Consider the following 53,766-nt stretch of genomic DNA (forward strand, 5'->3'; position numbering starts at 1 on the left):
TATATCGTTTTTTCCGGCATCATGGCCACGTGTATATTTTTTATTTTCAGGATTTTTGCAACCGCTACTGATAATCACAGCATGGAAAACCTCCTATCGAAAAAACCTGTTATCCTGGATGTGCGTACCCCGGGGGAATACAGTACCGGCCACATCAAAGGCTCCATCAATATCCCTTTAACGGAACTGGAAAACGGCACTCCATTAACCCTGGATCACCACAGGCCAATTCTGACCTGTTGTTCCCACGGCGTTCGAAGTGTCAGGGCAGCAAAGTTACTGAAGGCAAGAGGGTATAAAAATGTGGAAGACGGCGGGGCCTGGACCAACCTCCAGATGATACTCGACCGAATAGCCCCGACGCCTGTAAGCAAATTTAAGCGATAAAAACCACTACCTGTTTCCCAGTCCGCTAAATCCTACCCGGATGGCCTAGTGATGGGATAATTCCTTCCGGATACGGCTTAATGACTGGGGAGTGATCTTAAGATAAGATGCAATGTACCGCTGGGGAACCTGCTGTAGCAATATGGGGTAGCGTTTTAAAAGTTCCAGATACTTCGTTTTGGCATCGCCAAAATTCAGAAAATCATTGTCTTTGATCTTGTTCAGCAATGTTGCCTCACTGATGCTTTTAAAGAAGATGAATAAGTTGGGCATTTGCTGCAGAAATTTTTCAAATGTGAAAAAGTTAATCGTATAAAGTTCGCTGTTGACTGCAGCCTGTATCGCTTCGCTGGCAGGAAGTTTATTGTAATAACTTTCCAGGTTGGCAAAAAACTGGTTTTCACGTACAAAATATTTTGTGATATCATTACGGTCTTCATCCAGGGCGAAAATACGTAAGATACCACGATCCACAAATACGATTTCCGTGGCCACTTCGTGAAGTTCCTGCACGAATGCCCCCGCTTTTACCTTGCGATACCTGAAATGTGAAGCAAGGGTTTCAATATCATTCCCAGAGAGTATGCCACCGAAAGCCAAAGCTGATTTTAACCTATCCATTATTTCACGATTTTATGTGCCAGTATGCTTTCCGCGCACGCAATTACGGCCTCTTTAACATCAAGCGGTTTCCAATTAAGCGTCCTCACTGCTTTGTTTACATCTATTTTTCTCCTCACCATTTCAAGCAGTACAGGTTTCAATTCCGGCCGGAACAGGGCAAGGATCCTGGTAACAAAATCCGGAAGTTCAGCAGAAGGGATTTTCCGCTCAGGAAAATGCGCTTTCAATATCCCCGCAACTTCTTTTAAGCTCAAATATCCGGATGCTGCAATATACCGATTTCCTGCAGCTTCCGGAATTTCCATCGCTTTGATCAGTAGATCAGCAACAGAACGCACATCCACAAGGTCAAAACCAATTTTGGGGAGCGCCGGAAAACTACCATTTAATAGTGAAACGACAATATTTGCCGAGTTCCCGAAATCCTGTTCAATCACCGGACCGAGTATAGCTCCGGGGCACACCGTTACCAATTCTAAATCAGTTTCACTATTGCGGATAAAATCCCAGGCTGCCTTTTCGGCAATCGTTTTACTTTTATAATAAGGGGTAATATCCTTTTTGCTGTTCACATCCGTCCAGTCATTTTCATTGAAAACTTTGCCATCTTCCCTGTTAGCCCTCCCGTAAGCAATGGCCGACAATGACGAGGTCATCACTATCCTTTTGACCTGGTTTGCCGCTGCCGCTTCCAATATATTCAGTGTGCCGTTTTTTGCTGGAAGGATCAGGTCATTCTCATCTCTGGGCAACTCCCTGGGGAATGGTGAGGCCGTATGTTGTATGAAGTCGATGCCCTGGGTCAACTCCTTCCAGGCTCCCCCGTCGCTGAGTTCCGCTACCGCGAATTCCAGTTTATTTATCTGTCCGGTATGGGCCGCAATGACCTCCCGGATAGCATCAATCCTCCCCTTGTCACGCAGCGTTCCCCTCACTTCATAACCCTTATTTAAAAGCTGGATCGCCGCATGAGATCCCAAAAAACCTGTTACACCGGTAAGTAATACTTTTTTATTGTTCATGATATTCTGTTTTTCCAAAGTTGAGATGCACAATGGAACTTACCATTACCAATTGGTAACAAATTCAGGAAAAGTAAAATAATCCACATGAAAAATACGTGCCGCCTCAATCCATTGCGAGTGGGTGGAAAGAAATTTCAGTGTTCATTCCACCTCGGAGAATATCCTTCGGCTTGCACTCCGGGCCGGACAGATGCTTTCCGGACTTAAAGTCGCTTAAAATCAGCCAATTGACCGATTTTAGGCGAGACCGGTGGCCATTTTAAACCGAACAAAGTGGCCGCTTTTGGAATCATCCCCACCCCGAGACGGTAATATTCTTGTTTAGTGACCGAACCCTTCTTCAATTCCGCCCACAGTTGCAACCTGTAATCATCGCTTTCCCTGCTCTTGTTGTAATAATAGTAATAAAATCCACCTATTGGGATGTACAGGGCAATAAGGACTAATTGTATTGTACGATGGGCTATTTTTGTCATTATCCAAAGATAATCATACTGTTTATCTACCCCAGCCTCAATCATCCCTGCCCCATTGCAGGGCAAGCTCTTCTATATAATCTACAAAACCTGATATGCCTTTAAAAGTCTGAAAACTGTATTCTGGTTGCCCATTCAAAACTTCAACATGATCAAAACTATGGTCATGGGAAAACAGATACACCTTTCCATCCCTCCTGTCATACATCGTCCGTGCACCGTTAGCCTCCTCCGCAAAAACCAGATAATCCGAGCTATCAATCTGATCGAAACCTGCATCTTCGCACATCATTTCATAATAATCCTCGTAATCCCCCAATCCCAACGAACACTCCGATCCAAGGAACATCCATTCCTGATTATCGCTAAGGCTTTCGCTAAAGAGATTAAAGTTTTCTTTTATCCCTCCGACATTGCGCAGCAACAGCTCATGTTCAGCCAGCAGTTCATATGGATGACTTTCCGGATCTTCTAGCCTGTTCAACCAGCCGCGCACACTCCCATTATTGTTATCCCAGCCCAAAAGCAGGTAATCAACACCATCGATCTCCAGGTAAGTTGCCCGTGCCTTTTGCACCAATGCAGCCAGTACCGGAAATACCAACATAAACTCCTCACTCAAACGCAAAGCCTCCTCTTTAAAAGAGACCCTTGAACCCGGCCTTAAAAGCCATGTTACTTCCTCTTTAAGTGCCTCAAAATCCCTGTTTTCTATTTCCATTCCCATGTTCCTTTTTAAGCTGCCATCTAGGCCAATAAATTTAAACTCATATTCCTCCAGTACCCTTTCCACCCTTTGCAACAAAAGTCCCCCAAATCCCTCTCCAGTCTTCGGTGTCCTGCTCCTTTTCTGTATCCCACCTCACCCGTCCACAAAGCCCATCAGGGCTATCTTTTAAGACCACCCATATTCTCCGCCCAGTGAGACAATACTGCCCGGAACAAACTCCTGACTACGTTTCCAACGGTCGGCCCTTTTAAAAACAGACCTGCCCAGCTCAAAACCCTGCTTCCCCATAAGCCTATCCCAATCCGAACCTGGTGCAAACCATAACCAGACTCTGGAAAAGTCAGGAACATTTGCCCCTTCCAATTCGCTCAGTTCATCTCTAAACCAGTCCTTAAAAGCGATAAAATCGATTCGGGTATCATCCCTATGCTCCACCACAGCCATTACCCTGTCCAGATCATTGAAAAGCGCATATAATTCAAATGCTTTCCAATAATCCACTTGGATAAAACAGGTTTAGTTTTTTTCTTACCAAAGAGCCAGTTAAACATCGAACGTTAATATAAAAGGAGCATAAAAGATCAATAAATATACAGCAATTTGTTTTCCGCCCCTAAAAGATCCACCAAAATTAACCGATCGGATTCTTGCACACTTTCAGGGGTAAAAACTGTACAGTGCAAAACTCTCTTTTGTTGTATCCAGTCGCTCCGCCGGATTTCAGCGGGGTGAGTACCAAAGTTGTAAAAGGCTTTTGGCATTCAGGCGGACCAGTATTCCGTACCCCAAAGCCGATGGTTATTTGCTAATGCTGAGTTTTAGTATGACCAGCCCCTATGATCATGAACCAATAGTTCAAGTTCCCGACTATTTTTATATTACTTCTGAAAATGGTGAATAGTTTTCTGCCTCCACTAGCCGGAATAGTCTTTCCTGGCTGGAACTGTTAATAAATCCAATCGATGGAATTGAACAATTAGTGTATTTTTAGGCCATACTAAATTGCCTACAGCTCAACAATTATAAAATGGACCAGAATTTTTCCTCCGACAATCCCATCTCCCGTCCTGAAGATGACCGCTTCCAGCGTTACGGGTTTTCCAAACAGATTGCCCAGACCATCATTGGAAGGCAAAGCAGGGAATGCATTACCATTGGCATTTATGGTGCCTGGGGAGAAGGTAAAACTTCTGTACTGAACTTTATCGCCCGTGAACTTCACCAGCATACTGGAGTGGTTGTTGTAAAATTTAATCCCTGGCGCTATCAGGATGAAAATACGCTGCTCCTACAGTTTTTTAACCTCCTGGCCCAAACACTGGATGCCGCGCTGAAAACCAAAAAGGAAAACCTTGGAGAGCTAATAGGCCGGTATAGCGGCCTGGTCAACATTCCCGCAGTTGGTGACGGATCAGGCGCAGCAATAGCGGTTTCGAAAATGCTCGACCAGACCAGCGTAGAATCCTTAAAAGATAGGATTGACCAGATTATTACGGACAAGGAAAAAAAGCTTGTCATTTTTATAGATGATATTGACCGTCTGGAAAAAACGGAAATCCATTCTATATTCCGTCTGGTTAAGCTTACTGCGGACTTTTCCAACACGGTGTACCTGCTATCATTTGATGAAGACATGGTTTCAGCTGCAATTGGTGAGCGTTTTGGGGAAGGAAATGCCGCTGCCGGTAAACAATTTTTGGAAAAAATTATCCAGGTACCCTTAAGGATTCCAGCAGCGCAGGCTAACGCCCTGCAGGAATACAGTATTTCGCTCATCAACAAAATCTTGGATCAGCACGAGATCAAAATTGAGGGAGAAGAAGCCAACCGCTTTATCAAAGGTTTTCAGGAGGCCATTATGCCGAAGCTCAAAAACCCACGGCTGATCCTGCGCTACAGTAATACACTCTCTTTCTCCATCCCACTTTTACTCGGGGAAGTGAACGTGGTGGACCTGATGCTTATTGAGGCTATAAAAATCTTATACCCGCAACACTACGAATATATCCGTTCGGATGCCAGCCTTTTTACCGAAGGCTTTGAGGACATCTATTCAGGCTCAGCGGATAAGGACAAAATCAACCGTTTTAAAAACCAATTGGAAAAACTGGCCGTAAACGAAGACAAAAGAATAGCTGAAGCCTTAAAAGACCTATTGCAAAGCATATTCCCCAGATTGGAAGAAGCATTCCGCAATATCAGCCACAATCCCTGCCAGGATAACGAGTGGTACAAACGGAAACGTATTGCCTCCCCGAACTATTTCAACCGCTACTTTAGTTATTGCGTAATTAAGGGGGATTTAGCAGATGGAATATTCGAAACATTTATCAAAACACTGGCAACAAGGAATGAGGCCGAACAGGATAGCATCCTGAAAAAGCTGATGGAGGAAGGAACAGCTGAAAACCTCATGCGAAAACTCCGCAGCCTGGAAAAGGAATACGCATGGCCATTTTCTTCAGCTATAGCTAGAACCCTTACCAGAAACTCAAATTTACTGGATAATGATCAGTCAGACGGCTTTTTCGCCTACATGCGTCCCTATAGTCAATCAGCAATATTTATCAGCCAGCTGCTCCAGGCACACCCGGACAAAGACGAAGCTTTTACTTTAAGCCTCGAACTGTTCTCCAAAGCGGAGATTGATTATGCCTTCGCATTGCTCCGCTGGATACAGGCTGCTAAAGAAGAAGATCAGCATAAGTTACTTAAAGAATCCCAAATCGACCAATTATCCACAATTATCCTCCGCCGGGCACGGGAACTGGCGGGAGAAAACCCACTATATGAAACTTTTCCGGAATACACCTATAGATTATTTGGTATCTGGCACAAAAATGATCCGGATGGCTTTACCCAATACGTGAGCGGATTGATCCAAAGCCATCCGGATGGGTACCTTAAAATCCTTTATGCCCTGACTGGCCAGGTCCGCAGCAGCAGCAATCCTAATTCTTATTATACCAACATCGACGAAGAGCGGTATAACTATATTACCCGAATCATTGATCCTGAACTGATCAAAAACGAAATCCTGAAAAATTTCGACATTGATAGTCCAGACCTGGGAAAAATAATCTGGGATTCATACGGTGGCCCCTACCAGACCGACCTGAATATAGCCCGCCAGTTTATGCATTGTTACACACAACAACCCCAATCCAACGAAATTTCTGCAGGGGAACAAACTACATAGTCATCAAAAAATAATTAAATAATCATATCAATCAATGGCAACCAATAAAACCGCAAGAGCTGACTATCTGTGCGTAGACAGGGAGGAATTCAAACATAAAGGTTTTCGAAAGATTGGCGCTCGGACGTGAAATCATCACCAGGAAAATGAATTCGTTAGCAGTCATGAAGATCTGCTGGGCAGACTTCATTAAATGGGACTTTTATAACCTCGAGATGCTCAAAAATGCGTTTGAGTTTCCGGATAATGCTTACGCGGATAAATATGACAGAAACCGCCGGATGGCTGGCGGCATTTTTTTTTCTGGAGAGAGAAGAAAGGAACCAACAGAACATGAACAGATAGAGAGCACAAGGTCAGAGATGACCAGTCAGGTCACTAAGTTGGAGCGCTTTTACGAGCAGATCGAACTTCTTAAGGTAAAAATTGATCCTGCGCAGCGAAAGGCCGCAGGCGAGAAAAAACTGGACCAGTTATTAAATTTACTCAAAAGGTTCCACAAAGTGGCCCAGGAATTCAGGTCCCGCAGAGCAGACCGCGAACCACTGGTAATAAGGGACGAATACGATGTGCAATACGTTCTGGGTGCACTATTAAAGATCTACTTCGACGATATCCGTCCAGAAGACTATTCCCCAAGCCACTCAGGCGCGAATACAAAGGTTGATTTTGTCCTCAAAAAAGAGCAGATAATTATTGAAACCAAAATGACCAGAGAAGGCCAAACTATCAAATCTCTTGGGGAAGAACTGCTCACCGATACCGGTCGTTACAAAGGCCATCCAGACTGCAAAACCCTGGTCATCTTTATCTATGATAAAGGAGATTTTATCACCAACAAACATGGCTTCTCCAGCGACATTGAATCCCAGGCCAGCGAAAAGATGGCCGTCCATGTAGTGATTAACCCGGAATAAATAAGTTTTTTGGACAACAGGCGTAGCGGATAAACGCGCTATGCCTAACGCTGGTGAAGGAAATTAGGTCCTATCTTCTTTATCACAGCTTCCTTATCACCTTCAGCTGACAATTCCTAATTACCGGTTTGCCCCTGCCCCAGGCTCACTCCTGCGTTCCTTGTAAGGTAACAGATGGTATATCCCGGATAAGGTTAACAGCCTCTTCCAGATTCCCATCCTGCCCGTAGATTTCTCTATGGCTGATGATCTCCTTTAAAAAGGTTTTTGTTTTCATTTTGTCACTCTTTTAAGTGTTTTAACATCGCTTCCAGTATAGCCGCAATCTTTTCCACATCCTTGCCACTCTCATTGACCATGTTCCGGATTAAGGTGCTTTTTTCCATCAACCCGATATTTCCAGAAACAATACGTGCCAAACGCAGGTTCAGATCTTTGTTTTCCCTGATCATCTTTTTGATTTCCCTGGCAATTACCATCGCAGAAATTTCTTCCAGGGTAATGTCTTCATTTTCCCCTCCAAAAAGATCCGCATGGTTTTCATAAATAAATTCGCTTTCGAGATTAAAATAATGGTCTATGATGTTGATAATATCCCTGGCATCCTTAAAGCGTAATTCAGGGCGGTCATCATAGGCAATAAACTTCAGCAGGACAATCGCAGGCAGGGTAGCAATCTTGAACTGGTGTCCGGTTTCCAGTATCACATCGGCTGTACCCATGTTATATACTTCCTGAAAACCATTAACTTTTATACTTGTTAAGCCCTTTCCTTCAAATTTCACCTCCTCATCGATTTCCAATGCGCCAAAGGGCAGTAGATCAATCTGTAATCCCTCAGGCGAAATCACCACAAACGCATTGGTACCACTTTCAGTGTACCCTCTTTTAAAAAGTTCCTCCCTGACATTCTTATAATCTTCCCGGCTACCGATCATCACGGCGAAATCTACATCTTTGGTGGTCAGAAACTTTACATCCCCTTTAGCATACCATATATTCCTTGCTATTGCGCCGATCATATAAAAATCGATTCCATTAGCTTTAAATGTATCTTCCAACGTGTCAAATACCGCTTTGAGCCCTCCCTGTTTAATACTCTCCAAATTCATCCTTTAAATGTTTATCGTAAATCATCATCGCTGTTTCCACGCATCTGGGATCCCCTGTCAGCATGAGGTCTGCATACACCAATAACGCGGGGGCATAAGGACGCTCCTCAGCCGGCTCATCTTTCCAGAATTTATCATAAAGCCTGATATCTCCATCCACGGCAGGTATAAGCTTCAACTTTACCATGGCCTGGTTTCTTTTTTCGGCCGTATACACGGTCAATATCCTGGGCTTAAGGTAATCAGTCAGCCACTCACCGGCAGGCTCACCACCCCAAACCGTCTTTCCCGGTTCTATCAGGTCATTATCTAGCGTTTCTAAAGGGTGTCCTGGCTTCAGTTTGAAATTGCCCATATGCAGTATTGGTTTTAAAGTCTCTCCGTATCCGGCAATCCATCTGTCCAAAAGCAACCTCTTGTTTTGCAAGAGTCGCCGTTTTGGCCCGACCTGCAGTACATAACCTGCTTCCTCCAAACCATTGATCACATTTTTTACATTCCCCAATGCAACATCGGTTGCTCCCGCCAGCGTACGTTGCGGCATATTTATGCCCTCTTTGTGTACCATCAGATAAAAGACCATTTTTAAACCTGTCTTGGTGAACGCCCGGTTCGTCACAGGCTTTTCCGTCTCTTCATATTTGAAGCCCTCTAACCAGATCGTGTTATTCTTTGTCCTGATGTAAACATTTCCCGCACTGTCAAGGTAATTGATGCCCTCATTCCGCAGTTTCTCTTTTATAGTAGGAAAAATCCTGTCTGCAACAACCATGAGTCCCCCATGCAGCTGATTGTAGTGTATCAATTTTGGTAGCTGATAATCACGGAGTTCTTTTTTGAACTCAACGATAAAATTCGCTTCATGGCCATCCATAAAAAGATCTGTGGTTCCGTCAAGGTCTCCCGCGGTATGGTTGTATGCCCATTTAAAACCAGTATTGGTTTCCAATTTTTTTAAAGCACCAATAATGTTCTCGTTGTTGTTCATAAATATTCATGTTCACGTTACGTGAACAATCAAAAATAATGAACATTATACAGAATTACAAATAAGTAGTTAATCAATTTTGATCATTCAAAAAGGGCACATCGGAACTAGTGATGAATAACCTCTAATGCAGACAAGCATCCCTCCTCGCCTGATAACGGTAAGCCCTGGCACTCATTCCGGTCATACTGGAGATTTCAGTAATACTAGACACCACATCCGTTCCAAACTGTGCCCCCCTGGATTTACCCAATCTTGAGAATGGCAAGCTAAGAAAATGCCCAGATATTTATTCCTCCTAAAAACAGAGCTATCCGGATTCCGGCTGTTTTGTCCAATCTCCCAAGCTTTGCCGAGTTTGAACATCAGATAGTGATTTCGGGCTGGAATAGCCACTCACGGACAGTATTCAACGACAAAAACCAGATTCTAGAAATCCTATTGACAAGACTGGAAAAAATCAATTTTAAGGTCTTTAAAGACGCTTCCCCACCGAAATGAAAATTGAATCCGGTCACCGCTAAAAGCAGCCTAAAACACTTAAAATCAGCCGATAGACCGTTCTTAAGCGAAAAAAGCACTCAGTTTAAGCTGAAAAAAGTGGCCACTTTGATGAAAAACTAGTGGCCACTTTTTGGATAATCTCCACTCATCTAAGCAGGCAAGGCCATGTTTTTTGAAGCTCTTGGTTAGCTTTCATCTTCAAGCATCAAATTAGCCAGGGTGACTAACCAACTTCACTTCGGTTTTGCAGTAGCAGTTTCTAATTTGCCTTCTAAGGATATGATTTTTGTTTGCAACTGGTTTATGATTTCGGTCTGTACATTGATGGTGGCAATCTGGCTTTCCATCTCCCGTTTGTATGTTGAGGCAATATCGGTGGTTTCCTGCCCAAAAAGTAATGCAAGTTCATCCTTGTATGACATAATGGGCTCATACAACCAGTGGTATGCCTTTCCAATTGCCCCGTTAAACAAACGCACGGTAGGCTGATTCTCTAAGCTGCCAGCTTTAAGGATCTGTTTTCCTGAAATCCCCGGATACGGATCTATATAATAAATCACCTTGATCCCAAGCTGGGTATTCCGGCGAAAATGGCCGCGCGTTTCGCTTTTAAAGTGTCCCCCTGTTTCGGTCCATCGTGGCCGCCTGTTTCGGAGCAAACTGGCCGCGCTGATCTCTTGATCAGATTTTCCTCTCACAGTGTTTCCTAACCAAGTATTTATTTAAAGCTAGTTCAAAGTCATAGTTTCGAAAAGACAAGCCTCAGCAAAGCTTTGGGTCAAAAGGCCATTTTGAACGCCTTTGAGCACTTTTTTAAGGTGTTTCGGGTAGATTCTTTGGTAGGCTGAAATTTAAAGGGATGAGCATCCCTGAAAACAGATAGTCTGGAAAGCTAGGCGTGGAGGAAAAATTTGAAAACCGTCAGCCTATATTTGTTCAGAGGGAAAGGAACTTTTATGCTACAGCCCGGTAATCAAATTGGCGGCCAGTTTGGTCCGAAACGCAGGGGTCACTTTCGCCGAAATACGCAGCCAATGATCAATATTTGGTTTTGAATGGTTTTAACTGAAATTTAAATTTAGTTTAATTGCGCCAATAATTAAACTATTAGTTATTCACAAAATACAACTTTTACACATGAACCATTTTTAACTACGGGAAAACTCCACAGCCGGTCTCATTTTCAAAACTAATTAGAATTGCCCCCGGAGGAAATACTTATAAATATGTATTTTAAACCCCACAGACATAGCAAATAAGTATCACCTACAAATGAAATTTGTTCGGCATCATCGCTTGTTTACAGAACAATAACCCCCACCCAACAAAAATCCTCCCGCCTATGCAATCCCGCCCTGCTTTGCATCCTATAGCAAACCTCAGCCCATTAATAGGAACTTGCATCATTGATCCGTTTTTAGTTTGCCCTTCTAAGTCTAACCTTTTTCAGGCAGCTGACAAAGATTACCTTGGTCATCAATCAGTTCGATATCTCTGGCAATGTCCTGTATAAACTTTGTCAGGGGACGCCTAAAAATATCGTCCTCTTTTTCATAAGTACCAATTACCAGTCTTGTAAACATTCCCTGGTCTGGAAACAGGCTTTCAAAATCATCGAGCAGCGCTTTATTATAATGTTTTGTGTATACCTGCTGCTTATGAATAAGCTCTTCAACAATATCAACTTGAGCACCATATATCCCGGATATACTGAACATCTTGTCATAATCGCTGGCCAGCTTTTCATTTTCCGGTAGTCCAGGATCTACATGGCTAAAAGTAATTTTAATTTTTTCAGGATCTTTGTCATTAAGATACTGCACCACCGCATTGTCAGCTAGCCCAAAGCGAAAAACATTCAATAATGGCCCAGTATGGTATAGTGTAAACCCTGAAGGGTTATCGCTTTTCGCCTTGTTGCAAGAACCGCAGATCGGATAAAGATTAAAAAATGATGTACAAAGAAACGGGAATTCCGATTTCGGATAGCGGTGATCAAGTTCCAAAAGGCCCTTCCATTGAAGTACATCTCCCACATTGACCTGCCTGGCCTCATTCCTTATTTTTGCAATTTTCTTTTTTACCACCAAAGTAAGCTGAGAATGGCAGTATACGCATGTTTTTATTCCCAAGGGACGCAGGATCTTTAAGAACTCCTGATCGCGCAGCGCATTGTAACGCATTGCGCGCACAACGTCTTTCCAAAACTTCTCGTTGATCCGGTCGACTGGTATGATCCTGTTAAACTCGGAAATCAGTTTGGTAATTTCGTCATCATCAGCATTAAGAATCCTTAAATAATGCCTTCTGATCTTTTTGATGTATCTAAAAAGCCTACCTGTCTGTATTTCGCCGTAGTCTGCCGCATTAAAACGAACATGTTTGTTGAGTATTCGCAAGCGCTGGTAAGGCATTTCGAATTCATCCTCCCTTCCGGTTCGGAAAAGGTTTTCATTGAAATCTTTGACCCTATCCTTTAGCTGCTGATTATTGAGTATTTGTCTCACGTCTTAACCTGAATAGTTCTTCTTCTAATTTTGCTATCTGTTCTTGCCTGTTTATATTTTGTTTGAATCTTGCAAAATGCATTTCTTTAAGCCTCCTTTGAATCAGGGGTTCGCCAATCTGCTCAATAGTAATCAGAGATTTTGCTTCTGACCATCCATCAGGATCTTTAACCTTCGGATTCAAATAATCGGCAAGTTCACCAATGATTTTTTTAACATAATTACCCATAAATGCCTCCATAAAGAAGCTATTCGCCAACAGGTCATGGATGTTTGATCCAAAAGTGCGAATATGCTGATCTGTTTTGCCAAGGAAAAGAATATTGGTACTGGGAATGTCTGAAAGGATAAATGGGGAGTGTGTCACTATAAGAATGTTAATGGCAGCAATCCTATCCAAATTTATCCTTTCCAGATATAATAGCAAATAATTTATAAAATCCTGCTGCATTTCCGGATGGAAATAAAGTTCAATTTCATCAAAGATTATATTAACATATCGATAGGTTATTAAATCCTCCACTACACTGACCGAATTTAAATTATAAAGGTGGTAGATTAATGAGTTTATTGCATAAATACGCTGCTTTTCACCTGAACTTAGGTCGTCCAGGTCACTGCCATTATCGAGTATGATTTTTGGAACCAAAAAAGCTGGAGGAACTATTTGTATAGTATCGAGCTGTGAGTCCTGAGCACTTCCAATTGTTTTCTCAATTTCGCTGGAAAGTTCCTTTATCGAGACAGGCACGTTATCAGAAAGCCTATTTTCCGGTAAAAATGACCTTATATGATCATATTTAATAAAATTTATGGCCTGTCGTAGCTTATTGGTTATGTGGCTATAGTTACCAGACAGCTGATCAATAAACGTTGTATAATCCGAAAACTCGCCGGACTCAATGTCAAAACAGCCATAGCCGTAGCTTCTGGATATGTTGATCAGTTTTTGAAGGATATATCCAAACGCGTAATCTACCAGTGTATTCAAACGAGTAATATCTCGCGGTATGAGCCGATTATCCAAGTCAAACTTCTCACATACATAATCCAAGATCTCTAGGTAATATTCAGAAGCCCGGTCGAATCCTACTGTTATGGTTTCTGACAGGTTTGTTTTTTTTTTATAGCTATAAAGGTTCTTGAATTTCGCTTGGTTGAGTTTGTAGCTCACTGAGACTGCAGACGCCTTATCAGTAAGCTTTCTTAAGTCAAATTGCCCTTCTCCTTCTGTAAAGGGCAAAAGTAGATTGACCATCAGCCTTTGCCGGGTCAAAATCTGCTCTACATTCACGTCTATATTCCCTCTGTCCCGATATGGGTTCATTACAATGGGAACTTGATAGCCATCATTTTTTACAAAAAGAGACTTAATCCAACGACCGATGTTGGCACTGTTAAGCCCATAAAGGGAATAGTTTATTGCAATGGTATAAAAGAGTTGGCCAAGGTCAAATTGCTCAATCGGCACAATTGAGGGATTGAGAAAAGTATTATCTACCTGCTCGTACTTAAATATCCAGACATCACTGTTTATAAACCGGATACAGTAAAGAAAATCCCCTAAATAGTAGAGTTCAAGATTAAGTTCGGGAATCTTTTCAAGTTCCGTATATATATTTCCATGTGCTTCGGCAAGGACATTTATAGCCCTATAGATCAATTCGGTTAGGGTACTCTTGCCCCTCCCGTTCTTACCGACAATTGATGAAATATTTATCTTCATCTCCCTGGTCGAATAAAGTTGAACATCCAACTCAGGGCTATAGATGATGTTATTGAAATCAGTTAGATCAAATGCATTGTAAAATGTGTATGGTTTATCCACTTCGAGTACCTTGATAACCTCTTCCCTCAATCCAGTCATCGGTCTTACCCCGAGTAAACGGAAATTTCCGACTGGTCGGCTCATGTCCTTTTCAGAGTCCTTAATAGGCGTATGGAATTCAGGGTCAGTTTGCCCACTAGAAATTTCGTAAGCAACCTCGGCGACTTCCAGGAATGACATCTCCAGATTGTTCAGAATTGCCCAATAGTCTTTATAGCCTGCAGGTATCTTATCCATTTTACCTAGCTGGATCAGGTATCCAACCGTGTGTTTATCCAGTGGCAAAAAGTGTTCAGCGTCAATCCAAAATAAAAATATTGTAAACGAAACAGTATCCATCCCCCTGACATACTTCAGTTTGTCAAAGGTATCTTGGTCTAAAAACGACTGTCCAAATTTCATGACGTTTTCAAAAATTGACCATAGTGTCTCTTGAGTAGATTTATTTCTAACCGACATCAGATCTATGGTAATCGGTGTGGGACATCCAATGAAATCCACTTCGCTGTAAGCTTTTTTCATGAAAATACGGCAAAGATGGTTAATTCTTATCAATCTGTTTTCCAATTTGGCTTTAGATGAATTTAGGCTGGAAAATAGAATGACAGGATCAATATACTGATCGTCATAATTACTGTATTTATAAAACCATTGATTGCTCATCCGGAAACGCTCATCACCATCTAAGATTCTATATATTTCTGCGCCTGCTTCTCGTCCGTGCCTATTTCTAAATGCCGCAAATGCTTCGGCCAATTCGCGATAAACAATATTCCATTTTACTGCCATAGAGAGTCGTTTTTTTTATGTTTATTGGACCTGGCCCAATGGCGCTAAGATAGTAAACTTGTCAAACATGAGAGGAGATTTCATTCTAACACAATTAATAATCCTGGGAAAAATTAGCATGCTACATCCCACTATCTGCCAGAAATATGAAGAATAAGGATAAAAACACTAGCATATAATCAATAGCAGCTGTTGGGTTGCAACAGCATCCTTTTCAAATAAAAAATCCAGCGAAAAACACGACCCGCTTGTGCCTTCTGACAGCTAAAAGACAAACTTTTTGGCCGAAATCAATTTATTCTCTAAAAAATTTACACGGGTGCTCAGATTTTTATTTCTTTGTTAGTAACCGATATATTAGGGCATGCAGATTACCATCAATTTCGAACAGACTTATTCTGCAACTTTCATTTCTGAAGATTTGACCGAAATGACATTTGACTCTCCACAGCGCGATGGAAGTTCAACTAAAATACTGGTTAAAATTTCTAAACACCCTGATCCTTTGCTACCTGATGTATACAACCTAGGTTTTGGGCCACCGGATCTGAACGGCAGTTTTCTTGACGATGTCAGTTTACAGCATTTCGATATTAACAGGGTATTTTCCTCCGTGCTATTTTTAGCGCTTGTCTTTCTTGATACCAATAGTCACCTCACCATCGGTATCGATGGTTCAAATGACTTCAGGGCGAGGCTCTATCACCGGATGTTTAAGCATAATAGCATATACCTAGCTGAATACTTTACTGCCATTGGAGTGGATTGGTATGTGAGGATCTTCCGCAATGGCAACTACGAACAGTATGAAGATGGAACTCCTTTTGCTAAGCCACGGCCCGAACTGTTTGATTATGAAAGGGAAAACCGTGATCTTTATCGATATTATATGATCAAGCTAAAATAGGCATTGTATTTGTCCAACAAATTTATATTATATTTGTATTATGAATCAGCACATTCAAAACAAAATCCAGGATTTGAAAAAGGCGGCAGCAGTATCGAACAGCCCATCGACTTCAGCTTCACGGAGTACTAGAAATCAGGACAGCCTTGGCCAAGTCATCCGTACAAAAAATGACGCTGAGCAATTCATGTCTGAAATCAATGCAATCTCGAAGCGTTCAAAGTAATCCATCCAAGATATTAATTTAAACAAAATTGTTCTGTTGATGAATACGTGGTTCAAAAGATCGCACATTCTCAATTTGCTAGGAGCATTTACAGTTCCTGCAGATCGAGTAAAATGCACGGGTACTAATAATAATATACTATTAGTTCAACACAATTCCATCCACCTGTAGCAAGTTCAACCATTTCATCACAAAATTCCCCTCACCGACAATAGCAAAACACACCTTTCGGGTAGAACCAATGAGGTATAAATGTGTGGTGAGACAAACCCTGACGATTTGAGCCACGAATACTAATGTGGGGCAATAATTTATCAGGCCAATGTTTAGAACCAACGGTCAAACCTTACAGATTAAATGTTCCTAGTCGAGGAAGCTTGAGCGGTTCCGTCGGCATCGTACCAGAACAAAAACTACAGCAGGCGACGCTGGTGCCTTTAGTAGCACGACTAGAACGAAAGGTTTATGCAGGTGTTCTATTACACCAGCTTCCTATTGAAAAGTGCCCAGTAGTAGGTTTCTAGATCTTTTGCCGTAAGTTCAAATTTTTCCCATATTCCTCTGCAGTATGAACTGGTCGTTTTAACCAGCATTTCCAACCGTTTGATATCTTCTATGGCGGTATGCAGTTTGAGCTGGTAATACCAAAATTGCTTAGCGTTAAAGATCGTGGCGATCGGCTTCCCATTAGCCATATCGAAGTCCAGTATAGAAATCAGGAATTTTTTAACCTCCATCAGATCGTTGGGATTTCCCTTTGAAAATGTCTGAAAAAGTCCGTCCCGTTCCTTTAACCAGGATTGATGATCTCTATCTCCGTGCTTTTCATTCACCGTAACTGACACGTCGGTAGCGGCTTCAAATGCTTCCTTCATGCTCAAATTTACAGCGGAACTCATCGTGGCATCTTCCTTATGGAAACCTAGCAGGATTGGGAACATCCTTTCTTGTTCGCCCTTAACGACGGAAAGACTGTTGTACAGGTTATCAAAAGCCTGTATCCGCTTGACCCTGCCCTTCAGCCTGAAATTTTCAAAACCAACAAAAAATGCCTTGAAAGCGCTACTATAGGAAATCTCCCTGAAATTGTCCAGTGCTGAGCATAGCTTGACATAGAGGTTGAAGTTGGGAGGACTCCCTTTTAAGGTAATAAAACTCCCAAAGGTGCTTAGCGAGGATGACTGATCGTGAAGATACTTTTTAAAAATCAGGTAGTTCCTGCGCACCAGTTCCCTTATTGCCCGTCTTTCTCTAAACCTACTGATCGCCTTAACCAGTTCGTTTACGATAACACCCAAGCAAAATACTGCTAGCGAAACGATAATGGTCGCAGTGGGATTTTTGTCTATACCCAGATAGCTGGATAGCCATTCAATAAATTCATTCATTTTACTAAACAGAAGCTTTAAATGTATTAAACTCTAAACTACACACAATTTTAGAAAAAGTTACGCTCATAGGGTTGTTTGCTTTCATTGGAAAACTACTATTCCCGTTGTCACCTAATTAGGCTGTTTGGGTAGGACAAATTTTTCAATCATCACTCATATAAACTCTCTGTTACTCATCAATTGTCCTACGAAATTCTACCCATCTTCTTTATCCATTAGCCTTTCAAAAATCCTGGAGTTCTCATTATCCTGCTGAGATTTTTTCTTTTTCTGTTCTATCTTCAGATTATCCAGTTTGACCTTTTCCTCTTCAGGCATCTCTACCGCCAAGTCCTCTGATCTTTTTGCAAACACCTCTAGGCGCTGAGAGACATCTACATCAAGCTCTTTTTGTAGCAATGTCAGTCGGGTATTAACATAGCTCAAATCAGAGGGCTTGAAATCTGTCAACCCCGAACTGCAGGCCTGTTCTACAAAGCTCTGAAATCGTTCGTCTTCTTTTATATGCTGCGCAGCATTTGGAACCACTGCTTTCAACCTGACCAAAAGATCAAAATCCAGCATGTGATAAGCACCCTGCAGGTATGTCCTGATCAACTCTTCAGGCTTATAAATCAGATAGTTGTTCAGTTTTTCCACTGCGTCAACAAATGATGTACGCTCACTTAGCGAGTTTAGCCCGGTGGCAATTAAGCCGCTTAATTTTTCTGCCAGATAAAGCTGAAAAAGTTGATCAGGGAGCATTTCAAAAATCGATGGGTCACTCAGAATACTAATTTTACTAAACTGATCTTTATCGGTAATAAAGTAAGCAAATCCGGACTGGGTATCATATTGTGAAATTGCAGAAGAGGTTAGACTATCATAATCAGTCGTTACTTTTTCTCTGATTATCTTAGCTATATTTTGATCAATTTCTATCTTTCCAGTTTTGAAAAACCAAGATGGAGATTTTACTTTCTCTCCTTTAACAACATATATACCTCCAAGCTGATTGAAATAGAGTGCGGATTTGATTACATCGATCAAAACCGCAGTTTCGCGTCCCAGATATCCAGTAAGAAAATCTGAAATGGATGGATTGATAAAATTCACCACCACCTGCCCCTCCTGATCCTGTTGAGTTATAATAAAGCTATTATGCAGTTCACGTATTGCCTCTGAGTAGTTAAAAGGGTTGACCACAAACCCATAAGCGTTAAAGTGGTCTCTCGAAAACTTTTTGACGGCCTCTTCTAGGAAATCGTTATAGATAGGGGTTCCAGTTGTAGCTAAGATGGCAAGAATACACCTTGAAAGCATGGATATCTGGGTCTCATAAGCCTTTTGCCAGATACTCTCTGGATTTTCAAGGGCATTCAGAAATACAGCTCCAAATTCAGAGGGTAAAGTTTGCTCCCACAATTTATTTTCCACCACCGTTTCAATAATCCTTGGGTTATAATTGCGATGATTGATTAGTTTGAGATAATATTTTTTCTCCAATAGAGCCTCACAATGTGTACGAGGAAGATCGGAAAAGTAAAGGTGGTTCACCAAAATCTTAGCTTTGATCGTACTGGAATACTTATCCAGATCCAGCACGCATTTATTGAAATTAATGGAGTTATTTTCAAGTTCCTCGAATACTTCCTTTCCTTGGTTAAGAATATATTCTCTGGTGGTAAGGATAAGCACTTTGTCTTTGGCAGCAGCAATCTTGTGAACGAAACGTAAAAGTAGACTTCCTTCATTAATACTTGGTTTTAGCTTCAAAAAATTCTTGCCCAAAAAATCATCAAAGAAAAACACCTGTTTTCTGCCCTCTTTAAAATTACTCATCCCTTCACCTGTTGTACCAGAAATGAATACAAATTCTTGGTAACCATTGGAGAGCAAATAATAGGAAAGTACCCTGGCTAAAGTTGTTTTACCTATTCCAGGGATGCCTGAAATAACCACATAATTGCTTTTGTTGATAATTCCCAGCGCCTCTCTAAAGCTATCGTTCTCCACATACAGATTTACCATTTTTTTGATCTTGTCAATCTCAAATGCGCTCTGGTTAATAACCTTGCTTTGAATGATCTGCTCCAGTACTGCGGTGCTGGAAAGCCATAATTTATAATGTTGCTTTTCAATATTAGGATTATGGGTTAAAAGACTGTTGATATCCTTTCTTCCAAGGACATATTGCGCTGTAGGCATAAATTCCTTAAAGAACTGATATATCTGTTCCTTTTGATGCTTTAGCAAATCAACTGAAGTAGCCAGAATGTATTTGTCCGGCTTCTGCTTGTGCATGTTCTTCAACTCTTTGCCTAGTACTGCCCAGAGGTTATCAAAGGCTTTGTATCTCTTGCACTGTACAATTACACGCTCACCATTTTTAGTATATCGGAAATCTATACCACCATCTGCACCATCCGCGAAACTTTCAATAAAAATGCCTGGCCTGGTTTGTAGTAGATCACGAACCAGATTTTCAAATTCAGATGGTGAGAGGTTTAGAAAGTCGTAATTTAACATAAAGCTAATGTTACAAAAAAAATCTAAATCTTCAAGCCAATAGTCATTAAAAACGATGAGTAAATTTAAGAAGAGACTACGGCAATTTTTGCAAAAATGATGTTTCGGTAATAGGTCATAAACCTACCCATACCTCCTCAGACTATCATCCTTGATCCCTAAAAAACTGGCAATATCCCTCCGCTTGGCGATACCAAACAGTCCTTTGCTTTGCGTGATGAACTTCCTGAACCTCTCCGCTGCTTTCAATGTTAGCAGATCAGAGGCATGTGCCAGCCGCAATCCATCATAATAATCCCTGATCTTTTCCACCAGCACCGGCACTTCCCCAAACCCGTTGCGCAATTCCATAAATTTTTCATAACTGATCTCAATCAGCAACGCATCATCAATGAGCTCAATATCATTTATTGCCGTCCCTTGCGAAAAGAAACCCGGATAGGCGTACACAAAATCACCTTCCCCCCAGAACCAGCTCGTCCTTCCTATCCCAGCATCATAACTGGTTTCCTTCGCAAAACCCTTCAGGATATACCAAACCCTGGTCGGTTTCTGTCCCCTGTACAATAACAATTTCCCTTTTTCTTCATGGATAAACCCTAAGAGTGGTTTCATCAAGGCGATAAAACCAGGCGATATCGCATGGAAATGCAGCACCCTGTCAAGCATGTGCTGATAATATACATTGGAGAGCATAAATCGGTAGATGTCGGTTCTCCGGAACCATAAAAACCCTTTTCAACTGTGCCCGAAAAAGGGAACCGTTAAAGTTCCCTTTTCTGTATCCCGGTTTCCCCGGAGGATAAGAACGAAAGTTGGAAAGAATCGGTTAAAAACTAAACAATAATTTCTCAACTTCCAAAGTACTGCTCCAGCGACAATCCGTTTTTCACTATCATGAAAAATCGGTTCACAGAATTGCCCCAAAACATTAAAAGCAAGCATACCATACCGGGCAGTACCAGGCATAAAGACAAACAAACACTAATAATGGTGCTAAACAAACAGGAACCCGGTAAATACACCAGGCAAAAAAAGAAAAGATAAACATCATCTAAAAAACAGCTGGCCCCAAAAATAAAGCAGGGCACCTTTATCCAAAGCCTGCCCTGCTAATCATAACTATTCCTCTTTCTATGAAAAGTCCTTTTATCCCTCAAAAGGCAGCTCAGTTCCAATAAGGGTACAGGGCGTCACTAAAACCCTGTACCTTAAACCAAAATGGCCTCGCGCCACCTAAACTGATGCCACCTATGAAGAAAATATAGCCTCTTATCATCCAGGGCTTCAATACCCGGAAAAAAACCAATTTTAAAGCTTGATCGGCAATAATAAAACCACACCCCAAATCCCCATCAAGGACCAAAAAAGCACAGGCCCCGGTCAAGGGATACCTGTACCTGTTAAAACCACTGACGGGAGGTTCAGTTCCCCTGGCTCCGGCGATGCGAATAAAACAAATACGATGAAACATATTTTGCCGGGACCAGTTGCCCGGGCCTGGCTGGCGCTCCCTCCGACCAGGCCCGTGCTGCAATATTCCGAAATTATCAGCAATCCGTGACAGAGATGCAATCACTTCGGTAAATCGGGCTGTAAATCAGGGGCCGGACAATCAAATATTCTGTTGAAAGCTTTTGTAGCTTTAAAACAGCTAGTAAAATTTTGTTTGCCAGCGATTAGATTGAGAAGTTTTCTAGCGGCGACGCCTGGCCAGCGCAAAACGTAATAGTGGTTGAGCCCTACTGCCTGCATGATACTCTATAAAACGATCTTGTTCCCGACTGACTGCTACGCCACATTAATTCACGACCCTGCCCCTATGCGTCCATTTGCCACGCAGGGAGTAAAAGGTTCCGATATCGCTGCAGGAATACCACCACATGTGTATCCCGTAGTTTGCAGCCTCCTTGATCCTCCGCCGGCCCTTGTTCTTTATACGCATGTGCACAAAATACGCTACGCAGATTGGACCCGTTTACGGTTTACCATAATCAGCCTGCCCAACTTCCCACCCCTACCACAAATGCCTCAGCATCCGGCCCCCGACCAGGCAAAGAAAAAAATACACATGATCATCCCAGGATCAAAACGGCACTGCTGTTGAATGCTTGGCCTGCGCGAGTACCATTGAAGAGCTCACCTGCCCGATATTGGGCAACCTGTCCAGCTTCTGCCTCAAAAAGGCATTGTAACTCTGCAGGCTGCTGGTCACCACCTTCAATATAAAATCATCTTCACCCGTAGTATGGCAACATTCCAGTACCTCGGGATACGAGGCGACTGCTGCCTGGAACTCTTCCAAAGCTGCCCCGGAATGGTCCAGTAAACGGATGTGGACATAAGCCATCATACAATCTCGAAGTAGTTCATAATCCAGCAGGGCTACATAACCGCGGATATAGCCAAGCCGTTCGAGTCTTTTGATCCGCTCGATGATGGGCGATTTACTTTTGTGCAAGCGCCTGCCAATTTCGTTATAAGTCAGTCTTGCTTCCTTTTGCAGGAGCTTTAATATGGCAAGGTCGGTTTGGTCTGGATAATAGGATTCCATTATAGCTGATTTGGCTAGTTAAATTAATAAACATGTTCATCCGTTATAATGAGCAGCAATTATATTGTATTCGATCCCTTATTTGCAAATCCTATCCGGCCATGAGGCCAGGTAAAACCAGGTCATATAAAATTTAATTTCAACGGTTTTAAAACAGGTCGTCCGGCAGGAAATTTTATTCTGAAACATCATCATAAATCCGCCCAATTTACCAAAGATCAACATCCATATTTTTTGCTACTCAAAACTCCCCAGATTTGCACCAGAGAACAATCCGTAAGGCTGTAGCCATAAAGCCCGGATAAAGATTTTGGCTGGGTAGAAGCAGCCAGGTTTTAGTTTAGTAAGAGTAGTTATAATTAGTTGGAGCCGGTCTTTGCCCGGCTCCTTTTTTCCCTTTACCGGAATAACATTCAATAGCTAAACAAACTGCTTAGGACCAGAAACCAGGCCCTCACCAGGACAAAGAATAAAAACCTGACAAAAAAACTGTACACAAACTGATTAGGACCAGGAACCAGGCCCTCACCAGGCCAAAGAATGAAAAATCTGACAAAAAAACTGCACATAAAACCCTTGACCGCTTTGCCAGTCTACACAACAAAATTGCGGAACAGGGATCAGGATAGGTCTAGCACACATTTCTTCAACTAGCTACCGCATAAAGGGAATCTTTCCTGTATCCCCATTAAAAAGAGTGCTGGAATGCATTGTTATCTTATCAATAAGCGGTAAATATTGCTATTGGTCTGGTCTGTCGTATTGGGCACATGGCGGTCAACCCCCAGTCCAACATAAAGCTGGTCATTCATCGATAGCAAAAAACCACCCGTCTGGCTCGCCCAAGCCGTATAAAATCCTGGGGGACTTGCCGGGTTCCACTTATCAGCGGCTGTATCGTAAACTGCCGATAGCGATGAATAGATTACAGAATATTGGCCATCTCCTCCACCATACGCATATAACTTCCCTTTGTGGCTTGCCAGGTTCGGCAAAAACACCCCAACGCCCGGTACCCAGTTTTTCCTGACCAGCGTTTTACGTTCCATGTCTATCTGCGAAAACTCATTCCTGGTCACATCACCCGTCCCTAGCTGGTAAACGGTTTTGGAAATGAGCAGATACGCCTTTCCATCATTAATTATCGCCTGGTGTACCATGGTATCTTCATCATCAGGAAGGTCCATAAACTTCCTCCAGCTTTTATCCTCCGGATTGTACACGTCCATTTCATAACTGATAGTGCCACTTTTATACACGTTGACAATACAATACATCTTTCCCTGCTGGATAAAACAATCGCCAAATACCACGGTCCTGATTTTAAGCGGATCTGCGGTGCTGAACACCACATTTTTGGTCCACAAGCTGCTGGCAGGGTCAAACGACCAGATAACCTCTCTATACATAAACGGATACCTGTTGCCATCATTTTCTGTTGAGGGTGCAAAGTAAATGATCCCATTCAAATGCTGTGCGGCATGGTGGTTCGAAAGACGTGACTCCGGGGGAGCGGGAAGTTTTGTCCAGACCTTTGATATCGGGGACCATTTGTAGAACCTGGCATTGGAAGGAAGCCCCTGCTCTGACCATGGATTATAATAAGTGTAAAGTTCATTATTATAAACAAAGTAGTCGCCATAACTGTTATTGGCCACGGGATGGGATACCCTGTCAAACAATCCGCCATCAATAATGATAATTTCAGTTGTGGATACCAGTTTACCCTGGTCATAAAAATCAACCCTGGCCGGCCCTAATGATATGGTTTCAGGCACATCATATATCAGCTGGGTGAGTTCTGTCGGCATCAGGGAATTGGAGGTTTTACCAAGCGGGACTTCAGCACCGTTGATGGTTACCTTATAACGCCCAAAACTAAGCCCCTTTTTTGGGGTGAGGACGCAAAATGAATTATCGAAAGTACCATACTGCCCTTTTTCATAATTGATCAGCAGCTCACTTCCATAATTATTATCGATGGCCAGTCCACGCATCACATATTTATTGCGGACATGAAAATCTTCTATATCATGCCGGTAAATCTTGGAATAAACGCGTTTCCCCGCACTGTCCCTGTAATAGAGTTTATACCAGACCCGGTAATTGGGTATAGGGGCATCAAGTTTGATATAAGATACGTATCCGCCACTCAGTTTGGAGCCTGCAGCACTCTTGCCCTGATCGGATACCAAGGAAAGCGAATCGGTGTTATAGAAAATGCCTGTTTCGGTTTCCGGTACCAAAAGTTTATACTTCACAAAAATGCTGACCAGGTCGGTTGTCTGGGAATAAACCTCAGTTTCAAAAACCGGGGCGGCAACCGTATCGGTCGGTGATATCGGGCCGGGATCCGGATGATCCGCCTTTTTGCAGCCCATAATGTACAATATAAGCAATAAAAAAACCACCTGCGGAAAGCAGGGCTTAAAGAAAGAGCGTTTATTCATCATAAAAAAACAAGGTGCGTTAAATCCTGGTTTCCTAAAACCAAAAGCAGGATCTTCAAAGATTGGAAATTTATACAGACTTTTATTAAACCATTGACTTCGATCCTAAATCAGTGTAAGGAAAAAGTCTGGTGGCGCCATATAAAGACCCGGCAAAACACCCGGCAGAAAAACGGAAGGAAAAATATTATACGTTAGCAATCATACCCCGCCTGGCCAAATTCTCCAGCATATCCTCTACCATATCCTCCAGATCAAACCTCGCCATCCATCCCCAATCCGCCCTTGCGTCATGATCATCGATCGAATCCGGCCAACTGTCTGCAATCTGCTGCCTAAAGTCCGGAAGATAGTCCAGCCTGAACCCTTCGATATGCTTCCCTATTTCTTCTCCCAGCGCCTCGGGCGTAAAGCTCATTCCTGAAAGATTATAGGACGTCCTCACCTTTATTTTTTCCGCTGGAGCCTCCATCAGCTCCAGGGTTGCCCTGATTGCATCGGACATATACATCATCGGAAGGGCTGTTCCCGGCTTCAAAAAACAAAGGTAATTCCTTTCGCTAAGTGCTTTATGAAGATATCGACGGCATAATCCGTAGTCCCGCCACCGGGGGGCGATTTATAACTGATCAGCCCGGGGTAACGCAGGCTCCTGACATCCAATCCAAATTTATCAAAGTAATACTGGCACCAATATTCCCCTGCTGCCTTGCTGATCCCATATACCGTTGATGGCGTACTGGCATTGGCCTGGGGGCTGAGCAGCTTTGGCGCGTTGGGCCCGAATACAGCTATGCTGCTTGGCCAGAATACTTTTTGCATGCCACATTTCACCGCTACATCCAACACGTTTAGCAGGCCGTCCATATTCAGCTGCCAGGCTACAGCTGGTTCTTTCTCGCCATTAGCCGAAAGCATAGCTGCGAGCAGGTAGATTTGGGTGAAGCCTTCTTCCCCGCAGAGCATCAATAACGCAGATTTGTTAAGCACATCCAGTTTCACATAAGGATGCATTTCCCCTGAAACCTTAGTGCGTTCCCTGATATCCGCAGCCACCACCTGATCACGTCCATATTTTGTCCTTAATGCCCCGGTTAGCTCTGATCCGATCTGCCCGCAGGCGCCGATCAATAATATCTTGGTCTTTTTCATATCGTCCTATAACCAGTGTACATCATCATCCCGCAGTTCATCTTTCCCTTTTGGCAATCTTTTTTTTCGCAGGATGAGCCCTGCCGATAGCGCCAGGACGAAGAGCACCCCGCCATGGACCATGATGTCATTAGTCATTATTTTATTGTTGTTTTATATTGCTTTTACGTTTGGTAAAAAACGCTAACCATAAATAGCTAAGTTTTAATCCCAAAATCTGAATTGTGATTTTCATGTCCCATTTCTTTTCCGATGTCTGATATCTGTCCGGTGCGTGCTTCCAAAAAAAAGGTCCTCTAAGGGATAAGAGCCTAACCCAGAAAAACAGCGCAAGAATGAGCACGCTGTCCAGCGCCACATCCCATACATCAGCCATTCATGATCCTGCCTGCACTGACCAGTTCCCTTAACTTTTTGATTGCCCCTTTCTCGATCTGCTTGATCCTTTCCGATGTAAGCCCGCAGTTGTCTGCAATAACCCCATAACTGGCTTCCATCGGGCAGTTGATCCCATAAAGTCCTTCGATCACCTTCCTTTCTTTTATATTTAAGGCGGCAAGTAGCCTTCCTGTTAGCAGTGCGCGGTCATTGATATCCGAAAGGTAATCCGTTGGCATCACGCTTTCATCCTCAATTATATCGCAAAGTTGCCGCTCACCCATATCCATGCCATGGGGCTGGTAGATGGAGAGCGGTATACGGTCCAGGTTCAACTGTTCAGCCAACTGCCGCACGGGAACATCCGCAGCTTCTGCCAGTTCTTCAACTGTCGCGGCGCGTTCCAGGTGCTGCTCCAGCTCGCCCATCTTCTGCTGGGCTACGGTGATATTGCGCACCTGGTTCATCGGCAGCCGCACCATCCTGGAATACTCACCAAGCGCGAGCAGCATGGCCTGCCTGATCCAGTAAACGGCATAACTGATGAATTTGAAACCCAAGGTTTCATCAAACTTTCCGGCAGCCGTAATCAATCCCAAGTTCCCTTCATTGATCAAATCCCCTAAAGGCAGTCCCATATGTTCGTACTTTTTAGCACAACTCACCACAAACCTCAGGTTTCCCCTTACCAGCCGCTCTACCGCGGAACGATCCCCTTCCCTGATACGCTTGCAAAGCAATACCTCTTCCTCTTCACTGAGCAGGTCGATCTTTGCCAGATCAGCAAAATACAGGTTAAGTGAATGAAATTCACGAGTGGTAAAAGATACGTCGATGCGCAGGGCTTTCATTCCCGGGTTCTTGCTCATAAATCTGTTTGTACCCTGCGGGTCGGATCGCAAAGTGCTGGTTAGGTGGCCGTAAAATTGAAAAGTTCCTTCCAAATGCAACAGTAAAGCAAATAGAAAAGTAAATCGGGCTACAGGAGCACATTGATTCAAAATCATATTCTGCAGGATGTCCCCCGGTCAGTGGCCAGGCAAATAAAAAAATGAAATTGGATTTAAGTAGATAGGGTATTAGATATCCCCGTAGAGCGTCTACCCTTCCCCTTGCTCTTCTTTTTTTTCTTCTTCCCGACTGCTCCCTTACCATCCTCTTCCTGCTGACCTTCAGCGGCAATGATCTGCGCTACTTCGGCTTTGATACGCTCATAAGCGGTGCGTATATCGGAATCCTTCGCATGCCACATCCGGTATATCTCCAAAGCCGGCGTCTTCCGCAGCGATTTTAGTATGGTCATTCTGGATTTCGCAATGGAACATTTTGAGCGATATCTTTTCCTGGGGGTTATCGGCAACCATGCCTACAAATTCCCCTGAAGAAAGGGATGCAATTTTAGAGGCCGGTATGGCCATTTCCAGCTGCGTGGATTTACTGATCGACACATCCGAGCTGTTGATGCTCTTGCTCTGCCGGTTCTGCATGATCTTGCCAAAGAGCTCACTGAGCCTCTTTGCGGTATCGCCCGTTACCTGGCCACTGATGATATTGCCCACAATGCCGGTGATCACATCGGCCTGCTCCTGCCCATAGTCTTTCTTTAACTGGCTGAAATCCTGTATGGCAAGCGTTGTCGCGACCTTATTGCTTCTAGCAGTAGCGATGAGGCTATCCATATTATTGAAATAAATGGTAGGGAACTCATCAAAGATCAGGCTGCTTTTAGCTTTACCTTTCTGGTTGACAAGTTTGATCATTCGCGAGACGTAAAGCGAGAGCACAGCGCCATAAATCTGGATTTTCAGTGGATTGTTTCCCACACAGATGATCTTTGGGTCCCGAGGATTATTCAGGTCCAGGGTAAAATCATTCCCGCTCAGCACATAATAAAGCTGTGGGCTGGAAAGCCTGGCCAGGCAGATTTTAGCCGAGGCGATCTGTCCCTCAAGCTGCTGCACCGCGTTGTTTTTCCAGGCCGTGATAAAAGGGTTGATCAGTACCTTGATTTCTTCCTGCTTTTCCAGCAAGGTGAAAAGCTGGCCATAATCTGCCTGCATCAGTTCGATCACATGGGGTAAGGTGCAATACATCCCATCTTTATATTTCCTCAAGTACCAGATCATTGCCGTCACGAAATTAATCGGGCTTTCCACGAAAAAGTCACCCCGTTTTTTGATCCAGTCCCTGTTCAGCCCAAGCATAATCGTCCGGCTTGCTTCGGTAGCATCAGTGATGTCTTCCATCCCACCTGGGTCCAGCGGATTACAGCGGTGAAGGGGCTGGTCAAAATTGATCACAAAAAATTTTGGTCTGACCGCATAATGGGCGGCATACCTGTTTAACATATTCTAGGCAATACGGCTAAGGTCGTCATACTTGAAATCGTATAGGAACATGCTAAAGCCTTTTTTGATGTGCTGGGCGATAATATGCCGGATGACAAAATAACTTTTGCCCGCACCGGGCGTTCCCACGACCAGCAGGCCCCGGAACATGTTCACCAGGTTAATCCAGCTCCTTCTCCTTGTTCCCTTATAGTTGTATAGCGCCGGTAAGTTGACTGAAAACTCGTTCTCAAGCAAACGCTCTTCCTGCGGAAAGGTTTCATTATCCCGGTTGAAAATATCAGGTGCCAGACTATCTTTGACAATCCTGGAAAGCTTTGCACCGCTTCCCATCATCAAAAGGTATCCTACGATGGTGAATCCAGTATAACAAACTGTTTTGATGACCAGGAAATCGACCAGACGCAAAAAAACCACACTTGTAAAAAACAGGATCATACCAGCACTAAACTGGAGGACCAGCGGCCGTAGCTGAATCTTTTCATCCTTCCCACCTTTCACGCCCAGCAGCGATATCGTTAAAAAGATAAGACTGGCCACTTTGGCGAAATAAAGGTCCCGGAATAATGCACTCCGGCTTATACCGGTCAGCATCCTGTCGCTGAGCAGGGAATGAAGTCCGATTGACCTGAAAAACGCGTAACAGCATAAGTAAAAATGGAGTCCCAGTATGAAAAGGCTGATCCAGCGGGTGAGGTCAATAATTTTCCGCAGGCCATTGGTATCTTCGCCGGTATTCATCGCTGTATATCCCTTCCCATAAAACGTTTCTTTTTCTTCCTGCGTTTCAGCAGCGGGCTAACAGGTTGCCCGTAGTCCGTCTGATATAAAGGGCTGATATCAATCCCGGTTTGTTCTTGTACTGATCGAGGGGTAAACGGATCTCCAGCCCCCAATACCACCGAAGTGTTTTGAGCCACTATTTGGTCCGGCTGCAATCTGGAGGCAATTCCCATTGCACTGTAGGCTTTCCCCAGTTCACTCCCTTTAAATACAGCTTTGCAATCGTGGTCGATATAGGTCATGCCAAAAATTTTACCCTCGGCAGTACGGCTAAGGACCAAGTCAATATTTATTTTAGAAAGCCTGTGCTGGAAATCCGCGATAGACCTAACTCCTGCAGCAAGTAGTATATCCAATTTGTTGCTGATTTCTGGCTTTAGCTTGGTTTTTATTCCGTGTTTTTGGATGAAGTCTTGCTCCAGGTTTCTCAAAACCGGTTCGCCATTCAGGGCACTCGCTTTTATCGGTACGCCGATAGGTTTGCCGGTATTATCCAGTGCAACATAAAGCAAGCCCTTGTTTGCCTCCATTCTGGACCCGGCTGTTCCTGGTATAGCAATAACTTGATACGTTTTTAATATGGCAATGAAATCGTGTAGATTTGAGTAAGCGTATTGCGCCCTAACCGCTCTGGTCAGATTCGACAGTGATTTTTTAAGCGCTTTATCACCATATTCGAACTGTTTCAGTGATTGTTTTCCAATTTGATGCACTGGCTCCCGCCCTTCTGCGACGATAAGGCCATAACTTTGTTCAAGCGACTTCCGTACCGATTCCGATACGTTTCTGCCAATATTATGGAGGCTGATGCGCGATCCGTCAGCCTGGATGTTCGTTGTCGCAATATGCAAATGCGGATGGTGGGCATCACTATGTGCATATAACAGATAAGGCTGATCACCAAATCCAATGCCTTCCATGTACTTCCGGGCAATCTCAACCATTTTTTCCTCATTCCATTCGTCCTTTTTATGAAAATTAAGGCTGATGTGCAGTGCATTGGTTTTGGCTCTTTCATTAAGCCTGGTGAGCTGGTGAAAACGGTTGATCTTCATACTTATGGTGAGCTCCTGGGGATCGGCGGCAAAACAGTTGGCCGCAAGCAAAACCGCTTTCCCTTCCGACACTTTATCCTCGTTATAGTACACCACGCCAGCTATCTTTTTTCCGGTTCTGATTTTGACAACCATTTTTTTGCCAGTTGATTGACGATAGATAAAAGCCTATCAATTTTTTGATCTGTTTTTTTATACTCCTGGAGTGTACGGTTGGCATAGAACCATTTCTCGCTGCTGCTTTTGGATCCGTGAAAATGATGGGTCTGCTGGTTGATGTTGATTCCGATCGACCGGATTTCCTTTCTGATCCTGGAGAGTTCTTCCATCACAGGCCCCATGGTATCATCATGGTGGAATACATTGATCCTTGCCCCGGTAATGATTTTCCGGGCTACAGCGCAAGCGCTCCTGCAATCACTGGTGCTTACCAATTGTTGGAGCCTTTGATAAGTTTGCTGGTCAATCCTGATCCTTAAAACATGGACCAGCAGCTTTTCCTGGTGTTGCTTTTTCTTACCTGCCATCTTTAGCTAATGAATGATTTTTGAACCGCAAGTCCCGCCGCGGTTCCCCAGCCGTAAGGATGGCAAGATTCGTTTGTCTACAAACGTACATCTTGCTGCGCGCACGGGCGGGCAGAATCTTGCCATGGACAGCAGTTCCTTAGTGTCGATCACCTCGCTTTGTAACCTCTGGAAATGAGCCCAACAGTTTCCTGATTTTAAGCCGCATGTATGATCCCTTCGGAGGAGGCTTTCTTTTCGGCCTAAACAAACAATGGGCATCGGTTATTTCTTTTTCCTTCATATCCTTATACACTGTGAGTGTGGGCGAAAATCTCTTCAGCCACACCGATAATAACCCTGAACTGCGATGATATATCTATTATCTGGGATGACCAGTATCTTCCCTATGTCCTTCCGTTCACCATCGCTTCAATATCTTCATACTTATAATACATCAGTCCGCCAATCCTACTGAATTTGATCTGGCCGCTTTTTCGAAGTTGATGGAGCGTGCCAGGCGAAATTCCCAATAGCTGCCTAACCTCGTAACTTTTAATGAACGGCTTCTGCTTGTCCTTCCCTAATGGCGCTTTGAATGTAGGTCTTCTCAATTCTGCGAAAAGTTCCATCTTGAACTGTTCGAGATCTTCCTTGGCAATAAACTCTAATGTTCCCATAATTCACTTCTGTTACTGGAACGATAAAGTTCAACAAACAGTGATCGTCAATATGGGAAATCAAGGTTACTTACCTGGTATTTGATGATATCGCATAAAAGATCATCTGTGATTTTAGACTGCATCATCTAGATAAGCTACTTTTACGGTGAGCGGAATGAGAAAGTCTTGGTTCCACCGATTGATGAAACCAAGACTTAAATCCGGTTAAACCACCTTCCTGATAACAGGATGCAGCTTGAGTTTAACCATGTTCATTTCGTTAGCCACTTTCTTTTTCTTAACCTTGGAATAAATCTGCGTGGTCCTGGTGTTGCTATGGCCGAGCATGTGGGCAACGCTTTCAATCGAAACACCGTTTTCAAGAGTAATAGTGGTAGCAAATGTATGCCGCGCTATGTGAAAGGTCAGGTGTTTGTTTATCCTGGCCAATCTCGCTATGATTTTCAGGCAACGATTCATATACTGGTTACTGGGAGTGGCAAAAATAGTCCCTCTAGAAAGTGAGGCTGTCGAGTGCTCATATTTCTCGATCAGACCTAAGGACTCTGGCAGTAATGGTACATGAAATTTCAGTTCACTGGTATTGAGTGTTTTTTGCCTGACCATTTCTATCCATAAGCTCCCATCTGCTTCTCTCCTGATGTAATCACCGGTCAGTCTGCTGATTTCGTTATAAGATAATCCAGTATAGCAGCTAAAGAGAAACATTTCCTTCACAAGCATGATCTGGTCATTTTCAATTTCAAGCGACCACAAAGCTGAAACTTCATCCATATCGAGGCACTCCCGATCTTTCTTGATGATATGGCGCTGGTGGTTGATAAACGGATCGACTGTAATCCAGCCGAATTTACGGGCAATGCCCATTAGTTTCTGAAGTCTTTCCAGATGCTTCATTACAGTATTGTTGGTGCATGGCCGCTGTGACTTGTCAGGCTCTTTTTTCCTGAGGTAGACTGCAAATTCTGCGATAAACTGAAAGTCGAGCGATGCAAGCTGGATATCGGACAATTTTTTCTTTTTTAAAAATTCCTTCAGGAAACGTTCTGTGGAATAATAGTTTTTGATCGTCCCCTTTGCAAGTAATGCTCCCTGGTGTTCATAATGGTACTTGATCAGGTATAACAGGGTTTTGCCATCGTCTTCCCCTTCAACCTTCGATTTTATTGCCTGAGCTGTGATCATTTTTTTCTGGTATCTGAGTTCATCATAAGCACCATTGATCTCATTTGTCATTTGCCTGAGCTTTTCCCTCAATAAAATAATTTCGGGTGTGTTTCCCAAGAGTCTTTGGGTCCTCTGGTTCCAGAATTTTGGTTCTACGGACCTTTTTACCGCCAGTCTGAGGTACTTACCATCGACAGTAATTTTCGCATAAATTGGAGCTTTGCCATTTACCTCATTTTCCCGCTTTAAATAGAACGAGAGGGCAAAAGTGTGCTGAGATTTCATAAAATTTCCTCCTAAGCTGAGCACCTATTCTAGCACCTGGAAAACAGTAAAAAAGCCAAGTGGTAGCAAATTGGTGCAAAATAATTTTTAGTGATTGAAAAAAATATCCGACTCGGAAAATTTACAATGATAGAAATAAGATTTTAGTGCTAAAATAGGTGCTAAATACTTTGATTTTCTTAGCACCAGATTGATATGAGATAAAAACAAAAAACCCTCTAATCAATTGATTTAGAGGGTTTTTGACGGATTTTGCATCCTTGTTTCGTCGGGATGGCAGGATTCGAACCTACGACCTCCACATCCCAAATGTGGCGCGATACCGGGCTACGCTACATCCCGAACTTTGGTATCGATCTTTTTTATCTGTATCCTGTTTTTAAAGTGGATAAACTTTTAGTCGGGATGGCAGGATTCGAACCTACGACCTCCACATCCCAAATGTGGCGCGATACCGGGCTACGCTACATCCCGAACTTTGGTATCGATCTTTTTTATCTGTATCCTGTTTTTAAAGTGGATAAACTTTTAGTCGGGATGGCAGGATTCGAACCTACGACCTCCACATCCCAAATGTGGCGCGATACCGGGCTACGCTACATCCCGAACTTTGGTATCGATCTTTATTTAACCTTATTTCTAAGGGATGGCAAAGATATGGATTTTATTGGGTTTTCCATTTTTTTTACCAACTTTTTTTTTATTTCAGCGGTGAGGGCGGGATTCGAACCCGCGGTACCGTTACCAGTACGACAGTTTAGCAAACTGTTCCTTTCGGCCTCTCAGGCACCTCACCTTTATCCTCCTTTTTCCGCCCTACCGGCGTTGTTTTGAGGTCTGCAAATATAGTAAAACAAGTTATTCTGCAAAAAAAAATTATGATAATTGTTGATAATCTATGCGCACATGATAGATGCTCATCAGCATCGTCTTGAATATCAATTTGATAGTTTCAATATCTTTTAACGTTAAATCGCAATCATCAAGCTGATTTTGTTCCAATTTGTAGTTAATTATGCGTTCAACCAGGTCATTTATGTTCTGCGCATCGGGATTTTTCAGACTTCTTGAGGCCGCTTCGACAGAATCTGCCAACATTAACACCCCCGTTTCTTTGCTAAAAGGTATCGGTCCGGGGTAGCGGAAAATGTTTTCATCAACAAATTTTTCTGGAGAATTTTTCAGAAAAGACTGATAAAAATAATCAACCCGGGTATTTCCGTGGTGCGTACGGATGAAATCGATAATCGCTTCCGGAATCTGGTTTTTTCTTAATATCTCAATTCCTTTATGTACGTGCTGAATAATAATCTGTGCACTTTGCTCATAAGGCAGTTTATCATGCGGACTCACGGCAGTATTCTGGTTCTCGATAAAATATTGCGGATTATCTACCTTACCGATATCGTGGTATAAAGCCCCTGCCCTTACCAGCACCGAATTACCCCCAATTTTAAATATGGCTGCCTCCGCAAGGTTAGCCACCTGTAACGAATGCTGAAACGTTCCTGGTGCTTTAAAGGCAAGCTCACGTAACAACTTATTATTAGTATTGGTTAATTCAATCAGTGCTACATCCGATGTGATACCAAAAATCCGTTCGAAAAGATAAATCAGCGGATAAGCCAATAACGATAAGAGTACACTAAAAACAAAAGGAATAAAATTAATCCATTCTATTTCCCGGAAAGATCCTTCGCGCAAAAGGGCAATCCCTACAAACGAAACAAAGTAAGCCAGCAATATAAATAAGGCCGAAACCAAAAACCTTTCGCGTTTAACAAAATTTTTGATGCTGAATATGGCCACCATACCGGCAGTAACCTGATAAAAAACAAATTCGAAACTGTTCGCTACAAAAAAACCAGCAATCAAAATCACCAGCATGTGCAGGTAAAGCGCCAAACGCGTATCGAATAAGATCCTGATGATAATTGGCACCACACAAAACGGAATGTAATACAAACTTGGGATCTCCATTTTAATGGCCCAGGTTAGGGCCAGCAACATTCCCGTGGTTACAATTAATATTAAAGATAGCTGGCGGTTATCGGCAAAAATATCTTTCCTGAAAAGAAAAAGGAACGACATTAATATAGTGAGGATAAAACCCACCAACACCACCTGACCGAGGTAAACCAGCGCCCTGCTGCCAATGGTTTTGGTTTGTGCATCGTAAGTAGCCTTATACGATTCGAGTTTCTGGTAAATTTCTTCATCAATCACATCGTTTTTGGCTACAATCAGCTCTCCTTTCTGCACCATCCCCTTAGTGGTCGAAATATTATTGATGGTATTATCCTGTATCGTTTGCGTTAGGCGTTCATCAAATACAATATTCGGCGTAATATGATCAATGGCCAAATTGGCCACCAAATCGCCCATTACCGGGTTGGGCGCCTTAAAATTTTCTTTAAAATAGTTGAGTGCCGTTTCTGCAGTAAATACATCCTGCGTGTTTTTCTCCTGCGCTACATTGTTTTCGAGCAGCGAGAAATCATAATTTTTGCCACCGGCCTGGTGTTTTACGTTTAAACCGATAATCCCCTTTTGGTAAATACCCTGAAGTAAGCGGTAAGCAGTGGCTTTATAAGCATTCTTTTCTTTTTCGTCGAGCTGTTTCGATTTCCACTTAATGTCAAATTCATTTCCAAATTCTTCAAGCGCCGTAGCGGTAATCCCCTTATCCAACTGATAAACCGGCAGTATATCCTTTAAAGCATTCTTTTTATCGGTACTTACCTGTGGATTGGTTTTTAAAATAGCAAAACTAAAAGGCGAAATCAGATCCTTGTTTTTCCAAACCGCATTTTTTTCAAACTCATATCTAAATCTCGGTTGCTTGGGGAGGAATAGGGTAATAATGAAAACCGTAAACGCCATCATCACATATTTCAGGTTTGATGAATATTTACGGTAAAGGATTTTGTGGGAATTTCTCTTGATTTTGGCCAAAACGATGTAATTATTGTATTGTCAAAAATAACATTTTTATCTAATATACATTTTAGCGATTTTGTTTGCAATTATCAGATTTTATATTTTACTTTATGATATCAAATTAATATCAATTATGTATCAGGAAAAAATCATCAGCCCACCATCTGGGTATTTAACTTTCGCCATAAGCATCGTTTTATTGGCGGCTTCTATTTTCTGTTTTGTATCAGAAATTTTCTTATGGGGAGGAATTTTACTTGCGGTGGATATATTTTTAATATTCCCGGGTTTTTTAATCATTAATCCTAACCAATCAATGGTATTAACTTTATTTGGAAAGTACATGGGCACAGTTAAGGCCGATGGATTTTTCTGGGTAAACCCCTTAACCGCTAAAAGAAGGGTATCGTTAAAAGCAAACAACTTAAACGGACAGCAATTAAAGGTAAACGATAAACTGGGTAACCCGATTGAGATTGCAGCGGTGGTGGTGTGGAAAGTTAACGAAACCGCCAAAGCAGTTTTCTCGGTAGAAAATTACATGCAGTATGTAAATATCCAGAGCGAAGCCGCTGTAAGGCATCTGGCCAACATTTTTCCTTACGATCATGCCGAGGGTGAAGAAACCAGCATTACCTTAAAAGATGGGGCTGAAAAAGTAAGCGAATTATTGGAAAACGAACTAAACGAGCGTTTATCAAGAGCAGGAATTGAAGTTTTGGAAGCCAGGATTTCGCATTTAGCTTATGCACCCGAAATTGCCAGCGCCATGTTACAGCGCCAGCAGGCAACTGCCGTTATTGCTGCCCGTAAGCTAATAGTAGAAGGTGCCGTTGGTATGGTAGAAATGGCCCTGGAAAAATTATCGCAAAAAGGCATTGTAGAACTGGATGAAGAACGTAAGGCAGCTATGGTAAGCAACCTATTGGTGGTACTTTGTGGCGATCGCCATGTACAGCCTGTGGTAAATACCGGTACCTTATATAACTAGGTTATGGAATTTGAGGAGAAACAGGGCTTAAAAATCTGGTGGTTATATCTCGTAACCGGGGTAACAATATTCCCGACATTGGCGATATTGATCTTCCAGAAAAACGGACCAAGCCTGGCAGAGTTGCAAAAAATGTATTTTGCTCCATTATTGGCCGTATTTCTGCCATTTTTAGTCATTTTTATAGTTCAGCAAAATAAGTTGACCTTAAAAATAAATGCGCAGGGTTTATCTTACCGCTATTTCCCCTTCCATTTCAAGCCGAGCCATTTCCATTGGATGAGCATCGAAAAAGCTTACATCAGAAAATTCGATGCATTTTCTGAATATGGCGGCTATGGCATTAAGATGCGGTTATGGTTTAAATTCAGAGATAAAGCATTCATTTTAAATGATAAAAACAGGGGTTTGCAGCTGGAATTTAAAAACGGCAGAAAACTCTTGTTTACTTCAAATAAAATAGAAGAGCTCGAAATGTTCCTCATTAATTTAAAAACGAGGTATAATATACAAGCAATACAATAAGAATGGCGGAGAAAGATAAAAAAGCTTTTGTATTAAGAATTAGTCCTGCTTTATTAAAAGAAGTAGAAACCTGGGCAGCAGACGAGTTTCGCAGTACCAACGGGCAGATTGAATTCCTGCTTACCCAGGCCCTAAAATCAAGAAAAAAAGGTAAAGCGAAAGAGGAGTAACAGCAATACTTCCAAAGTTTTCAAGGCCCATGGCATCAGGAAACTTCAGAAGTTTGTTAATATTTGGGCGTTCCCCTTTCCCGTAAAACACAGGAAAGGGTCGGGCTTTGCAGGGCTGCGCTGCGCTCCGGTACCGATGAAGATTCGGTACTGAACCCTTACAATCCCTAACGCAAAACCTACAGCCAGGATTAAACTTTTTAAACCTCGCAGGTTTAACTTGTGGGTATAATTTGTTTTCAAAGGCCTCGTTGAGAGCTTCGCCGTTTAAAAACCTGCGAGGTTTAATCGCCCCCAAGGCCCCCTGCCTTTGTTAAATAAACCTAAGGGATAGAACGGATGCCGATTTTTTTTTTATCGGCAGGAGGGATAGCAGGACGATCAGCAGCCATAAACACCGAACCACCCATTTCCAAAAAATATTTTCTATTAAACAAAACCGCGCTAACGCTCGTTTCTAACGAGCGTTGAATAATTTATCGTTTACCACGATAGAATCGTATAGCTATTTGCGCACTCGTTTAGAAACGAGTGCAAGCGTTCTTTTAACAAAACCTATGAGGTTTAAAACTTCATAGGTGTACAAAAATCATTTGCAGTACGTTATTTAAAGCCTGCAGGTTTTGGAAACATGAGCGGTTTAATTAACTTAGCGGCCTAACCAAAAATTCATAAAAAATTTTGCACATGAAAGAAGTTGTAATTGTATCAGCTGTAAGAACCCCTATTGGCAGTTTTGGAGGCTCGTTGGCTCAATTTTCTGCTACCCAGCTTGGTGGCTTCGCACTTAAGGCGGCTATAGAAAAAGCTGGCTTAAAGCCAGATCAGATCCAGGAAGTGTACATGGGCAATGTTTTATCAGCCAATTTAGGTCAGGCACCCGCTACACAGGCTGCAAAAGCCGCCGGATTACCTGATTTACCTGCAACAACCATAAATAAAGTATGTGCATCGGGCACAAAAGCGATTATGCTTGCCGCCCAGAGTATTGCCAATGGCGACAACGATATTATTGTGGCCGGTGGCATGGAAAGCATGAGCAATGTCCCCTATTACCTTGATAAAGCCAGAAATGGTTACCGTTTAGGTCACGGACAATTAACCGACGGACTGGTAAAAGACGGCCTTTGGGATGTATATAATGATTACCACATGGGCTCCGCAGCCGAACTTTGCGCTACCGAATGCAACATCAGTCGTGAGGCACAGGATAATTTCGCAATAGAATCGTACAAAAGAGCACAATCAGCACAAACTACGGGCAAATTTGCAGGCGAAATTGTAGCTGTAGAAGTAAAAGACCGTAAAGGCGAAATCACCCTGGTAGATACCGATGACGAACCAACTGCGGTTAAATTTGATAAAATACCTTCGTTAAAACCTGTTTTCAAAAAAGACGGAACTGTAACCGCGGCAAATGCTTCTACCCTAAATGATGGTGCTGCAGCCCTGGTTTTAATGAGTGCCGATAAGGCAAAAGAACTGGGCATAAAACCATTGGCGAAAATTTTGGGTTATGCCGATGCTCAACAGGCACCCGAATGGTTTACCACTGCCCCATCTAAAGCCATTCCATTGGCATTACATAAAGCAAATATTGACATTAATGATGTTGACTTTTTCGAGATCAACGAGGCCTTTTCGGTAGTTTCTTTAGCAAACAACCAGTTATTAAACTTAAATGATAAACAGGTAAATGTAAATGGCGGTGCGGTTTCTTTAGGTCACCCGCTTGGCGCTTCGGGTGCAAGGATTGTTGTTACCCTGCTTTCGGTGCTGGCACAAAACGATGGCAAAATCGGTGTAGCCGGAATCTGCAACGGCGGCGGCGGTGCAAGTGCTTTGGTCATCGAAAAACTATAATCAACTGATTTTATTTATCTTCGGTTAGCATGAAGTTTTTCCAATTCAATATTTTTTTAGTTCTCGGCTTGCTGAGCTTTAACCTGAAAGCGCAGCAAAACCCGGGTAAGTTACCCGTTTTTCAGGATACGCTGAGCAGAATATCAGTAAATGTAGTGAATGCGACAAGCGACGTTCAAAAACTCGAACTAAATGGAAAATTTGTAAAAACCCTGGTTGAAGCTTTAAAAACACCAAATTCTTATGCATTTCCGTTCGATTCGCTTAAAAACATATCGGTCATTAAATCACCCGACCAGGCTTTCAGGATTTTAAGCTGGTATGTCCAGCTCGAAAACGGCACTTACCGTTATTATGGTGCCATCCAGATGAACACCAAAAGTGGTCCGTTGAAACTTTATCCACTGATTGATCAGACCGAAAACATTGGGGATCCTAATATCCTTACCAATAATCAGAAATGGTATGGTGCCAGGTATTACGAAATTGTGCCGATAACCAGTGGAAACCGCTTGCCTTATTATGTGCTTTTAGGCTGGAAAGGCAATACACAAATGACCACGAAGAAGGTAATCGAGATCCTTTCGTTTGATAAGGACAATGTTATTTTTGGGGCACCGGTTTTTGAAGGAAAAGAACTGAAAGGAAAGAACAGGATGATTTTCGAGTACGCCAAATCTAATGCCATGACCTTAAAAACAGATCAGAAAGCAGGTTTAATTGTGTTCGACCATTTGGCATCTTTCGATCCAGAGATAAAAGACAAGTTCGAATATTTTGGATCAGACGGTACTTTTGATGGCTTTAAAGTTATCGGTGGGAAATTAAAACTTCAGGAAGATATTACCCTCAATAATGATCCGGATGCAAACGACGAGCTGTATGCCGATCCTAAGAAAAATGTAAAACCCATCAGAAAGTTCTGATTTTAACAGAACTTAACAAATCATTTACCAGCTATAGCGCTTAAAAATTTGCCAGAATGGCCTCCACTCGCTATATTGCGCCTTAAAAACTTATTATAAATGCCCGCAGCAAACCAAACTAAACACCCTAAAGGCTTAAAATTCCTTTTTTTATCAGAAATGTGGGAACGTTTTGGTTACTATTTAATGATTGGCATTTTTACCCTTTATTTAAAGGATGTAAAAGCAGGTTTTGCAATGACAGAAGCAGAATCGGCCGATTTATACGGAACATTTATCGCTCTGGTATTTCTAACGCCCTTTTTAGGAGGCTTACTTGCCGATAGATACCTGGGTTATGCCAAATCGATCGTTATCGGCGGTATTATGATGGGCGTAGGCTATTGTTTAATGGGCGTACACAGTTTGCCGATGCTTTATCTGGCCATGACACTGGTTATTTTGGGCAATGGATTTTTTAAACCCAATATTTCAACCCTGCTGGGAAATATTTACTCCACACCCGAATATCAGGCAAAAAAAGACGACGGTTATAATATTTTTTACATGGGCATTAATGTGGGGGCCTTTATCTGCAACTTTTTCGGCGCGGCCTTATATATTATGCTGGGCTGGGAATATGCGTTTTTAGCTGCCGGCATAGGCATGTTTATCGGTGTGGTGGTATTTATATCCGGACTTAGACATTACCGGGCTTTCGATATTAAAAAGGGTATGGCAGATGGCGACATGCCTTTTATTAAAATCTGCCTGCTGATCCTGTTACCTTCTATTATTGCAGGGGTTATCGGATGGATTTTGCCGACCAAACTCATTGGTCATCCCTTAGTAGGTTCTACCAGTACCGATGCCTTTATATTTGCCTGTTTCCCGGTTATCTATTTTTACAGCACATTATTTTTTAAAGCCAGTAAACAGGAAAAGCGGCCCATTGCAGCCTTATTAACCATTTTTGTAGTCGTGATCCTATTTTGGGCCGTATTTAAACAAAATGGTACCGCTTTAACCACCTGGGCTGATCGCTATACCGACAGAAGCCTCACCAATACTACCGCAAAAAACACCTTTTCCAATTTAAGCCTCTCACAGAATTTAATCTATAAAAAAGATAGCGTAGCCAAATACGACCATGCTTTCAGGTTACAGAAAGTAGATGGTGTAGTACAAAAAGAATTCAATTACCCTGTTTATTTTAAAAACGTACCTGCAGCCGAAATCCCCAAGGAAGGTGGCGATGTAGAATTATGGGCAACCAATTTAAGTCAATCTATTAACCCTGCCTGGGTAATCCTCCTCACACCACTGGTGGTAGCCTTTTTTACCTGGCTGCGCAGCAGGGGAAAAGAACCAAGTACAGCAAGTAAAATTATTTTCGGGATTTTCATTTCGGCCATTTCTGTTCTGGTCATGATTACCGCCGTTTATATTGGTAAAAATGGAACGGAAAAAGTTTCGGTACTCTGGCTGATGGGCACTTATGGCGTAATTACCATTGGCGAGCTGTTTTTAAGTCCGATGGGTTTATCGCTTGTTTCAAAACTGAGTCCGGCACGGATAACTTCTTTAATGATGGGTGGTTGGTTCGTTTCTACCTCTATCGGCAACAAACTTTCCGGCGTTTTAGCTACTTTGTGGGATACCTACGAAGACAAAGCCAATTTCTTTTGGGTAAACTTCTCGCTGCTAATGGCTTCGGCAGTAATTGGCCTGGTATTACTGAAATGGCTGAACAACATCATGAAAGAATACGGCATTAAATAAAATATTATCAAACACAACAAACAAACTAAAACACTGAATATGACATCAATACCAAATCAATCTAAAGGCCATCCTAAGGGTTTATACGTGTTATTTGCCACAGAAATGTGGGAGCGTTTCAACTATTACGGCATGCGGGCAATCCTTGTGCTCTTTATGACCAAAGCCCTGTTATTTGATAAAGCTTTCGCCTCCAACCTTTATGGTAGTTATACCGGCCTGGTGTATTTAACGCCTTTAATCGGGGGTTACATTGCCGACCGTTACTGGGGAAACAAAAAATCGATTATTACCGGTGGATTGATGATGGCTCTTGGTGAGTTTATTTTGTTTTTCTGTGCTTCATTGTTCCACACCAACCAATCTTTATCCACTTTTTTATTTTTTACCGGTCTTGGTTTTATGATTGCAGGAAATGGCTTTTTTAAACCGAATATTTCTTCATTGGTTGGTCAGTTATATCCTAAAGGCGATAAAAGAAGTGATGCGGCTTATACTATTTTTTACATGGGTATAAACGTGGGTGGTGCCTTAGGACCTATTGTATGTGGCTTTTTGGGTGAAACCGGAAACGTGATGGACTATAAATGGGCATTTTTTGCTGGTGGTGTAGCCATGCTTTTAGGGGTTCTGGTACAGATCTTTTTCCAGAAAAAGTATGTAGTAGCACCTGATGGTAAAGAATTAGGACTTATTCCCGAAGGTACACCTAAAGCAGCTTTAAATCCTTTGGTAATTGGAATCGGCCTTGCGGCTTTCTCCGCTTTAATGATTGGTTTATTTTACATCGATGCAAAAGTATTCAGCTTTTTAACTTATTTACTGGTGGCATCAGTACTTTTTATTGCCTTTATTATTTTCACCAATAAAACATTAAGCATTGTAGAAAAACAGCGCATCGGGGTTATTTTTATCGTTGCCTTTTTCGTAATCTTTTTCTGGAGTGCTTTTGAACAGGCAGGTGCTTCTTTAACTTTCTTTGCTGCCGAACAAACACAAAGAGATTTAGGTTTTATCACCGTACCGGCAAGTATTTTCGCTTCGTTAAACTCGATATTCGTTGTATCATTCGCGCCGATTTTTGCCTGGTTATGGATTAAACTGGGTAAAAACGAACCTGCATCGCCAACTAAAATGGCATTGGGTTTATTTTTACTTGCTTTAGGCTATTTGTGGATTGCTTTTGGCGTAAAAGATGTAGCCTCATCAACCAAAGTAAGCATGATGTGGTTAATCGGTATGTATGCCCTGCACACCTGCGGCGAGCTCTGCCTCTCTCCTATTGGTTTATCTTTAGTAAATAAACTGGCTCCATTAAAATTTGCTTCACTGTTAATGGCCGTTTGGTTTTTAGCCAATGCCGCAGCTAACAAATTTGCTGGTATTTTAAGTAGTTTATACCCTCCGGGAACAGCAGAAATTAAACAGGCTGCCGATGCAGGCATTAACCTTCAACCCATTTTATCTAAAACGGTTACCCCAAGTGCTGCAGAACTGGCAAAATTGAAAGATTTAAAAATTCCGTTCGAATATCAGTCTATTTTAGGCATCCAGATCAATTCGCTTTACGAGTTTTTTATGATGTTTGTGGTAATGGCCGGAATCGCATCTTTAATATTATTTGCAATTACTAAAAAACTGCAAAAAATGATGCACCAGGATATTTTAGACTAATTTAAAACACAACAATACAGAAAGCCCGGCTCCGATCGGGCTTTTAATTTTTAGACCAATTTCAATGGAAAAAACAGTTTCAATAGAACAGATACAGAATTTTGAGGGAAAATACCCTAAACAGCTCTGGCATCTATCGCTGGTAGAAATGTGGGAACGTTTCTGTTTTTACGGCATGCGTGGTGTACTGGCTTTTTTTATGGTAGACCAGCTGGGCTTGAGTGATCAGAAATCCAACCTGCAGTATGGCGCCATCCAGGCTTTTGTGTATGCATTTACCTTTATCGGGGGTATTTTTGCCGATAAGGTGCTTGGTTTCAGGAAATCGCTGTTTTGGGGTGGCTCACTGATGATTATCGGTAACCTTGTGCTGGCTTTTTCGCCACACGATCTGTTTTATGTAGGCATTACTTTATCCATTATTGGTACCGGTTTTTTTAAACCCAATGTATCTTCGATGGTGGGCGAACTTTACCACGAGAAAGATAACAGAAGGGATGCCGGGTACGGACTATTTTATGCCGGGATTAACGTAGGCGGTTTGCTGGGTGGTGCCATGTGTATTTATCTGGGCAAATACTACAACTGGCACTTATGCTTCTTATCTGCAGCGCTGGTTATGATGTTCGGGCTAGGTACATTCGTTTTCACTAAAAAACATTTAGGCCCTATTGGGAATTCACCATTGTTGCACCTTAAAAAATCAAAGCAAAAAATATCCGAAATAGCCGTTTATGTGGGTTCTATTATATGTATTCCATTAATTTACATCATGGTAAAAAACACCGCTTTTACCGATTATTTCATGTATACGATTGGTGTGGTGGCCATGATTTACTTTTTGTACGAAACGTTTAGCATACAAGATAAGAAAGCACAGTATAAACTCCTGGCCGCTTTCGTATTCATCTTTTGTTATTTTATTTTTATGGCTATATCAGAGCAAAGTGGTGGTTCATTATCCTTATTTGCCAAAGATAACCTCGACCATAAAATCCTGTTTTTTAATATCGATCCAAATGTGGTTAACAACAGTGCCAATTCGTTTTTCGTAATTGTTTTCAGTCCTATTGTAGGCCTTTTATGGTTAGGTCTTTATAAACGTAAAATTGAGCCAAACACTGTGGTAAAATTTGGTATCGGTTTCCTTTTACTGGCGTTGAGTTTTTATGCCTTTTATGCCACCAGGTTCTTTGCCAATGCACAGGGCATTAGCTCATTAAACGTATTTACCTTTGCTTATTTATTGTTAACACTGGGCGAACTTTGCCTGGGCCCTATCGGGATGTCGATTATTACCAAACTTTCGCCAAAGAAAATGTTCGGTATGATGATGGGACTCTGGTTTTTATCGAGTGCATTCGGGCAGTTGGCCGCAGGTAAACTCGGTGCTGAGATGTCGAGCATTGATAATGCCTCGTTAACCACAAAATTAATGGCCTATACCGAAGGTTATAAAGCCCTGGCTTTGTACTCTTTAATTGCAGGTTTGGCACTCATTCTGTTTTCGCAACTGGTTAAGCGTCTGATGCAAGAGGTGAGGTAAAACAGTCCGTCATTTCGACCGTAACCTGTCCCGAATCTTCGGGAGTGGAGAAATCTAATTAGATAGATTTCTCCATGTTACAAAAGTCTTCGAGAGGCTCAGACTGACAGTTGTTTAAGTTTAGAAAATGAACGGGCTGTGTTTCTTGGATGCCTCCTGCCCCGCCATTCGCTATAGCCCCTCTTTTCAATCGGGGGCTGCCGCTACTGTCGGGTTTAGGAACAAGGTTTTTCTGCCCTGAGAAAAGCCTCTGCGGTGATCTGAAAAATCAGCGGGAAATAATAAAAGATTCGTCATTTCGACTGCCAATCGTTAGTATTTGAAAACGCGGGGACAGTAGTTTTTGGAGAACTACAGTCCCGCTCTTCATTGCAAGTCCTCACCCTCATGCTTCGGTCTGCGGGCTTTACACAGCGATCGGGTTTAGGAACAATGGATATGCCCCTGAAGGTAGCCTTTGCACCGATCTGGGGGAAAATATTTGATCAAAATCCCAAAGTCGTCACCCTGAATTTATTTCAGGGTCTATTTAGCAGGAAAGATCCTGAAACAAGTTCAGGATTACGGAATGCAGAGACGAATCATCCGGAATTGATGAAAATTCATGATGGTTTCACATTAAATATTTACTTTCGCAGTTTGAAAGCAAAATATAGTATATTATATTGATACCTCAAGCTTACATTATAAAAAAACCATAACAAACGTGTCAGATAGTTTAGTCATTATACCCACTTACAACGAAAAGGAAAATATCGAAAAGATCATCAGAAAGGTTTTTTCTTTAACCCAGCCTTTTCATGTCTTAATTATCGACGATGGTTCTCCGGATGGAACGGCTGAAATCGTAAAATCGTTACAGGGCGAATACGATGGCCATTTGTTTATCGAAGAACGTGCAGGTAAACAGGGTTTGGGTACCGCTTATATTTATGGCTTTAACTGGGCACTGCAAAGGGAATATGCTTATATTTTTGAAATGGATGCCGATTTTTCACACAATCCTGATGATTTGGCACGTTTGCGTGAAGCCTGTGTTAATGGTGCCGATGTAGCCATAGGTTCACGTTATGTAAAAGGTGTAAACGTGGTAAACTGGCCAATGGGCAGGGTTTTAATGTCGTACTTTGCTTCGATGTATGTACGCTTTATTACCAGGATCAATATCCAGGATGCTACTGCAGGTTTTAAATGTTACCGCAGAATCGTTTTAGAAACCATTCCGCTTAACAAAATCAAGTTTGTAGGTTACGCCTTTCAGATCGAAATGAAATTCACCGCAATTAAATTTGGTTTTAAAGTAGTAGAAGTACCCATTATCTTTACCGACAGAACTGAAGGAACTTCTAAAATGAGTACCCGTATTTTCAGGGAAGCCTTTTTAGGGGTCATCCAGATGAAAGTTTGGAGTTGGTTCAGGAACTATAGTCGGGAGTCCGAAGTCGGAAGTCCGAAGTAGTTGTTTTTGTTCAAAGTCTAAGGCGTATCATTCATAGTTTAATGGCTCATGGTTGATGGCTTATAGCTGGTAAACCTGACTTATAAGACATTAAGAGCTGTCTGCGATAATGATATTTGGCCATTTTAGGCTATCTGGCCATGAACCATCAACCACCATACCATCAAACCGATATTTCCCAGACTCAAGACTAAGGACTGGAGACTAAAGACTCAATTCAAGACTTACCTTGTGATTCCCTTATCATTGCTCCAAAATCCTGTCCTTTATCCATTGCTTTAACTGTCATTACAATTCTTTTGGTGCGGGTGGGTTCGGTTTTGGCCTGATTAATCCAGTTGATGTAATAGTTTTGATGTGATTTGGGCTGTTTTAAGAAATTCTGTATCAGGTGTTCTTCTCCCGAAAGGCAGATTTCGAGGTCTTCGGGCATTTCAATTTTAAAATCTTTATCTTCTTCTAAATACAGTTCTACGCTAGCTCCTGCCTCTTTCCTTAGTTTTTTACGGAGTTCGCCTTTTAAGGCAATAATAAAATCACCCTCTCCCATCGGGATGGTTGCCAAACCAGCTACTTCCAGCTCGTCTATTTTTCCCTTTACCCTGAAACTCTTTTTACAACCGACTTTAATTTTATTGGCTAAAGCCTCGGGGATAAATACGTAACTCCAGCCGGTTTTTTCGCCCATCGTTTCGAAACGCTCTATTTCTGCTTTAAAGTGGATCATGGTTTAAAGATAAAAAATATGTTTTAACACCTAAACGATTAAATCGTTTGGCTATTGATGCACTCGTTAAAAACGAGCGCAAACGTTTTTCATGATGATATAAGGCATTTGATGAACATATAAATTATACTCATGCTATAAAAGACCCATCGCTACCTATGAAAAATCGGTACAGGTTACGCTCAGGATTGACAATTCCCGTAACAAAACAAAACGTCATCTCGACCGAAACGCAGTGGAGTGGAGAGATCTGTAACTAGAGAGAATTTATCGGTCTCCCCGTCATTCCCGTGCAACCGGAAATCTTAAACCTCGAGCTAGTAGCGACCGTTGTAAGATTGCTTCGTCGGCTGAAAAAGCCTTCTCGCAATGACGATATCTTAAAGAAAATCTTAATCGGCTCAAAAAAAAGCTATTTTATGAGCCGATTAGCGAAATTAATCGGCTCATATTTGGAATAAACCAGTTATAATAAAGAATATTGATGATGGCTTAAAGGGCCACCTAATAATTTAAACATCGAAATTACGTCAAATTGCCCTTTAGATTTGTTAAATTCACGTATGGCTATGGTATCACAATTGAATTCTAGGTTTATATTGTCATATAGGTTTTGTGCCTTATCAATTTGAGCCAAACTCAGTTCACGCCCTATTGATATATGCGCGCTAGTCCCATTTACAGTATGATTAGTTTTAAGTCCATTACGAAAATTTTTCAAAAGATCATTTAAGTAGTATTTCGATGAATCATCAGGAAGTAAAACAATAGCATGGCTAAATTTCGATAAACTTAAAGAATCAAAAGTTACTTCTTGCGGTCTTTGTGAACGACAAATTTTCTCTATTCGTTTTTTGTAAAATTCTAGTTCGTATTGATCTGCCCAAAACTCAATAATGGTGATATGTGCTTCTGAGTTTCTACTGGCATACTTCACTATTTTAGCTGCAAGTACATCTTTTAAAATTTTAACGTCATTAATTACTTCTTTCTGAGGGTAAACAACTATTGAATACAACGCTCTTTTTAATTTTAAATCCATATATGTTTATTTTAATCAATTGCTACAGGATTCATCTGGATATCCAGTTTAGCGAACTTTAATACCTCGATGCTCTGAAATCCAAAATCTTCGACCACTTTACCAAGAATGAGGTAGCAGCCTTTTCCTTTAAAAGGATACATCGGTGTGGTGTTCGGGAAATGTGTAGTATCAAAGAAATCGCCGTTGGCATCTAAAAAGGTACCGAACCACATTTTGGTATTTTTAATGGTGTGCACCGTTTTTTCGCATACATAGTTGCCTACCATCCTCACGGTTTTGCCTAAATATTTATGCAGATCGGCCGTCATTACATCCCCCCGATACGTTGTTCTTAAAAAATCGAACATTTTATAATTGAGCGGATAACCCAGCAATTCTAATTCAGTATAAGCATTTTCCAGTTTAGAATCGGCGAGTTCGGGGAGCTGATAGGTTTTATAACTTAACTTAAAAAGTTCGGCATGTTTTACCTGTTTCTGTTTAAAGCCAAGGTAATTGTGCACATCCCAAAGCAGCGTTTTACGGTCTTTTCCGGTAAAACGTAGTGCACCTAAACGGATCAGGATAATGGCCTGTTCGAGGGAAATGCAGGTACGTTTTACAAAATCTTCGAGATCGAGATAAGGACCATTTACCCTGCGTTCGTGCGGAATGGTTTTAATGTTTTTTTCTTCGAGTCCCTGTATGCCAATAAAACCCAGGTAAGCATCTTCGCCGTTAATATTCACCACCTCATCGCTACGGTTAACACAGGGCAGATGTACCCTTGTCCCTGTTTTCTGCAGTTCGTGTACATAAACCCACCGGCTATAAAAACCACCATAATTATTGAGTACGGCTACCATAAACTCCTTAGGGTAATAGGTTTTTAGGTAGAGGCTCTGATAACTTTCTACAGCAAAAGAAGCAGAATGGGCCTTTGAGAAACTGTAACCTGCAAAAGACGAAATCTGCCGCCATACTTCGTTAACCAGTTCTTCGGAATGTCCCTGATTCCTAGCTGAAACTTTAAATTTGTTCACCAACTCTTCAAAAGCGAGTTTTGAGCGGTATTTACCACTCATGGCCTTACGAAGAACATCGGCATCGGCCAGGTCCAGCCCTGCAAAATAATGGCAAACTTTAATTACATCTTCCTGGTAAACCATTACGCCATAGGTTTCGCTCAGCCGTTCTTTCATCACCTCGCAGAGGTACACCACTTTATCGGGTGCATGATAGCGTTCGATATATGATTTCATCATGCCCGAACTGGCCACCCCTGGACGGATAATAGAACTGGCCGCCACAAGGGTAAGGTAATTATCGCATTTTAGTTTTTTGAGCAGTTGCCGCATGGCTGGCGATTCGATGTAAAAACATCCGATGGGCTGACCTTCTTTAAGGATAGCATTCAGTTTCCGGTCTGCTTTAAAGGTTTTAAAATCGTGGATATCGATATTCCTGCCCTTGTTCTTTTTAATGAGTTGTACGGCCTCGCGGATATGCCCAATGCCCCGCTGACTTAAAATATCGAATTTCTCGTAACCAATAGCCTCGGCTTCGTACATATCCCATTGCACGGTTGGGAAACCTTTTGGCGGCATATCCAACGCGGTATAATAGGTAATCGGATCTTGCGAAATCAAAATCCCCCCGGCATGGATAGAGCGCTGATTGGGCATGCCCTTCATGTAGTGGTATACGGCCAATAATTTCTGGTAAGTGGCATTTTCCGAATTTTCGCGTTCTTTGGTGGGGTCGGTAAAACTATCTATTTCTTCTTTGGGCAAGCCCATTACCTTACCAATCTCACGGATAATTGCACGGTCTTTAAAGGTGCTCATGGTGCCCAAAAAAGCCACATGCCATTTGGGATAACGGTCAAAAATATACTTTTGTATTGTTTCTCTTTCGTCCCATGAAAAATCAATATCAAAGTCTGGCGGGCTGGTTCTTTTTTCATGCAGAAAACGTTCAAAATACAGGTCGAGATCTATCGGATCTACATCGGTAATGCGTAAACAGTAAGCTACAATGCTATTAGCCCCCGAGCCACGACCTACATGATAAAAACCGCAATCTTCCATGGCATAACGTACAATATCGTAAGTAATCAGGAAGTAAGCACAGAAGTTTTTAAGTTCGATGATCCGTAATTCTTTTTCCAAACGTTCTATAGCAATCACGTTATTCTCACCATAACGGTATCTCAAACCTTTTTCGGACAATTCTCGCAGCATCTTTTTGTCACCTTCAAAATCACCGGTATAAAAAAACTTATTTTTTGAGGAAGGTACAGGCGCATCTTCGAAATAAACGCTTAAATCGCAACTATTTAATAGTTTCTGTGTATTCTGTACAATAAAAGGATACTGTTCAAACTGCTGTGTAAGTTGTTCTTCGGGGATGAGAAATTCATCGGCTTCACATTTATATTCATCGGGTACTTTACTTAAAAGGGTATTCTGCTCTATTGCCCTCAAATATCCGTGCAGCCGATAGGTAATTTTATTACTTACGGTAACAGGATGCCATACCAATAACTTTTCTTTCTGTTTTAAAAGCGGATGTTTATACAATAGATTAAGCTGTTTAGCTCGGATACCAACATATTCATTTGGTTTTAATACCTGATTAAAAGACTTGTGAAAAGGATAAATAATATACACGTTTTCCATTTCGGGCGGAAGCTCCGGCAGCGGAATATTACAAATGTTATGGTGACTTAAAAATTCATTCAGCTCACGCATGCCTTCCCTGTTTCTGGCAATACCCACATACAGCAGCCTGTTATTGATCCTGAATTCGATACCTGCTACAGGTTTAATCTGATACGGGATATTGCCCCTGTGGATCTCGTCGGCCTCTTTGGCAATGCCCTGTTTGTAACACTCGCGGATAAATTCTACTGCCCCGGTTGAGTTATTGATATCAGTAAGCACCATTTGATGTATACCCAAATGCCTTGCAGTTGCAATAAGCTGATTAATGCTTTGCGTACCATATTTCAGGCTGTAAGAAGAATGCACGTTCAAAAACATCAGTCGTAAGATTTAGTTCCAATGGTTCCTTTTTCGCTCATCAAACTTCTGATTTTTGAACGTTTCCTGATTTCCGGCTCTTTTTCTTCTTCTTCGCTGCTGGTATTTTCGATCAATACTTTCTTCTTGCGTGGATTGTATTTAATTACTTTACCTTTTTCATCGCGGGGCGGCTGGGTAACAATACAGGCCTTTACCACGGCTTCGGCACCAAAATTATTCCGCACCTTATCCATGGCCTGGTAAAGGCTGTATTCTTCTTCGGCGATGTTATACAGGCCGATTTGTTCGTAACCACTTACCAGATGCGATAATTTTACGCCTACCAGGCGCAGCAGCATCCGCTTGGAATATACTTTTTCGAACAGGCTGTGAGCCTTGCTGATCAGGAACGAATCGAGCGAGGTATAAGGAATGCGTTCCTGCTGGGTAACGGTTTCGAAATTGGTGTAACGCACGGTTACGGTAATGCAGGCGGTTAATTTTTTCTGGTTGCGGAGCTGAAAGGTTAAACCGGTAACCATGCCGGTAATGATGGCTTTTAATTTGGCCATGTCCATGGTATCGCTCTCGAAAGTGGCCTGCGTACCGATTGATTTCCTTTCACGGTACGGTACTACGGGTGCGAGATCGATTCCGTTTGCTTTTTGCCAAAGGCTCAGTCCGTGCTGACCTAAGATTTTAAACATCAGCTGTTGCGGAATTTGCGTGAGGGTGAGGATTTCGCGCACGCCCATTTCGCTCAGTTTTTTATAGGTGGCATGTCCAATACCCGGAATTTTATGAATGGCCAATGGATCGAGAAAAGGCCTTAGCTCGGGGTAAGTAACCTGTAGTTCGCCACCGGGTTTGGATTCGTTAGTGGCAATTTTGGCTACGGTTTTATTAATGGATAAACCAAAGGAAATGGGTAAATTCATCTCCCTGATAATCGTTTGCCTAAGTTCTGAAGCGAATTTCATGCAGCCGAAAAAACGGTCCATACCCGTCATATCGATATAATGCTCATCAATACTGGCTTTTTCGAATAAAGGCACTTTATCGGCAATAATTTCGGTAATCTCGTGCGAGGCCTTGGAATATTCTTCCATATTACCCTTTAAAAATATGGCCTGCGGACAGAGCAGTTTTGCGGTACGCCCGGGCATAGCGGAGTGAATACCATACTTTCGAGCTTCGTAACTACAGGAAGCCACCACACCCCTATCGCCACCGCCGCCGATGATAACGGGTTTGCCTGTGAGTTTGGGATTTTTTCTAATTTCTACCGACACAAAAAATGCATCTTGATCCATGTGAATAATCTGCCTTTCTTTTTCCATTGCTATCAGGGATAATTGAAATCAAAATTACTAATATTTTTAGTTTTTAAACCAGATTAAATTTACCTATTTTTAAACAAAATACTAACATTTTTAGTTTTTATTGTGTGATGCAGGGAGCAGAGGGCATGGAGTATGAGGTAATATCAGTTACGATTCACTACTATTGACAGACTTTATAAAAAAAGTCATCACCTTGTTCCGATAACTATCGAAAGGAAAGCAGTGGAATGGGGAGATCTATCCCGAGATAGATTTCTCAGCTACGTTCGAAATGACGATATCCTGGGAGTAACGTAGTGGTTCGTGGCGACA

43 protein-coding genes, 4 tRNA genes and 1 pseudogene (1 of these 48 running past the window's edge) are annotated in these 53,766 nt (G+C 42.1%); 14 read left to right on the forward strand and 34 right to left on the reverse strand.

The window, feature by feature from the left end:
* Positions 1-387: the 3' portion of a rhodanese-like domain-containing protein gene (locus DRW42_RS03460; protein ID WP_113947447.1), read on the forward strand. The gene continues 6 nt to the left of window position 1, outside the view; the window shows 387 of its 393 coding nt (coding positions 7-393); its start codon lies off the left edge, out of view; it ends in the stop codon at positions 385-387.
* Positions 388-432: 45 nt separating this feature from the next.
* Here DRW42_RS03460 and DRW42_RS03465 read toward each other — a convergent pair whose 3' ends face one another.
* From DRW42_RS03465 to DRW42_RS03485, 5 genes are all read right to left on the reverse strand, one after another.
* Complete coding sequence (locus tag DRW42_RS03465) at positions 433-1,008, reverse strand: Crp/Fnr family transcriptional regulator (RefSeq protein ID WP_113947448.1); 576 nt, start codon at positions 1,006-1,008, stop codon at positions 433-435.
* Entirely contained in the window at positions 1,008-2,033 is a 1,026-nt protein-coding gene (locus tag DRW42_RS03470) for an SDR family oxidoreductase (protein WP_113947449.1), read from the reverse strand. Before DRW42_RS03470 ends, DRW42_RS03465 begins: the two co-directional genes overlap by 1 nt.
* 206 nt (positions 2,034-2,239) lie before the next feature.
* Positions 2,240-2,512, reverse strand: a complete 273-nt coding sequence (locus tag DRW42_RS03475) for a hypothetical protein (RefSeq protein WP_147243659.1) — start codon at positions 2,510-2,512, stop codon at positions 2,240-2,242.
* A 37-nt stretch (positions 2,513-2,549) separates the two neighbouring features.
* The gene (locus tag DRW42_RS03480) at positions 2,550-3,233 is read right to left on the reverse strand and encodes a hypothetical protein (protein WP_147243660.1); all 684 of its coding nucleotides are present in this window, start codon (positions 3,231-3,233) and stop codon (positions 2,550-2,552) included.
* Between the two features lie 174 nt (positions 3,234-3,407).
* Entirely contained in the window at positions 3,408-3,743 is a 336-nt protein-coding gene (locus DRW42_RS03485; RefSeq protein WP_113947452.1) for a hypothetical protein, read from the reverse strand.
* 526 nt (positions 3,744-4,269) lie between these two features.
* On the opposite strand from DRW42_RS03485, the gene DRW42_RS03490 reads away from it, so the two are divergent.
* Together DRW42_RS03490 and DRW42_RS03495 are read left to right on the forward strand one after the other, a co-directional pair.
* Entirely contained in the window at positions 4,270-6,441 is a 2,172-nt protein-coding gene (locus DRW42_RS03490; protein WP_113947453.1) for a KAP family P-loop NTPase fold protein, read from the forward strand.
* A gap of 146 nt (positions 6,442-6,587) precedes the next feature.
* Complete coding sequence (locus DRW42_RS03495) at positions 6,588-7,358, forward strand: PD-(D/E)XK nuclease domain-containing protein (protein ID WP_208643487.1); 771 nt, start codon at positions 6,588-6,590, stop codon at positions 7,356-7,358.
* Between the two features lie 145 nt (positions 7,359-7,503).
* Here the strand turns inward: DRW42_RS03495 and DRW42_RS29360 are convergent, their stop codons facing one another.
* From DRW42_RS29360 to DRW42_RS03520, 6 genes are all read right to left on the reverse strand, one after another.
* The gene (locus DRW42_RS29360; protein ID WP_279634079.1) at positions 7,504-7,635 is read right to left on the reverse strand and encodes a hypothetical protein; all 132 of its coding nucleotides are present in this window, start codon (positions 7,633-7,635) and stop codon (positions 7,504-7,506) included.
* 4 nt (positions 7,636-7,639) lie between these two features.
* Positions 7,640-8,470: a nucleotidyl transferase AbiEii/AbiGii toxin family protein gene (locus tag DRW42_RS03500; protein ID WP_113947454.1), complete on the reverse strand. Its 831-nt coding sequence runs from the start codon at positions 8,468-8,470 to the stop codon at positions 7,640-7,642.
* Positions 8,451-9,458: a type IV toxin-antitoxin system AbiEi family antitoxin gene (locus DRW42_RS03505; protein ID WP_113947455.1), complete on the reverse strand. Its 1,008-nt coding sequence runs from the start codon at positions 9,456-9,458 to the stop codon at positions 8,451-8,453. The genes DRW42_RS03500 and DRW42_RS03505 overlap by 20 nt, the downstream gene beginning before the upstream one ends.
* A gap of 737 nt (positions 9,459-10,195) precedes the next feature.
* Complete coding sequence (locus DRW42_RS03510) at positions 10,196-10,660, reverse strand: hypothetical protein (protein ID WP_113947456.1); 465 nt, start codon at positions 10,658-10,660, stop codon at positions 10,196-10,198.
* 738 nt (positions 10,661-11,398) lie between these two features.
* A complete protein-coding gene (locus DRW42_RS03515) occupies positions 11,399-12,376 on the reverse strand; it encodes a hypothetical protein (RefSeq protein WP_147243661.1) in 978 nt (325 codons plus the stop codon).
* Between the two features lie 73 nt (positions 12,377-12,449).
* Entirely contained in the window at positions 12,450-15,086 is a 2,637-nt protein-coding gene (locus DRW42_RS03520; RefSeq protein WP_113947458.1) for an AAA family ATPase, read from the reverse strand.
* A 364-nt stretch (positions 15,087-15,450) separates the two neighbouring features.
* On the opposite strand from DRW42_RS03520, the gene DRW42_RS03525 reads away from it, so the two are divergent.
* Entirely contained in the window at positions 15,451-15,993 is a 543-nt protein-coding gene (locus DRW42_RS03525; RefSeq protein WP_113947459.1) for a DUF6934 family protein, read from the forward strand.
* Positions 15,994-16,698: 705 nt separating this feature from the next.
* Here DRW42_RS03525 and DRW42_RS03535 read toward each other — a convergent pair.
* From DRW42_RS03535 to DRW42_RS03545, 3 genes are all read right to left on the reverse strand, one after another.
* Complete coding sequence (locus DRW42_RS03535) at positions 16,699-17,607, reverse strand: hypothetical protein (protein ID WP_113947461.1); 909 nt, start codon at positions 17,605-17,607, stop codon at positions 16,699-16,701.
* Positions 17,608-17,805: 198 nt separating this feature from the next.
* A complete protein-coding gene (locus DRW42_RS03540; protein ID WP_113947462.1) occupies positions 17,806-20,118 on the reverse strand; it encodes an nSTAND3 domain-containing NTPase in 2,313 nt (770 codons plus the stop codon).
* 123 nt (positions 20,119-20,241) lie between these two features.
* Complete coding sequence (locus tag DRW42_RS03545) at positions 20,242-20,733, reverse strand: Crp/Fnr family transcriptional regulator (RefSeq protein WP_147243662.1); 492 nt, start codon at positions 20,731-20,733, stop codon at positions 20,242-20,244.
* 282 nt (positions 20,734-21,015) lie between these two features.
* On the opposite strand from DRW42_RS03545, the gene DRW42_RS28670 reads away from it, so the two are divergent.
* A complete protein-coding gene (locus tag DRW42_RS28670; protein ID WP_158544271.1) occupies positions 21,016-21,165 on the forward strand; it encodes a hypothetical protein in 150 nt (49 codons plus the stop codon).
* Positions 21,166-22,204: 1,039 nt separating this feature from the next.
* On the opposite strand, the gene DRW42_RS03565 is transcribed toward DRW42_RS28670, so the two are convergent.
* From DRW42_RS03565 to DRW42_RS29180, 16 genes and pseudogenes are all read right to left on the reverse strand, one after another.
* Entirely contained in the window at positions 22,205-22,672 is a 468-nt protein-coding gene (locus tag DRW42_RS03565) for an Lrp/AsnC family transcriptional regulator (protein WP_113947467.1), read from the reverse strand.
* Between the two features lie 713 nt (positions 22,673-23,385).
* On the reverse strand, positions 23,386-25,125 hold the full coding sequence (locus DRW42_RS03575; protein ID WP_147243663.1) for a Kelch repeat-containing protein: 1,740 nt from the start codon (positions 25,123-25,125) through the stop codon (positions 23,386-23,388).
* A gap of 184 nt (positions 25,126-25,309) precedes the next feature.
* On the reverse strand, positions 25,310-25,660 hold the full coding sequence (locus tag DRW42_RS29430) for a Rossmann-fold NAD(P)-binding domain-containing protein (RefSeq protein ID WP_341866221.1): 351 nt from the start codon (positions 25,658-25,660) through the stop codon (positions 25,310-25,312).
* Positions 25,657-26,274: an NAD-dependent epimerase/dehydratase family protein gene (locus DRW42_RS29435; protein ID WP_341866222.1), complete on the reverse strand. Its 618-nt coding sequence runs from the start codon at positions 26,272-26,274 to the stop codon at positions 25,657-25,659. Before DRW42_RS29435 ends, DRW42_RS29430 begins: the two co-directional genes overlap by 4 nt.
* Before the next feature lie 368 nt (positions 26,275-26,642).
* On the reverse strand, positions 26,643-27,521 hold the full coding sequence (locus tag DRW42_RS03590; protein WP_158544272.1) for a sigma-70 family RNA polymerase sigma factor: 879 nt from the start codon (positions 27,519-27,521) through the stop codon (positions 26,643-26,645).
* A 194-nt stretch (positions 27,522-27,715) separates the two neighbouring features.
* Positions 27,716-29,741 (reverse strand): annotated as a pseudogene (mobC, locus tag DRW42_RS29480) (conjugal transfer protein MobC).
* On the reverse strand, positions 29,738-30,973 hold the full coding sequence (locus DRW42_RS03600) for a relaxase/mobilization nuclease domain-containing protein (protein ID WP_113947472.1): 1,236 nt from the start codon (positions 30,971-30,973) through the stop codon (positions 29,738-29,740). The pseudogene mobC and the gene DRW42_RS03600 overlap by 4 nt, the downstream one beginning before the upstream one ends.
* Positions 30,940-31,365 carry a plasmid mobilization protein gene (locus tag DRW42_RS03605; RefSeq protein WP_113947473.1) on the reverse strand — a complete coding sequence of 142 codons (426 nt, stop codon included), beginning with the start codon at positions 31,363-31,365 and terminating at the stop codon, positions 30,940-30,942. Before DRW42_RS03605 ends, DRW42_RS03600 begins: the two co-directional genes overlap by 34 nt.
* A gap of 386 nt (positions 31,366-31,751) precedes the next feature.
* Entirely contained in the window at positions 31,752-32,024 is a 273-nt protein-coding gene (locus tag DRW42_RS03610; protein ID WP_113947474.1) for a helix-turn-helix domain-containing protein, read from the reverse strand.
* Between the two features lie 207 nt (positions 32,025-32,231).
* A complete protein-coding gene (locus DRW42_RS03615; RefSeq protein WP_113947475.1) occupies positions 32,232-33,479 on the reverse strand; it encodes a site-specific integrase in 1,248 nt (415 codons plus the stop codon).
* 268 nt (positions 33,480-33,747) lie between these two features.
* A tRNA-Pro gene (locus tag DRW42_RS03620) sits at positions 33,748-33,821 on the reverse strand.
* 58 nt (positions 33,822-33,879) lie between these two features.
* Positions 33,880-33,953, reverse strand: a tRNA-Pro gene (locus DRW42_RS03625).
* 58 nt (positions 33,954-34,011) lie between these two features.
* A tRNA-Pro gene (locus tag DRW42_RS03630) sits at positions 34,012-34,085 on the reverse strand.
* Between the two features lie 103 nt (positions 34,086-34,188).
* Positions 34,189-34,275 (reverse strand) — tRNA-Ser (locus DRW42_RS03635).
* A gap of 80 nt (positions 34,276-34,355) precedes the next feature.
* Positions 34,356-36,434, reverse strand: a complete 2,079-nt coding sequence (locus tag DRW42_RS03640) for an HD family phosphohydrolase (protein ID WP_425273469.1) — start codon at positions 36,432-36,434, stop codon at positions 34,356-34,358.
* A 123-nt stretch (positions 36,435-36,557) separates the two neighbouring features.
* Entirely contained in the window at positions 36,558-36,764 is a 207-nt protein-coding gene (locus DRW42_RS29180) for a hypothetical protein (protein ID WP_244215176.1), read from the reverse strand.
* Between DRW42_RS29180 and DRW42_RS03645 the strand changes: the two genes are divergently transcribed.
* The 9 genes from DRW42_RS03645 to DRW42_RS03695 all read left to right on the forward strand — a co-directional run bounded on the left by DRW42_RS03645 (position 36,763) and on the right by DRW42_RS03695 (position 47,334).
* Positions 36,763-37,410, forward strand: a complete 648-nt coding sequence (locus tag DRW42_RS03645) for an SPFH domain-containing protein (protein ID WP_244215177.1) — start codon at positions 36,763-36,765, stop codon at positions 37,408-37,410. The two genes, DRW42_RS29180 and DRW42_RS03645, sit on opposite strands and share 2 nt — an antisense overlap.
* A gap of 3 nt (positions 37,411-37,413) precedes the next feature.
* Positions 37,414-37,935 carry a hypothetical protein gene (locus DRW42_RS03650; protein ID WP_113947477.1) on the forward strand — a complete coding sequence of 174 codons (522 nt, stop codon included), beginning with the start codon at positions 37,414-37,416 and terminating at the stop codon, positions 37,933-37,935.
* A gap of 2 nt (positions 37,936-37,937) precedes the next feature.
* On the forward strand, positions 37,938-38,105 hold the full coding sequence (locus DRW42_RS03655; RefSeq protein ID WP_083488688.1) for a type II toxin-antitoxin system antitoxin: 168 nt from the start codon (positions 37,938-37,940) through the stop codon (positions 38,103-38,105).
* A gap of 687 nt (positions 38,106-38,792) precedes the next feature.
* A complete protein-coding gene (locus DRW42_RS03665; protein ID WP_113947479.1) occupies positions 38,793-39,968 on the forward strand; it encodes an acetyl-CoA C-acyltransferase in 1,176 nt (391 codons plus the stop codon).
* Between the two features lie 29 nt (positions 39,969-39,997).
* Positions 39,998-40,894: a hypothetical protein gene (locus tag DRW42_RS03670; RefSeq protein ID WP_113947480.1), complete on the forward strand. Its 897-nt coding sequence runs from the start codon at positions 39,998-40,000 to the stop codon at positions 40,892-40,894.
* A gap of 99 nt (positions 40,895-40,993) precedes the next feature.
* On the forward strand, positions 40,994-42,655 hold the full coding sequence (locus DRW42_RS03675; RefSeq protein WP_113947481.1) for a peptide MFS transporter: 1,662 nt from the start codon (positions 40,994-40,996) through the stop codon (positions 42,653-42,655).
* Between the two features lie 39 nt (positions 42,656-42,694).
* Positions 42,695-44,329 carry a peptide MFS transporter gene (locus tag DRW42_RS03680; protein ID WP_113947482.1) on the forward strand — a complete coding sequence of 545 codons (1,635 nt, stop codon included), beginning with the start codon at positions 42,695-42,697 and terminating at the stop codon, positions 44,327-44,329.
* A gap of 64 nt (positions 44,330-44,393) precedes the next feature.
* Positions 44,394-45,875, forward strand: a complete 1,482-nt coding sequence (locus DRW42_RS03685; RefSeq protein ID WP_113947483.1) for a peptide MFS transporter — start codon at positions 44,394-44,396, stop codon at positions 45,873-45,875.
* A gap of 706 nt (positions 45,876-46,581) precedes the next feature.
* Positions 46,582-47,334, forward strand: a complete 753-nt coding sequence (locus DRW42_RS03695; RefSeq protein ID WP_113947485.1) for a polyprenol monophosphomannose synthase — start codon at positions 46,582-46,584, stop codon at positions 47,332-47,334.
* A gap of 217 nt (positions 47,335-47,551) precedes the next feature.
* Here DRW42_RS03695 and DRW42_RS03700 read toward each other — a convergent pair whose 3' ends face one another.
* From DRW42_RS03700 to dinB, 4 genes are all read right to left on the reverse strand, one after another.
* Positions 47,552-48,061, reverse strand: a complete 510-nt coding sequence (locus DRW42_RS03700; protein ID WP_113947486.1) for a YdeI/OmpD-associated family protein — start codon at positions 48,059-48,061, stop codon at positions 47,552-47,554.
* A gap of 466 nt (positions 48,062-48,527) precedes the next feature.
* Positions 48,528-49,103, reverse strand: coding sequence for a 2'-5' RNA ligase family protein (locus DRW42_RS03705; RefSeq protein ID WP_113947487.1), 576 nt, complete (start codon positions 49,101-49,103; stop codon positions 48,528-48,530).
* Positions 49,104-49,114: 11 nt separating this feature from the next.
* Positions 49,115-52,129, reverse strand: a complete 3,015-nt coding sequence (gene dnaE, locus DRW42_RS03710) for a DNA polymerase III subunit alpha (protein WP_113947488.1) — start codon at positions 52,127-52,129, stop codon at positions 49,115-49,117.
* Positions 52,129-53,451 carry a DNA polymerase IV gene (gene dinB, locus DRW42_RS03715; protein WP_113947489.1) on the reverse strand — a complete coding sequence of 441 codons (1,323 nt, stop codon included), beginning with the start codon at positions 53,449-53,451 and terminating at the stop codon, positions 52,129-52,131. Before dinB ends, dnaE begins: the two co-directional genes overlap by 1 nt.
* Between the last annotated feature and the right edge of the window lie 315 nt (positions 53,452-53,766).

The organism is Pedobacter miscanthi (assembly GCF_003315595.1).
GTDB classification, from domain to species: Bacteria; Bacteroidota; Bacteroidia; order Sphingobacteriales; family Sphingobacteriaceae; genus Pedobacter; species Pedobacter miscanthi.

Excerpts from the sequence above, each read along its gene's own strand:
- DRW42_RS03465 (WP_113947448.1), bottom strand. The coding sequence starts at position 1,008 with ATGGATAGGTTAAAATCAGCTTTGGCTTTCGGTGGCATACTCTCTGGG.
- DRW42_RS03470 (WP_113947449.1), bottom strand. The coding sequence starts at position 2,033 with ATGAACAATAAAAAAGTATTACTTACCGGTGTAACAGGTTTTTTGGGA.
- DRW42_RS03475 (WP_147243659.1), bottom strand. The coding sequence starts at position 2,512 with ATGACAAAAATAGCCCATCGTACAATACAATTAGTCCTTATTGCCCTG.
- DRW42_RS03480 (WP_147243660.1), bottom strand. The coding sequence starts at position 3,233 with ATGGAAATAGAAAACAGGGATTTTGAGGCACTTAAAGAGGAAGTAACA.
- DRW42_RS03490 (WP_113947453.1), top strand. The coding sequence starts at position 4,270 with ATGGACCAGAATTTTTCCTCCGACAATCCCATCTCCCGTCCTGAAGAT.
- DRW42_RS03495 (WP_208643487.1), top strand. The coding sequence starts at position 6,588 with ATGAATTCGTTAGCAGTCATGAAGATCTGCTGGGCAGACTTCATTAAA.
- DRW42_RS29360 (WP_279634079.1), bottom strand. The coding sequence starts at position 7,635 with ATGAAAACAAAAACCTTTTTAAAGGAGATCATCAGCCATAGAGAAATC.
- DRW42_RS03500 (WP_113947454.1), bottom strand. The coding sequence starts at position 8,470 with ATGAATTTGGAGAGTATTAAACAGGGAGGGCTCAAAGCGGTATTTGAC.
- DRW42_RS03505 (WP_113947455.1), bottom strand. The coding sequence starts at position 9,458 with ATGAACAACAACGAGAACATTATTGGTGCTTTAAAAAAATTGGAAACC.
- DRW42_RS03515 (WP_147243661.1), bottom strand. The coding sequence starts at position 12,376 with ATGCCTTACCAGCGCTTGCGAATACTCAACAAACATGTTCGTTTTAAT.
- DRW42_RS03520 (WP_113947458.1), bottom strand. The coding sequence starts at position 15,086 with ATGGCAGTAAAATGGAATATTGTTTATCGCGAATTGGCCGAAGCATTT.
- DRW42_RS03525 (WP_113947459.1), top strand. The coding sequence starts at position 15,451 with ATGCAGATTACCATCAATTTCGAACAGACTTATTCTGCAACTTTCATT.
- DRW42_RS03535 (WP_113947461.1), bottom strand. The coding sequence starts at position 17,607 with ATGAATGAATTTATTGAATGGCTATCCAGCTATCTGGGTATAGACAAA.
- DRW42_RS03540 (WP_113947462.1), bottom strand. The coding sequence starts at position 20,118 with ATGTTAAATTACGACTTTCTAAACCTCTCACCATCTGAATTTGAAAAT.
- DRW42_RS03545 (WP_147243662.1), bottom strand. The coding sequence starts at position 20,733 with ATGAAACCACTCTTAGGGTTTATCCATGAAGAAAAAGGGAAATTGTTA.
- DRW42_RS28670 (WP_158544271.1), top strand. The coding sequence starts at position 21,016 with ATGAAAAATCGGTTCACAGAATTGCCCCAAAACATTAAAAGCAAGCAT.
- DRW42_RS03565 (WP_113947467.1), bottom strand. The coding sequence starts at position 22,672 with ATGGAATCCTATTATCCAGACCAAACCGACCTTGCCATATTAAAGCTC.
- DRW42_RS03575 (WP_147243663.1), bottom strand. The coding sequence starts at position 25,125 with ATGATGAATAAACGCTCTTTCTTTAAGCCCTGCTTTCCGCAGGTGGTT.
- DRW42_RS29435 (WP_341866222.1), bottom strand. The coding sequence starts at position 26,274 with ATGAAAAAGACCAAGATATTATTGATCGGCGCCTGCGGGCAGATCGGA.
- DRW42_RS03590 (WP_158544272.1), bottom strand. The coding sequence starts at position 27,521 with ATGAGCAAGAACCCGGGAATGAAAGCCCTGCGCATCGACGTATCTTTT.
- DRW42_RS03600 (WP_113947472.1), bottom strand. The coding sequence starts at position 30,973 with ATGGTTGTCAAAATCAGAACCGGAAAAAAGATAGCTGGCGTGGTGTAC.
- DRW42_RS03605 (WP_113947473.1), bottom strand. The coding sequence starts at position 31,365 with ATGGCAGGTAAGAAAAAGCAACACCAGGAAAAGCTGCTGGTCCATGTT.
- DRW42_RS03610 (WP_113947474.1), bottom strand. The coding sequence starts at position 32,024 with ATGGGAACATTAGAGTTTATTGCCAAGGAAGATCTCGAACAGTTCAAG.
- DRW42_RS03615 (WP_113947475.1), bottom strand. The coding sequence starts at position 33,479 with ATGAAATCTCAGCACACTTTTGCCCTCTCGTTCTATTTAAAGCGGGAA.
- DRW42_RS03645 (WP_244215177.1), top strand. The coding sequence starts at position 36,763 with ATGGGCACAGTTAAGGCCGATGGATTTTTCTGGGTAAACCCCTTAACC.
- DRW42_RS29180 (WP_244215176.1), bottom strand. The coding sequence starts at position 36,764 with ATGTACTTTCCAAATAAAGTTAATACCATTGATTGGTTAGGATTAATG.
- DRW42_RS03650 (WP_113947477.1), top strand. The coding sequence starts at position 37,414 with ATGGAATTTGAGGAGAAACAGGGCTTAAAAATCTGGTGGTTATATCTC.
- DRW42_RS03655 (WP_083488688.1), top strand. The coding sequence starts at position 37,938 with ATGGCGGAGAAAGATAAAAAAGCTTTTGTATTAAGAATTAGTCCTGCT.
- DRW42_RS03665 (WP_113947479.1), top strand. The coding sequence starts at position 38,793 with ATGAAAGAAGTTGTAATTGTATCAGCTGTAAGAACCCCTATTGGCAGT.
- DRW42_RS03670 (WP_113947480.1), top strand. The coding sequence starts at position 39,998 with ATGAAGTTTTTCCAATTCAATATTTTTTTAGTTCTCGGCTTGCTGAGC.
- DRW42_RS03675 (WP_113947481.1), top strand. The coding sequence starts at position 40,994 with ATGCCCGCAGCAAACCAAACTAAACACCCTAAAGGCTTAAAATTCCTT.
- DRW42_RS03680 (WP_113947482.1), top strand. The coding sequence starts at position 42,695 with ATGACATCAATACCAAATCAATCTAAAGGCCATCCTAAGGGTTTATAC.
- DRW42_RS03685 (WP_113947483.1), top strand. The coding sequence starts at position 44,394 with ATGGAAAAAACAGTTTCAATAGAACAGATACAGAATTTTGAGGGAAAA.
- DRW42_RS03700 (WP_113947486.1), bottom strand. The coding sequence starts at position 48,061 with ATGATCCACTTTAAAGCAGAAATAGAGCGTTTCGAAACGATGGGCGAA.
- DRW42_RS03705 (WP_113947487.1), bottom strand. The coding sequence starts at position 49,103 with ATGGATTTAAAATTAAAAAGAGCGTTGTATTCAATAGTTGTTTACCCT.
- dnaE (WP_113947488.1), bottom strand. The coding sequence starts at position 52,129 with ATGTTTTTGAACGTGCATTCTTCTTACAGCCTGAAATATGGTACGCAA.
- dinB (WP_113947489.1), bottom strand. The coding sequence starts at position 53,451 with ATGGAAAAAGAAAGGCAGATTATTCACATGGATCAAGATGCATTTTTT.